This window comes from Pelagerythrobacter sp. Soil_C_18 (genome assembly GCF_057657235.1).
Map to the genome: position 1 here is coordinate 1 of NZ_JBDGIU010000009.1, position 56,463 is coordinate 56,463.

The following is a 56,463-nucleotide window of genomic DNA, read 5'->3' on the forward strand; positions in this document are numbered from 1 at the left end:
CGCGGCCAGCAGCAGATCGATCAGGCGCTCGGCACCGCGCTGGGCCGTGTCGTCAGCCGCAGCGCCTGCAGCGTCGTGATGGAGCGGGACAACTCCTACGGCTGGAACAACGAGATGGATATCACCTCGGCGGTCGCCCGGGAGATGGACGGGCTTCTTCCGGCCGCAGCGCTGCGTTGAGGGTGCCGCGACTTTTGCAGGCGCATTGAGCGGTTGTGTATTGGGCGCAGCACTTGGGAGCCAGAAACCATGACTTTCGCTGCCGTTTCGGATCGTTTGCTGGAAATAGCGGAAACATTCGGTGCGGCCGGGAGTGCTGAGCAACTGTGTAATAGATTTCAGGCGGCTGTTAGCGCCGTAGGCGACTTCCATTATGCCCTCGGCCGTTTCCGGCCGCTTGGGCGCCGCGATCAGGGCATCATTGCGGTCCATTATCCCGACACCTGGCGGGAGCACTACCTCTCCAACCGCTATATCGATATCGACCCCACAATCGACTCCATTACCAAGCGCAGCATGCCCTATGCCTGGGAACAGTTCGGCGACCTCGACACGCAGCGCCGGCGGCTGTTTGATGACCTGCGCGACTTTGGGGTCACCGGAGGGGTGACGGTCCCGATCCACATGGCAGATGGTACGACCTTTGTGGCCAGCTTCGCAGCGCAGTCGGCTGACACCTCCCGGCGTTACCGACCGCTGCTCGGCCTGATCTCCACCCAGTTCGTAGAACGTTACGCCATGCTTTCAGAGAACTCGAAGCCCACTGTCAAACTTTCGGCGCGCGAAGAGGATTGCCTGTCGTGGACCGCACGGGGCAAGAGCGCCTGGGAGATTGGTGTGCTGCTCGGGATCAGCGAAAGCACTGTGAACTTTCACATCAAAAATGCCTGCGCCAAGCTGGACAGCCACGGGCGGATGCTCGGGGTCGTCAAAGCGATTACGCTCGGCCTTATCTCGCTCTGATGAACTTGAGGTCGGCGTGTCAGCCGGCCGTCAGTGACCTGCCCGCTGATTGTTGCCGTTGAGGTGGAGGAGTCTCTGCCTTTCTCCAGACCCTGAGCGTGGCCCGACGGTGCCATATCGTACTACCACCGGGCAAGGACGCTGCGGGCATGGGTGAGCGAGATAAACCAGCTTTCGTTGAGACATTCGTCCTGCAGGCGGACATTGAAGCTTTCGCCAAAGGAATTCTGCATGGGTCCGCCCGGCGCGATGTAGTGTCAGGTCAGGTTGACGACGCAGTTCGAGCGCTGCTTGATCACCTTGAAGAAGGGCTCGAAGGTCTGCGGGGCCTGGTCGGGCTTACCGCTCTTCGCGTCGCGGGCGTGCAAATGGACCATGGCGACCCCGGCCTGGGCCGCAGAGATCGCCGCCTCGGCGATCTCTGCGGCGGTCACCGGCAGGTGTGGGGACATCGACCGGGTGTGGCTCGCTCCGGTGACGGTGCAGGTGATGACGATCTTCCGGTTCTTGGCTATTGGACTGTCCTCCGGTTCAGGCTCCGGTCGTTGCGGCGGGCTGCGCCGCCTTATGGCCCTCGAGCGCCGCGAGGCGCCGGGTCGCGGCAGGCACTGCGGGCGGCGAGCCTTGCCGGCTCCGGGGCCTCGCTCCAGCCGGCCAGCAGCCGCTCGACGGGGCGTATTCGGCAAGCCGAGATCAAGGCGTCGCCAGATGTCGAGCTGCAGCCCAGAAGGGATACCACGAAGACTCCTACAAGGTGCGCCGCAAGAGCGGATCGAGCGTGTGTATCTCACCACCGTACGTCTGCTCAATGTCGCCGATCTGATCCTCGTAGGAACCGATGTGCTCCGAGAGCTTCGCCGAGGCGACCACGCTAGCGTCCTGGGGGTGCGATTGCTGCAAGGCATGCACTGCACCCGAGAGGCTACGCGTGGCCCATTCGAAGGCGTGAGCGCGAACTTCGCCGCCTTCCTTCCGGAGTGTTGCTGCGGTCACCGCCCACGCCACGGCATTGGCCGTACGGGCGGCGAGACGGTGCTGATGCTGCGGCGAAAGTGACGGGAATGTTGCAGACGCTTCCTCAAGAACTGACCAGAGGGGTACAAGAAAATCTGCATCCGAAAAGTCCTCCGTTAGGAGGGCGTGCAGTTTTCGTGGGTTCTTCAGCACTGAACGTCCGAGGTAGCCGGAGATTCCATCCGTGGAACCCTCGAAGACCCTAAGAACTCGGAAATCCCTAAAGTTCTGCGTGACGGGGTTCGAGTCAAGGAAGCCGCGCCACCCCATGAGCTGCACGCAAGTGTCGATAACGCTCCACGACAGCTCGCCGCTGACGATTTTGCATACTGTATAGTACGTGGGATCAACGACGCGCCCCTCGTCAAGGCCATCATAGATCAAGCGTGTTACCGCATCAACAGCCTCGACGGAAGCGACGCAATCACTCAGGATCTGCTCGATCCGGCCATTGCTCAACAATGGGCCGGTCGCCACGGTACGACGCGATACGTAACGTGTGGCGAGCTGGAGGCACCGTTTCATCGTTCCGACGATTCCAGCAGCGAGCATCCAGCGGCCAGTCTGGAAAGCGTGCGTCGCAACAGCCGCGCCATTGCCGACCCCGCCGAGGACAGCATCGGCGTCGAGCCGCATGTCGCGCATCTCGATGTGATGCTGCGGCAGAGCCCTCATTCCCACCGTGAGGGCCTCGGAGACAGGCACCCACCCCGGAGTTCGGGTCGGCACCAGGAAGGTTGTCAGGCTGTCGTCAAGGCGCACCGTGAGGTTGATGTACTTGGCCCAGCCGCCCAGTGAAATCATCGACTTGGTGCCGTTTATGACGTAACCGGATCCATCGCGCACCGCCCGCGACGTCATCGCCTGAAAGTTTGTGCCGACCTCCGGCTCGGTCGCCGCCACGCCCGCCAGCGCGCCCGTGGAGGCTAAGACAGGAAGCACCTTGTCCTTGGTGCCCTGGTCGGCGAAAGCGAGGATGGGGTCGACTCCCACCGCGTTGTGCACGGTCGCCAGCAGCGACACATTGCCGTCGATTGCTCCGAGCTGCTCCAGGACGCGCGCAGTGTCGCGCGCCGACAGGTCCTGACCGCCGTGCTCCACGCCGACCCTCAGGCCGAGCAGTCCCCCGGAAGCCAGGTCGGCTGGCAGTGAGGCGGGTGGCCGCCGGTGTTCGTCGATGAGGCGCGAGTCGAGTCGTTCGCCCGCGTACCAGCGTAAGAACTCGATGATGCTGTCCGCGTTCATGGCAGCAAGTCCACAAAATTGATGGAGAAGACTGTGCACCCTTCGGGGCTTGCCGGGATGTGCGAAGAGCCCTTCTTGCCGTACAGAATCGAACCTGCGGGATAGCTTCCCGCATTATCGGCGAAAGTGCCTTCGAGCACGTAGACGATTTCCAGGCCAAGGTCGTGAGTGTCCTCCATGGGGAGGACTGCGCCCGGAGCGAACCGAATCAGGCGAACCATCACGCCCTCGTCCGTGCCGTGCAGCATCTTGATGAAGATGCCGGGCGCAGCCTCGACCTCTTCGATATCGTCAATGTGGGCTCGGTCGAACATCTCAGGAGTAATCATGATTCCACATCCTTGTTAAGTGAAAATGTTGGGAACAGTGTGTGTCGATAAAAGTGCATTAGTCTTCGGCAATATTAATCGAGAGCTGCTCCGCATCGCACCTGTAATGCTCAAGACAAAGTAAATCGCTTCTGAACTACTGCTCTCTCGCAGAGCCTCGGGCATGTGGTATGGCTTTTTTGAAGCAACCGGCCAGCAGACGGGCTAGATTATCCGCCTCCGTGTAACGGCGGCGGGAGACCGCAGAATAGACGGGCGCCTGAAAGTTCCGACCTGGCAAGAGCGCGACCGAATCACTGAATGTGTCCGGTGCGGACTGCAGCGCCGGATGATGGGCGGCGTATGGGATGGGCAGCTTATAGGCCTTTACCCCGCGACGGCGAGCAAGTGCGCTCAACTCGGCGAGTGCGTCACCGAACAGATGCGCCGTTTGAAGGGTCATCGCCTCGATCATGGGAACAAGAACCTCCTGGCTAATCGTTCCCGCAGATCATCTCGGTCCGGCGTCTCCCCGCCAACTGTCAGATCCGATAGGGCTGCTTTGGCGTAGCGGATTTTTGTGAAACTGCTCGTTGGCGCGCGTTCTGATGAAGAGTCATGCCAACAGGAAAAATGGGAGTTCACAGCAGCATTATTCTTGATTGCCAGTCATCTGGAAGTGAACTTCCTGTCGTTGTTTCCTCGTTCTAAACAGCGGCAGAGAGGTGATGGCCGGGTACCGGCTCCGTCGACAGATTTCTTCACGTCGAGCGAGGAAGAATGCAGTTATTGATTGGCCAGGTCCGGCCGAGAGGGGCCTAGCGGACATCGTCGAGCAAGGCTTCGATTCGGGCGTCCGGCTTGGCGAAGTCGTGCACAAGGACGGTGCCCTTGGCCCTGATCTGCGCTTCCTCGCGGTAAGCATCGCCCGATTGCCTCGCCGCCCATCCCGCACTGGAAGTGCCCGACGCGCTTTTCCGCCATCGGTGCATCCGCCAAAGTCTGCCGAGCGGCCAGCGTTACCGCTGGCAGTTCAGCAAGCGAGGACAGGTTGTGGAGTTCGACGTCCCCCGGGCGCTGACGCTCGACCTCAATCAATTGATGGTCGAAGCCGCAATCGCAGGCTTAGGCATCGCCTACGTGCCGGACATCTACGCACACGCCGCCCAGCGTGACGGGCGCCTCGCGACAGTGCTGGAGGACTGGTGCCCGCCAATCCCGGGGCTTTGTCTCTACTTTCCCGGCAATCGCCACGTATCGGCAAGCCAGCGCGCCTCTATCGACACCGTCGGGAACTCTCGAGACCGCATACGCTTGCGGCATGCTGTAGCGCTGGATCTTGCCTGATCACCGGCTGGCACGGCTCTGACCGGTATCCTTGCTGGCAGTGATCCGGCGGCGTCTTGCGGTCGGTTGCCGCTGCTTTGTCCTTCACGGCTTGCGCCAGGCGCTGGTCGCGGGGTTGGCAAAATCGAGCAGATACGATGGCCCTGCAACAAATGCAGGGCCATCGCGTTGGGGAGTGTAGGATAATCAGCGCTCCGTAGATGTACTTGCCCCGGCACCCGGCACATCGAGTTTGCGTGCCAGCGCCGTTGCATATGTTTGCGTTGAATCCGCGACCGGCGACTGGATGATTGATTGGGGATAGCCAAACGCGCCGATCAAAGTGTCCACGTGCGGGATCAATTGCTCGCACAGCCGGTCGATCGCCGTATCCAGCAACGGATATTGTCTCGCGTCGATCAGCCCTTCACTGATCAGCGATGCGGCATGACGATGCGCACGGTCGAACACGAACAGTGAAGTCAGGTCGCGCAGTATGTCCTGTACGATGCCATTGCTGGTCGAGTCAGCCGCCGCGATTGCGGCATCGACTGCAAGGTTGATGCCATGCGCTTCAGCCGCGTCCCGCGCTAATGGAAGCAGCGGATTCCAGACATCGAGCGACTCCAAGCCCTGATCCGTTCGCTCCTTAACACCGGCGGCAAGCGTGTTGATCAGCCTGTGCTCGCGTTGGCGCAAGGCGTCGATGGCTGCACCCGCTTCAGACCACGCGTGCCCGATTGCCCGCGACCGGGTCGGCTGAATGGCGCCGGAGGCAAGAAACCGCGCCGTGTCCAGCAGGATGAGATAGTTGTTGCCGGAGGCGTCGTTAAATACCTGGCCCAGGCCCAGATAGTCGAGGAAGCGGTTGACCAGCAGCACGCCCGCAACACCGCAATGCTGCCGCGATTGGGTTGCGACCTCCTCGGTCGTCCACGCGGTTAGGGCCTTCACGAGGGCAAGCTTGCGGTTTGTTGCGCTCCATGGCGCCCACATCATCGGCGTCGTACTCTTATCCGACTGCAGCCGATGACGCAGGGTATCGGCCCATTCGCGGCCGCCGTCATTTGCCAGACAGCTGATGACGTAGGAAGCTGCAAGCGAGCGAAAGAGCGCCCGGCGCTGGGTGCTGAAGAACAGCAACGGAACTTCCCGCCCGACGCGCGCCCTGCTCGTGCGGCGGGCCGAGAAATGCAGCGCCTGCGCTGCACTGGCACGCGCTGCGGCGGCAAGGCCGATGGAGCCCGGTCCCCAAATGTTTTGGGCGGCTGTGAGGGTACGTGCCAACCGTTCGGTCGTGTCCCCCAGTGAATCGTGAAACCGAGCGGAGGCGTCGATGGTCGCGCCGTCCGCGAGCCATGCGTCGAACGGAATCCTCACATCTTTGAAACCAACAAGGCCGTAGTCGAACGGCACCAGCGGCATTTCCATGGGCTTTGAGAGACGCACCCCAGGCAGAGGTCCATGCGGCGTCGACAGATCCACTGCAAACGAGAACACGCCGCAGTCGACATCTGCAACGATCAGGCGTGCACAGAGGATGCCCATATTGTCGAGATGGTTGATGCTGACGTTGCCGACTTTCAGCGCGCCGTCGTCTGGCGTGTTAAGGACGAACTCCCGCATTTCAGGGTCGAAGCGGGCCTCTGTACGCGTTGCCAACTGGCTATTGCCGCCGCCCAGCTCGCTAATCATGAACGCGCCAAGCAGGCGCCCGGCAGCCAGTTCCTGGGCGTAGCGCAACGCGCGCGCGTTGCCCTTGCCGAGTTCGAGGAGTGAACCGATGGCCAGGCCGTAATGGATCAGCGCGGCGACGCACAGTGACGGGTCATTCACTGCCGTCAACTCGGCAATCGCCGTGATCAGGGACGGATCAGTCAGGTCGCCGGCGCCGGCCGGAACGCGGCTGGCCAACGCTACGAGACGCCTGTAGACCGAGCGGTGGTTGTCGAGTGCCGGCAGCCCATGCGGTTTTTGAAATTCGGGTTCGGACAATAGTTGGATCATCAGCTGTTGATGCTCGCCCGCCGTCAAGCCGGAGAGGACGCGCCGGAGTTCTACCATTGCAGGTGCGTCTGAATTAATCGGCTCGGGCACGTGATCGGCTGTGAGATCCGTGCTTTGATCGTAATTCATTGGAACCTCCGTCCAAGTCGAAGCGGTGTGCGTGCCACACGCTGGCACAAGCATATTGGCGTCTCGCCATAGGGCGCGACTGCAGCGACTCATGATGCCCGCTGTGCTCCAGCCCATCGGAAGCAGCATCATGTTCGCTGGAAGGAGGGACAAACGCGCAAGAACGGCGCGTTTGTGCGTCAGGGATTCTGCGGATTACTGTCGCGGGCGGATGTCCATGCCAAAGGTACCCTCAACCTGTCCGTGCCAACCCTCGTCATCCATTGCGAACAAATCGACCCGGGATTCATCTGTCGTCCCCGCACGCTAAGCAGGAAGCGGCACCGCGTTGGCTCCGACTGACTGGCGCAGCCGGCCTGCGCTGCTTTCGATGATCTCAAGGGTCTTCTCTGCCCTTGCTGAGGGAGGGCAGTGGGGTGGCAAAAACAGCCCCGGAACAGCCCTGCCCTTTGGTCTGGCGCGGATGGCGCGGGTCCTCCGGCGCAGCGATGCGGCCGGCCGTGGCAATTCCAGACATGATGATTCGATTGCTAGTTTCGGGGATCCGGTTTCGGCACTTTCCGGCACGCAGCCCGTGTCCGCTCAGAAGGCCGCCCAACATCGAACCGCGCATGTTACCCGCCGCGTGAGTGTGCATCTGGCAGACCTCTCAGATCAAATTCGGTTGATGACGCGCCGCGGCACCATAACATTCGCCTCTCGCCAGACGGCGCGAATGCGGCGGCTCATCATGCCCGTCAGGCTCAGGTCGACGAAAAACGCATTTTGTCCGATGCCGCTGTTCTCCAGCGTTGCGGGCATGTGGTACGGCTTTGTGAAGCTGTCGGCGAGCGAACGGGCTAGATTGTCCGATGCGGTGTAGCGCCGGCGTGAGACCGCTGAGTAGACGGGAACCTGAAAATCTCGCTGTGGGAACAGCAGGACCGTATCGTGGAAGGCGTCCGCGGCGGATTGCAACGCCGGGTGATGCGCAGGGTAGGGTATTGCCAGGGGGTGCGCCTTAAGGCGATGGCGGATGGCAGATTCAATCAGTTCATCAAGCGCGGCGTTGGAGCCGCTGACGACGGTTTGTCGCGGCGCGTTCACGCAGGCCAGCACGAGGTCGTCATTCGCGATCGCATCAAGAAGCTTCAGTGTATCAGCTTCTGTTGCCATCAAGACCACCATCCCGCCTTGCCCCTCGAAAGGGCGAAATGCCGTGTTCATGGCAAGCACCGCACGAACGCCGTCGCTGATGCTCCAGACACCGGCGCAAACCAGCGAAGCAATCTCGCCGAGGCTCTGGCCTATGATGGCAGCTGGGGAAAAGCCCAGTCCTTTGAGTATGCGGTGCAGGCAGACGGCGTTCGTGAAAGCGCACAGCTGTGGGACGCCAATTGGGATCGGGCCGCTACTCGCCTCGCCGAGCAGCACGGCGCGAACGAGCTGGGAGTCGACGCCGTCGTGATGATCGCGCAGGACAGCCTTAACGATTTCCAGCGTCTCGTCTATAATTGCGCGCGCAGGATCCCCACCCTCGTAAAGCGGTTGCAATGCACCCACGGGATTATCACCCTGACCGGGAATGATGTATACCGGGAAACGCGACGTATCGTTCCTGATCTTTTCCTTCTCCGATGCGTAAACCAACGTCTGCATGGCAAGGCTCCTTTTGAGATCAGTTTCTCGACTTTGAACGGGTCTGCTTCTCAACTTGGAACGGGTCTGCGACGCCCATGGTATTGACTACTGTGGCCTGTTGGGCCGCCTTTGGGCCAAGTCAGGCCAACCGTATGAACCGGGCGCTCAGCGGCGTTGCCCGCCAGCCGGAAGGGCGTGGTCTCAGCCCATGCCACCACATTCCAGGACCTTGCCGCTAAAGACACTGCCCAGGGCCCCGCGACTTCCCTGCCGGCAACAGCGGCCTTGTCTGGAAGTTTTTCACCCGGCTTCCTTGCGGCAACATTCACGTGTCTTCTCCCTTTTTGGTCCGAAGCTGAATATTGTCGGGCGTTAGATGAATGGGCTTGCTGGACCAGACGTTGGCGCCTGGCGGGCTGCCCCTACTCTCTCCTTGATCGACCCCCGTGCCGGTGCAGACGGTGCGGGGGTGCACATCAGGCGTGCCGTGCCGGCGTTTATCAGCGAGCGCCGCACCGTTTCCTGGCGCAAGACGCGGTGCCCGGCGATAGATCCGGCTGACGGAACGCTCGGCCTTTCCGATCGCGCCTGCGATCTCATGCAGCGCCGCGGCGTTTGCTTCGCCACGCAGATAAAGAAGAGCCTGGGCGATCCTGCGCATCATGGACAACTGGTGCTTGCAGACTTGCATGAGGTGTTACGCAGCCCGAGCCATCAGGTGACTGTCAACGAGCACACTATGGTGAATGCCGACGCGGTCGCGTGCCGTTGCTAGTATTTGTTCGCTTACGGGCACATAGGCGCTTGCCACCGGCCGAGGCCCGAGTGCATTCGTCTTTTGCAGCATCCGATGCGGAATTCCTGCCGACGCCAGGACGCCCTGGAGTACCCAAAGAGGCGAGATCACCAGATAGCGCTCAACGCCGCAGGACAAGCCGAATTCAAGCGACGCAAGGATCAACTCGCTCGTCACGGTCCTGCGAACCGGAGCGGGCAGGTCGCGGTCGACCGCAAAACGTGTGTTCTCCCAGATTGTATCGGAGTGCGGACATCCCTCCTCGGGCGCCAGCTCGGCCCAGAGCGTGTCGGTCATGTAAGGCTGGGTAGTACGAAGGAGCCGCACCATCCCACGGACTCTTGCCGCATTGTCGCGCCACAACAGATAGACCGCTGCGGGCGTGTCGAACTGGTCATATTCCATGCCCTCGAACTGGGGGACAGGCCAGCTTGAGCGAAGTATGAACTGCCGATATCGGAAACGATGCTGATCGGCGAGTGCGTCACCGAACAGATGAGCCGTTTGAAGTGTCACTGCTTCGATCATGGGAACAAGAAACCTCCTGGCAAATTGTTCCCGGAGATCATCTCGGTCCGGCGTCTCCCCGCCAACTGTCAGATCCGATAGGGTTGCTTTTAGCGTGGCGGATTTTTGCGAAACTGCTCGTTCGCACGCGTTCTGATGAAGAGTCATGCCAACAGGAAGAATGGGAGTTCACAGCATTATTATTCTTGGTTTCTAGTCATCTGAAAGGTAACATCCTGTCGTTGATTCATCGTTCTAAATTGCGGCAAAGAAGTTATGGCTGGGTCCCGGGGCGTTCGGCAGATTTTTTGATGTTGCGCGCAGAAGAACACAGGTATTTGATTGGCCAGGTCCGCAAGCATCATGTTACCCGAATTTTCCCGAACGATGCCGTATCATCTTGCGCTGCGCGGACGGGCTGACCAGCCAGGCCATTGCAGCCGAGCTGGGAGTCCATGACTATGCTGTCGGGAACTAACGGCGGCGCGTAGTGTCCAGAATCTTTCGCACATTCTTCAGGCGACGGCCCAGGTTGCTGATGAGTGCGACGCGTACAGCGGTGCCATGTCGATAGTGCGCCGCGTGGCCCACTGGCTGGCGGCGATGTGCCTATCGACGCGCAGAATACGAAGAATGAAGACAGTCCGTGGCGATCACTTTGGTGATTCGCAAGCCGCCGCAGACAGCAACGATTCCGGGTTCGAGAACGGAACCGATCTTCATTTTGATTATGATGGCCCTCTTGATGGACAGCATCAGGAAGGCGGAAAAAATAAACTCATCAGTCAAGCACTTAGTGGAGTAGTTCGATTCCCTTCACCCGCTCCAGCAGGCTGTCCCTGAGATGCCAGAGCGTTCTGCGGGCATCTGTATGAGCCCTTTCCCGGTACGAAGTCTCGACAGATCGGCGCTCGAGTAGACGAGCGATGTGTTATGACTGCATAATTCCAATGCGCCGATCCCGAGGGGACATGCTGGCCAGCGCGTATAGGCACTGAGGCAAGGGCGAGGGTGCGATGGAAGAACGTGTTCGTATCTTGAGCACTGCTGAGCTGCCGGCGCAGCTCGACATGATCGACCAGCCGATCCTGGATCGGCTCTCGGCGCGGAGGCAAGAGGCGGCGCTCACGCGGCGACTGGTGTTGCTGGCGGCGTTCGCCTCGCTCGGCGGGGGCATCTTCGCGAGCGCTGCGATGCCGGAGCCTGCCATTGCCGCCAGTTCGCTCAGTCCGCTGGTGCCGGACAGTCCACTTGCATGTTGTGCACCGATGGAACCGCGCGGATGACATCGTTTCAGCGGGTGCTCGTGGTTGGACTGGTCGCCTTCGTATCTGCGGTGGCCGGCGTGTTTATCGGCCAGGTGATCGTCGACCAACCGCGGGCGAGCGAAACCGAGCTTCACGCCCAGTTGCACGAACGGCTCGAGCTGACGGCCGAGCAGCAGGCGCGGCTCGAGCAGATCGAGACGGACTTTGCCGCCCGCCATCAAGCGCTGGAGCAGGAAATGCGCGCGGCCAACGTGCGGCTCGCGAAGGCGATACAGGCCGAACACGGCTATGGCCCCGAAGTCACCTCGGCGATCGACCATTCGCATCAGGTGATGGGGGCTTTGCAGAAGGAAACGCTGCAGCACCTCTTTGCCATGCGCGACGTGCTGGATCCCGAGCAGGCGAAAGTGTTCGACGGCATCGTGGTCAAGGCGCTGACCGCCGACGCGCGGTGAACCGCGCATTAGACCAGCTTAGCGACCGGGAACTTGCCGCGCTGGCGAAATCCTACGATCAGTCCGCCTATCGGGAGTTCCTCCGCCGCTACAAGGCGCCGGTCTTCCGGTTGATCCGCAGCACTATCGGCGACGAGGCGGAAGCGCTCGATCTCACCCAGGAAACCTTCGTCGCGGCATTCCAGGCGATCGGCCGCTACGACGGAGTGCGGCCCTTCCGCGTGTGGATCGCGCGGATCGCGCTCAATAAGTGCCGCGACTGGGCGCGCCGGCGCAAGGTGCGCGCCTTCTTCTCCTCGGCCTTGCCGCTCGAAAGCGCGAGCCACGTCGCCGGCGACATCCCCGCTCCCGACCAGAATGCCATCGATGCGGACGAGTTGTCGCGCGTGCGGACGGCGATGGCGGCACTGCCGGCGAAACTGCGCGAAGCCATCGTGCTGTGCGGCGCCGAGGAGATGTCACAGCAGGAGGCCGCCGATGCGCTCGGCGTCACCGTCAAGACGGTGGAGACGCGGTTATACCGCGCACGCCAACGGCTGCGCGCGGTATTGGGCGGGGGGTGAGAGCCGCCCTTCTCAGCCCGTGATGCCGGGCAGGTCGAGCCCTTTCTCGCCCGCGCAGGCGATAGCGACGTCATAGCCGGCGTCGGCGTGGCGCATCACGCCGGTCGCGGGATCGTTCCACAGGACGCGTTTGAGACGTGCGGCGGCTTCGGGGGTGCCGTCAGCGACGATCACCATGCCGGCGTGCTGCGAATAGCCCATGCCGACCCCGCCGCCGTGATGGAGCGACACCCAGGTCGCACCGCTGGCGGTGTTGAGCAGCGCGTTGAGCAGCGGCCAGTCGCTGACCGCGTCGCTGCCGTCCTTCATCGCCTCTGTTTCGCGGTTGGGGCTGGCGACCGAGCCTGAGTCCAGGTGGTCGCGGCCGATGACGACCGGTGCCTTGAGCTCGCCGTTCGCGACCATCTCGTTGAAGGCGAGACCGAGCCGGTGGCGATCGCCCAATCCGACCCAGCAGATGCGCGCAGGGAGGCCCTGGAAGTGGATCTTCTCGCGCGCCATGTCGAGCCAGTTGTGGAGGTGTGCGTGGCCCGGCAGCAGCTCCTTCACCTTGGCGTCGGTCTTGTAGATGTCCTCCGGATCGCCCGACAGTGCGGCCCAGCGGAAAGGCCCGATGCCGCGGCAGAAGAGCGGACGGATATAGGCGGGGACGAAGCCGGGGAAGTCGAAGGCGTTCTCGACCCCCTCGTCCTTCGCCATCTGGCGGATGTTGTTGCCGTAGTCGGTCGTCGGCACCCCCGCGGCCTGGAAATCGAGCATGGCGCGGACATGGACCGCCATCGACATCTTGGCGGCTTTCGCGACTCCTTCCGGATCGCTCTCGCGCTTCTCCATCCACTCGGCGACGCTCCAGCCGATCGGCAGGTAGCCGTTCACCGGATCGTGCGCACTCGTCTGGTCGGTCAGGAGGTCGGGACGGATACCGCGGCGGTAGAGCTCGGGGAGCACTTCCGCGGCGTTGCCGAGCAGGCCTACCGACACGGGCTTCTTCTCGGCGCAGCTCTTTTCGATCACCGCCATCGCCTCCTCGATGGTCTGCGCAGCGACGTCGAGGTAGCCGGTGCGCAGGCGCATCTCGATCCGGCTCGGCTGGCATTCGATGGCGAGACACGAGGCGCCCGCCATTACCGCCGCAAGCGGCTGTGCGCCCCCCATGCCCCCGAGCCCGGCAGTGAGCAGCCATTTGCCCGACAGGTCGCCGCCATGGTGCTGGCGCCCCATCTCCACGAAGGTCTCGTAGGTGCCCTGTACGATCCCTTGTGTGCCGATGTAGATCCACGAGCCGGCGGTCATCTGCCCGTACATGGCGAGCCCGCGCCGATCGAGCTCGTTGAAATGCTCCCAGGTCGCCCAGTGCGGCACGAGGTTGCTGTTCGCGATCAGTACGCGCGGCGCGTCGGCATGGGTGCGGAAGACACCGACCGGCTTGCCCGACTGGACGAGCAGGGTCTCGTCGTCCTCGAGCCGCTTCAGCGTCTCGACGATGCGGTCGAAGCTCTCCCAGTCGCGCGCGGCGCGGCCGATGCCGCCATAGACGACCAGCTCCTCGGGCCGCTCGGCGACGTCGGGGTGGAGATTGTTCATCAGCATCCGCAGCGGCGCTTCGGTGAGCCAGCTCTTCGCGTTCAGCTCGGCGCCGGTCGGCGCCTTGATCACGCGGCTGTTGTCGTGTCTCGAAGGAGCGGGGCGGGTCATGGTCGTCCTTTCGCAAAGTCGAGCGCGGCGGCGATCACCTGCCGCAGCGTCGGCAGGATCGCGGGCGCGGGGTCGAGCGGGCTCGGCCAGTTGGTTTCATCAGGGGCGGGCGGTTCGGCCATATAGCCGCGCATCGCGAGCTCCATCTGGATCGCATGGACGCCGGCTTCGGGGCAGCCGTAGTGGCGCGTTGTCCAGCCGCCCTTGAAGCGGCCGTTGACGATATGGCTCTCGCCGCTCGATGCGCAGATCGCGGTTACGGCGGCTTCGAGTTCGCTCGCGCAGGTCGTGCCGCCATTGGTGCCGATGTTGAACTGCGGCAGTTCGCCGTAGAACAGGCGCGGCACACGGCTGCGGATCGAGTGAGCGTCGTAGAGAACGACGCGGCCGTGCAAGGCGCCCAGCCGCTCGATCTCGGCGGTCAGCGCCGCGTGATAGGGTTCGAAGAAGGTTTGCTTGCGTCGCTCGATCTCCGCCGCATCCGGGCCGCCGTCGCGATAGAGCGGGTCGCCGTCGAAGGTCGTGGTCGGACAAAGCTCGGTCGTCGCCTGCCCTGGATAGAGCGAGGCGCCCGACGGGTCGCGGTTCATGTCGATCACGCTGCGCGAGATGCTGGTCGCCACCGTGGTTGCCCCGAGGACGCGCACGAAGGCGTAGAGGTCCTCTACCCACCAGTCGGTGTCGAGCCGCGCACGCCAGGGCGAGACGAAGGTGTCATCGAGCCCGGCCAGTCCGGTGCCGCCGTGCGGAAAGGCGACGACCAGCGGCGCATCGCCGCGATGCACGCTGAGCCAATCCATCAGGCGATCCCCGGCAGCGGCAGCCCCGCCGCCTCGGCCACCGCGCCGCTCCGGACCAGCGCGTTGGCCGCTTCGATGTCGGGGTGGAAATGCCGGTCGTGGTCGAGCATCGGCACTTTCGCGCGCAGCAGGGCGCGCACGGCCTCGAGTGCGTCGGACGAGGTCAGGCTGGCGTGGAAATCGCACCCCTGCGCCGCCGCGAGCAACTCGATGCCGATCACCGCGCTGGCATTCTCCGCCATCGCGAGAAGCCGCCGCGCGCCATGTGCCGCCATCGACACGTGATCCTCCTGATTGGCCGAAGTGGGGATCGAATCTACACTCGCCGGATAGGCGCGCTGCTTGTTCTCGCTGACCAGCGCCGCGGCGGTCACCTGTGGGATCATGAAGCCCGAGTTGAGCCCGGGCTGCGGCGTCAGGAAGGCGGGCAGGCCCGACAGCGTCGGATCGACGAGCATCGCGATCCGCCGCTCGGCGATCGAGCCGATCTCGCACAGCGCGAGCGCGATCATGTCGGCAGCGAAGGCGACCGGCTCGGCGTGAAAATTGCCGCCCGACAGCGCCTCGTCGGAATCGGGGAAGATCAGCGGATTGTCGGAGACGCCATTGGCCTCGATCTCCAGCGTCGCCGCGGCCTGGCGCAGCAGGTCGAGCGCGGCGCCCATCACCTGCGGCTGGCAGCGCAGGCAGTAAGGGTCCTGCACGCGCGTATCGCCTTCGAGATGGCTGGCGCGGATCGCGGACCCGGCCATCAGGCCGCGCAGCGCGGCCGCGACCTCGATCTGTCCGCGATGCTGCCGCAGCTCGTGAATACGCCGATCGAAAGGAGTGTCGGAGCCTTTCGCCGCTTCTGTGGAGAGCGCGCCGGTAACGAGCGCTGCGGTGAACAGCGTCTCCGCCTCGAATAGCGCGGCGAGCGCATTGGCGGTCGAGAACTGCGTGCCGTTGAGCAGCGCCAGCCCTTCCTTCGCCGCAAGCTCCAGCGGGGCAAGCCCGGCGCGGGCGAGGGCTTCGACGGCAGGCAGGCGCTCGCCCGCCAGTGCGATCTCGCCCACGCCGATCATCGCCGCGGCCATATGCGCGAGCGGCGCGAGATCGCCACTTGCGCCGACCGAGCCCTGCGACGGGATCACCGGCGTCAGCCCCTTCACGAGCATCGTTTCGAGCAGCGTCACCGTCTCGGGCCGCACGCCCGACGCGCCTTGTGCGAGGCTCGCAAGCTTGAGCGCCATCATCAGCCGCACCACCGGCACCGGCGAAGGCGCGCCAGTGCCTGCGGCGTGACTGAGGACGATATTGCGCTGGAGCGCCGCGAGATCGCTGTCGCCGATGCGCACGCTCGCCAGCTTCCCGAAGCCGGTGTTGATGCCGTAGACCGGATCGCCGTGCGCGAGAATGCGCCCCACCGCCGCGGCGCTTTCGGCAATGCGCGGCGCGCAGGCGGAATCGAGCTTGGGGGCGGCGCCGCGATAGATGGCGCGCCAGTCGGCGAGCGAAACCGCGCCCGGGACGAGAATCAGATCGGCCATCGGCCACTCCAGATGCGGGCATGAAGCGGATTGAACCCCATGCGATAGACAAGCTCGGCCGGATGCTCGACGTCCCAGATCGCGAGGTCGCAGCGCTTTCCCGCGTCGAGCGTTCCGACTTCGTGCGAAAGGCCGAGCGCGGCGGCGGCGTGACGCGTCATGCCGAGCAGACATTCCTCGACCGTCAGGCGGAACATCGTCGCCCCCATGTTCATCGCCAGCAGCGGCGAGGTGAGCGGCGAGGTGCCGGGATTGCAGTCGGTCGCGAGAGCGATCTTCACCCCCGCCGCGCGCAAGGCGTCGACCGGCGGCAGGCGGGTCTCGCGCATGAAATAGAACGCACCGGGAAGCAGGGTCGCGACCGTCCCTGCGCGCGCCATCGCAGCGACGCCAGCTTCGTCGAGGTGCTCGAGATGATCGGCGGAGAGCGCGCCGTACTGCGCCGCCAGCGCCGCGCCGTGCTGGTTCGAAAGCTGCTCTGCATGGAGTTTCACTCGCAGGCCCGCGCGGGCTGCAGCGTCGAACACACGGGCTGTCTGCTCGGCCGTGAAGCCGATCCCTTCGCAGAAGGCGTCGACGGCATCGGCAAGGCCCAGGCGCGCGATTTTAGGGATCATCTCATCGGCGACCCGCGCGATATACCCATCCGCATCATCGGCATGTTCGGGCGGCAGTGCGTGAGCTCCCAGGAATGTCGCGGCGACGCGTACCGGGCGCACTTCGCCCAGCCGGCGTGCGGCGCGCAGCATGCGGATTTCGCTGTCGGTATTAAGGCCGTAACCCGACTTGATCTCGACCGTGGTCACGCCCTCGGCGATCATGGCGTCGAGGCGGGGGAGGGCGCTGTCGACGAGCTCGTCCTCGCTGGCGGCGCGGGTCGCCTGCATGGTGGAGACGATACCGCCGCCTGCGCGGGCGATCTCCTCGTACGACGCGCCCGCCAGCCGCATTTCGAATTCGCGCGCGCGGTTTCCGCCGTGAACCAGATGCGTGTGGCAGTCGATCAGGCCCGGCGTGATCCAGCGGCCTTCGCAGTCGATCGTCTCATCGGGTTCGAACGAGGGCGCGTCTTCCTCCGCTCCGACATGAACGATCGTGCCGTCGCACGAAGCGACGAGGCCGGCCTCCACCAGCCCGAGGCCGGGCCCCGCCATCGTGGCCAGCCGTGCATTGCGCCACAACCTGTCGCATCGCATTGCCCGAGTCTCCTTCGCGGCAATAAATTGCATTGATCGTCCATAATGTATAGACATAATTGACGACTTCGAGAGGTACGCGAATGAGCCACGACGCACCCCCTGCACGCCGGCACACGATACATTTCGGCCGCGCCCTGCTGCCCGGCGGCTGGGCCGAGAACGTGCGCCTTGCCGTCGAGGATGGGGTTATCGCGGCAGTCGAAGCCGCGGCCGATCCGGCTCCGGCCGACGAGCGTCACGCGATCGGCATCCCCGGCATGCCCAATGTCCACAGCCATGCTTTCCAGCGCGGCATGGCCGGGCTGGCGGAGACACGCGGCGCGGGGGACGACAGCTTCTGGACCTGGCGCGAGATCATGTATCGCTTCGTCGACCGGATCGATGCCGAGGCGCTGCAGGCCATTGCCGCGCTCGCCTATGTCGAAATGCTGGAAACGGGCTTCGCCCGCGTGGGCGAGTTCCACTATCTCCACCACGATCCGGCCGGAGCGCCCTATGCCGACCCGGCGGAGCTGACGCATGGCATCGTCGCGGCGGCCGCCGAGACCGGCATTGCGCTGACGCATTTGCCGGTGTTCTACGCTCACGGCGGATTTGGCGGCCTTCCCGCGAACGAGGGACAGCGCCGCTTCGTCCATGATCCCGACAGCTTCGCGCGCCTGCTCGAAGCCGCTCGGGGAGCCGCAGCGGCGCTCCCCGATGCGGTCGTCGGCATTGCGCCGCACAGCCTTCGCGCGGTCACTGCGGAAGAGTTGCGGCTGCTGCAGGAAATGGGCGGGTCCGCGCCTGTCCATATCCACATCGCGGAGCAAGTGCGCGAGGTGGACGATTGCCTTGCGTGGAGCGGCCGGCGGCCCGTGGAATGGCTGCTCGACAATGTGGAAGTCGATGCACGTTGGTGCCTCATCCATGCGACGCATATGGATCCGGCGGAGGTGACGGCCCTGGCGGCCACCGGCGCCGTCGCGGGCCTGTGTCCGGTGACCGAGGCCAACCTGGGCGACGGGCTGTTCCCCGCTCCGGCTTTCCTGGCCGCTGGCGGGCGAATCGGTATCGGGTCGGATTCGAACGTGCTGATCGATATGGCGGAGGAGCTTCGCTGGCTCGAGTATGGCCAGCGCCTGGCGGCGCGCTCGCGCAATGTCATGGCGCCGGGCGCCGACTGCTCCACCGGGCAGGCGATATTCGATGCAGCGCTGGCAGGTGGTGCGCAGGCGTTGGGCGCACGTGCTGGATTGGCAGCGGGGAACGCCGCGGACTTCGTCAGTCTCGATGCGGATCATCCTTCGCTTGCCGATCGGCCCGCCGCGTCGATCCTCGACGGGTTCCTGTTTGCGGCCGGCCGCGGTGCTGTCGATTGTGTGTGGCGGCGCGGCGACAAGCTCGTCAGCGGCGGCCGGCATGTTGCGCGCGACGCGGTCGCGGCCCGCTACCGCAAGGCGATCGGGGCGCTGATCGCGTGAGCCTGCCACTGCACGAGAAGATCCGCAGCGAGATCGAGGCGGAGATTCTGACCGGCGTACGCACGCCCGGCTCGCGGCTGCCGACCGAACACGACCTGATGCAGCATTACGGCTGCTCGCGAATGACCGTGAGCAAGGCGCTCTCGGCACTTGCCGACGGAGGGCTGATCGAGCGGCGCAAGCGCGCGGGATCGTTCGTCGCTCGTCCGAAAGTCCACTCGATGATGCTCGACATTCCCGATCTGGAGCAGGAGATCGTGCAGCGGGGTCAGCGCTATCGTTTCGAATTGTCGGAACGGACGATCGTGCCGCCGGGCACGCCGCAAGCGCGCGAGGCCGGGCTGGCGGAAGATGGCGAGCTGCTGATGATTGAGGGCGTCCATTTTGCCGATGACGTGCCGCTCGCCTGCGAGGCGCGGCTGGTGAGCCTCTCGGCGGTGCCGGAGATGGCCGCCCAGCCGTTCAGCGACGATTCGCCGGGCGCATGGCTTCTCAAGCACGTTCCCTGGACCGAGGCCGAGACGCGGATCGCCTCGGTCGCGGCCAGCGCCGGCGTGGCCGCGCAGTTGCAGTTGCCAGCCGGAGCGCCCTGCCTCTTCGTCGAGCGGCGCACCTGGCGCGGGGAGGAAGGGATCACACAGGTGCGCCAGCATTTCGTCGGCTCGGCCTACAGCCTCGTCGCCCGTTTCGGCCCGGCCAAGCGCGCGGCGGATTTCTGACTGGCGGTTTGCGCGGTCGCGGTTGAGGGCTGGTCGCCCCGCCTGCGTATGAACGGAAGGATCTGGCACCACCTCACTCCCGGAGTTCCATCCATGACATCGATGACTGCCGTGATGGCGATGACGATCGCCATGCCCGTATCGGCCGAGCGCGCACTGAGCCCGAGGAAATGACGATGACACCGATGATCGACCGCCGATCGCTGCTGCGCGCGGGCGCGGTGGGGGCCGCCGGGCTTGGCTGCTCCGGCCTGTTCCCTGCCTGGGCGCAGACCGGCTCGCGCGGGCTTACCCCGCAGATGCCGACCCTTTCCGGCGAGGACATCCGCCTCACGGTTGGGCACAGCCCCTTCACCGTGGGAGGCCGCACCGGTCACGCCATCACACTGAACGGTGTGCTGCCGGCGCCGCTCATCCGGCTGCGCGAAGGGCAGAACGTCCGCATCCATGTTGAGAACACGCTCGACGAGGATACGTCGATCCACTGGCACGGCTTGATTCTGCCGTTTCACATGGACGGGGTGCCCGGCATCAGCTTCCCCGGGATTCTTCCCAGGACGACGTTCACCTACGAGTTTCCGATCGTCCAGAACGGCACCTACTGGTACCACAGCCACTCGGGATTGCAGGAGCAGAGCGGTCATTACGGCCCGCTCGTGATCGATCCCGCAGAGAGCGACCCTGTCGCCTACGACCGCGAGCACGTGATCGTCCTGTCGGACTGGACGTTCCTGCATCCGCACGAACTGTTCGGAAAGCTCAAGCAGCAGGGCGGCTATTTCAATCGCCAGCGGCAGACGTTCGCAGGGCTGATCGGCGGCGAGGACGATCTGGCGCGTACGATGCCGCTCGAGGAACGGGCGATGTGGGGCAAGATGCGGATGGACCCCACCGACATCGCGGATGTGACCGGCGCCACCTATACCTTTCTCGTCAACGGTCATGGCCCTCGGGAGAATTGGACGGGCCTGTTCCGCCCCGGCGAACGGGTGCGGCTGCGGTTCATCAATGCCTCCGCAATGACGATCTTCAACATCCGGATTCCGGGCCTGCCGATGACGATCGTCAGTGCGGACGGGCAGAACGTGCAGCCGGTGGAAACCGACGAGTTCCAGATCTCGGTCGCCGAGACCTATGACGCGATCGTTACCCCTGCCGAGGACCGGGCTTTCGCACTCATCGCGGAATCGATCGATCGCTCGGGCTTGGGCCTTGCGACGCTGGCACCGCGTATGGGCATGCAGGCGCCGGCTCCGCCGCTCCGCCCCAAGCCGGTGCTGGGCATGAAGGACATGGGCATGGGCGGAATGAACCACGGGGCAATGTCCGGCATGGATCATGGCGCCGGGTCGATGAGCCACGACATGCGCGACAAGTCGCTCGTTCCGTCCAGCGTCAAGGTCGGGGTCGGGGTCGACATGATCGCGCCGATGCCGGTCGATCGCACAGGCGATCGGCCGCTGGGCCTGGAAGACGAGCCCCACCGTGTGCTCACCTATCACGATCTCGCGCCGCTGACGCCGTTTCACGACAAGCGGCAACCGACCCGCAGTGTCGACGTCCATCTGACCGGCAACATGGAACGCTTCATGTGGTCGTTCGACGGCAAGAAGCTCAACGAAGGCGCCGAGCCGATCCGCTTCGCGCGGAACGAACGCGTCCGGGTCAACCTCATCAACAACAGCATGATGAGCCATCCGATTCACATTCACGGCCACTTCTTCGAGCTGGTGACCGGAATGCCGTACGGTAACCCGATCAAGCATACGGTGAACGTCATACCCGGCGGCAAGGCGAGCTTCGATCTCACGGCGGATGCGCCGGGGGACTGGGCGTTCCACTGCCACCTTCTCTACCACATGCACGCCGGCATGATGAACGTGGTCAAGGTCCGGCCGATGGACGACGAAGGAGAGGGTGCGTGAGGCCGCTCCTGATCGCGCTCGGCGCTTCTGCGCTCGTTTTCCCAGGAGCGGCCTTCGCCCAGCACGCCGGCCATCGAAGCGAGCCCTCGCCCCCGTCGGCCCCGGCAAGCTCGGGCTGCACGCCGGAGCACGCGGCAATGGGCCATTGCACGATGGCTCCGGCCGCCCCCACGCCCGACCCGCATGCCGGGCACAGGACGCACGAGCAATCGGCCGATCCCCACGTCGGCCACGCCATGCCGGAAGCGGGTAACGCGCCGCCCGTCGCGCCGCCGCCAGCCGAAGCCTTCTCCGGCCCGGAACACGCCGCCGCGACAATCTTCGACCCCGAGCTGTTCGAACGAAAACGACAGGCGAGGCTGATCGAGGAGCATGGCGGCTACGTCACCGGAACGTTCCTTGCCGACCAGCTCGAATACCGTGCCCGCGACGGAAGCGACGGATACGCGTGGGATGTCCAGGCCTGGTACGGCGGCGACTACGACAAGCTCTGGCTGAAAAGTGAGGGCGAAGGTGCGTTCGGCGAGAGTCCGGAGCAGGCCGAAGTCCAGGCGCTCTACAGCCGCGCGATCGATCCCTGGTTCAATCTCCAGGCGGGCCTTCGCCACGACTTCCGGCCCGATCCCGAGCGAACGTACCTGGTGCTCGGCATCGAGGGCCTCGCCCCCTACTGGTTCGAAGTCGGCGGCTCGATGTTCTTCTCGGACAAGGGCGAACTCGCAGCCCGCTTCGAAGCGGAGTACGACCAGCGCATTACGCAGAAGCTCGTCCTTCAACCGTCGGTGGAACTGGAGATCTCGGCGCAGGACGTGCCGGAAATCGGTGTCGGCTCCGGTCTCTCGACGGCGGAGGCCGGCCTGCGCCTGCGCTACGAATTCGTGCCCGAGTTCGCGCCCTATGTCGGCGTCGAATACGAACGTGCATTCGGCGACACCGCAGATTTCAGGCGTGCGGACGGAGAAGCCGTGGGCGGCTGGAGCGTGCTGTTCGGCATCCGAAGCTGGTTCTAGGCCGATGGCCCCCCGCGAACTGCAAGGTCAATTCGCTGGCGGATCCCGCCACCCGCCGCCGAGCGCCTTGAACAATGTCACCGCGGCCTGTGCGCGCTCGCGCCGGGCATCGGTGGCAGCCCGCGCCTGGTTGAGCATCGCGCGGCGGCTTTGCGCCAGAGTGAGACGGTCCGTCTCGCCCGACGCAGCGCGCAGCCTTGCGAGCGCCAGCGCGCTCTCCTGACGCTCCAGTGCGGCGGCCTGGGCGTTCGCCATTGCTTGTGCGGCGGCGAAGCGATTGAGCGCCGTCTCGCTGTCGGCGAGGGCGGTCAACACCGCCTTCTCGTAGACTGCCGCGGCGGCTTCCGCCCGGGCGTCGGCTGCGCGGATGCGGGCGCGGATCGTGCCGCCGGCGAAGATCGGCCAGGACACGCTGGGGCCCACCTGCAGCCGCGTCGCTCCGCCCGTGAACAGGTCGTCCACGCTCCGCGCCTGCTGACCGATGCTGCCCAGCAGGGAGAGGCGGGGAAAGAGGTCTGCGGTCGCGACGCCGATGTCGGCGGTGGCGGCCGCGAGGCGGCGTTCGGCCGCGCGGACATCCGGCCGGCGGGTCAGCAGGTCCGAGCGGATGCCGGCGGCGATGACCTCGGGACCGAGAGGCAGAGGGGCTGGCTGGGAGAGCAGCGGCGCCATATCCTCCGGCTGGGCGCCGACGAGCACCGCGATGCGATAGGCGGCCGCCGTCGCCTGCGCACGGGCCGCGGCGACCGCTGCCTCGCTCGCCTGCGCTGCCGCGGCCGCGCGGTCGAGCGTGTCGCGCGGGTCCTCGCCCGCCTCGACCCGCAGGCGGGTCAGCCGTTCGGCCTCGGCATCGGTCTCCGCGAGAGTCTGCAGCGTCGCCGCATCCGTCTGGGCGGCGCGCAGATCGAGATAGTTGCGCGCGACTTCGGCGGCGAGCGTCAGCATGACGTCGCGCCGCCCGGCGAGCGCAGCGTCCGCGCGCGCTGCGGCCGCCTCGACCTCGCGCGTGCGGCGGCCCCATAGGTCGATTTCCCAGCTCGCGTCGAAGCCTAGGTCGAACAGCGGGAAATCGCGCTCGAAGCCCGGGATCTGGCCAACCGGCAACTGGCCTTCCTCGCTCAGGACGTTCTCGGTGGCGGAGCCGGTGGCGTTAACGGCGGGCCAGCGGCCGCCCGCCGCCGCGTCGCGGTTGGCGCGCGCTTCGGCGAGGCGCGCGGTCGCTTCGGCCAGATCCGGACCATCGGCGAAGGCACGCTCGATCAGCGCGGTGAGCTGCGGATCGCCGAACCCGCGCCACCATTCCAGATCGACTTCGCCGGGAACGCCCCCTTCGGCCCATTCGGGCGCGACCGCAGCCTGCGGCGGCGCGTAATCGGGGCCGACGGTACAACCGGCGAGGAGAAGCGCAGCGAGAGGGAAAATACGAGCGGTCACGAGCATCACTCCATGCGGGCGCGGAACAGCCAGGCCGATGCGGCCAGGGTCGCGCAGGCGATCACGACGAGCGGCCAGAGCTGTTCGAACACCTGCGCGGCAGGCATCGCCTTGAGGAACAGACCCTGGACGAGGATCAGGAAATAGCGTGCCGGATCGGCGTAGGTGACGGTCTGGAGCCAGCCCGGCATGTTGTCGATCGGCGCGGCATAGCCCGACAGCAGGATCAGCGGCACGGTCGCGAGGAACGAGCCGAGGAAGGCCTGCTGCTGGGTCGCGGACGCCGCAGACACCAGCATGCCGATGCCGATCAGTGCGAGCAGATAGATCGCCAGCGCGAGGAAGAAGAGCAGGTATGAGCCGGTGAACGGCACGCCGAACACCAGCGGCGCGATAATCAGATAGAGCGACCCGTTGAACATGCCGACCAGGAACGGCGGCACCATCTTGCCGATCAGAATCTCGTGAACGCGCAAGGGCGAAACCATGAGCTGGTCGAACGTCCCCAGCTCCCGCTCGCGCGCCACGCTCTGCGACGTGATGGCGATACCCGCCACCGCGACGATGATCGCGACGAGGGAGGGGAGGGTGAACCAGATGTAGTCGAGACTGGGATTGTACCAGTTGGTCACGACGGAGCCGGCCGTGCCCGCCTCCGCCACTCGGCGCGGCAGCAGTTCGGCCCCGTAGCCGCCAGCAATGGCGCTGAGATAGCCGGATACGATCTGTGCCGCGTTCGAACGCCGCCCGTCCAGCACCACGCCGACCGTGGCCGGCTCGCCGCGCGTGACCCGGGCGTCGAAATCGGGGTCGAACACCAGCGCCGCGATCACCTCCTGCCCGTCGATCGCGTGCTCGAGCTCGTCGGTGGAGGACAGACGGCGGATGTCGCGGAAATTGGGGCTGCCGGCGACCCGCGCCATGAATTCTGCCGCATGGACGCCGCCCGAACGGTCGAGCACTGCGACGTCGACGTTCCGCACGTCCAGCGTCGTCGCGTAGGAGAAGATGAAAAGCTGCAGCAGCGGCGGGACCACCAGCACGATGCGCGACTTCGGATCGCGCAGCAGCGCCCACATCTCCTTGACGATCATGGCGAGCAGGCGGCGCATCAATCGAGGCTCCGCTTCGTCACCCGGAACGAGAGGAAGAAGAACAGTGCGCCGAAGCCCAGCATGATGGCGATGTTGGGCAGGATCAGGCCCCACAGATCGCCGGCCAGGAACACCGTTTGCAGGGGCGGGATCAGGTAGCGCGCCGGCACGATGTAGGTCAGCGCCTGGATCGGCCAGGGCATCGAGGCGATCTCGTATAGAAAGCCGGAGAGGAGGAAGGTCGGCAGGAAGGCGGTCAGCAATGCGATTTGGCTGGCGACGAACTGGTTCTTGGTCGCTGCCGATATGAACAGACCGAGCCCCAGCGCGGGCATCAGGAAGGCGGCCGCGATGGCCGCGAGCGCCAGCGGCGATCCGCGAAACGGCACACCGAAGACGAACACCGCGATCAGCGTGCACAGCGTCATCGATCCGATGCCGAGCAGGAAGTAGGGTACGACCTTGCTGGCGATGAATTCCGCCATGCGCATGGGCGTCGCCATCATCGCTTCCATCGTCCCGCGTTCCCATTCGCGCGCGACGACCAGCGCGGTCAGCAAGGTGCCGATCATCGTCATCACGATGGCGATCGAGCCGGGGACGAGGAAATAGCGGCTCTGCAGGCCCGGATTGTACCAGTAGCGGGGCGACAGCGCGATCGGGGGGGCAGCGGCACCTTGGCCGATCTCGGCTGTCATCCACGCCGCCCGCACGCCTTCGCCATAGGCGGCTGCGAAATTGGCGGTGTTGGGCTGCGAACCGTCGGTCACGATCTGGATCGGCGGCGGCTTGCCCGCGACCATGCCTTCGCCGAAGCCCTGCGGAATGACGATGATGGCGCGCGCGGTCCCGTCGATAAGCGTATCCCGCACCTCGGCCACGCTGCGCGCCGGGATCACCTCGAAATAGTCCGAATGGGCATAGGCGCTGGCCAGATCAAGCGCCTGCGCCGAACTGTCCTCCACCACCAGCGCGATCCGCGTGCGCGACGAATCGAGCGACACCGCGTAGCCGAACAGGAACAGCAGGATCAGCGGCAGCAAGAAGGCGATCAGGAAGGTCGAGGGATCGCGCATGATCTGCGCGAATTCCTTAACTGACAGGGCGATCAGCCGGCGGCGATCGAAATGCGCGCTCATGCCGCCGCTTCCAGTTCGCGCGCGCGGTCGCTCTGTTCGATCAGGGCGATGAAGGCGTCTTCCATCGTCGGGTCGGAGGTGCCGGAGAGCTCCGCCGCCTTGGCTTTCAGCGCGTCGGGCGTGCCGCTGGCGATCTGCTCCGCGCGATAGATCAGCGTGACCTCGTCGCAGTATTCGGCCTCGTCCATGAAGTGCGTGGTGACGAGCACGGTCACGCCTTTCTCGACGAGGCCATTGATATGGGTCCAGAATTCGCGCCGCGTCACCGGGTCGACGCCCGATGTCGGCTCGTCGAGAAACAGCACCGGCGGCTCGTGCAGCACCGCGCAGGCGAGCGCGAGGCGTTGCTTGAAGCCGAGCGGGAGCGTGCCGGCGTTGACGTTCATCCGCTCGTCCAGCTCGAAGATCTCGGCCATCGCCTCGATCGCGCGCGCGGCTTCCTGCCGGCCGAGGCCGTAGGCGCCGGCGAAGAAGTCGAGATTCTGGCGCACCGACAGGTCGCCGTAGAGCGAGAACTTCTGCGCCATGTAGCCGAGCGACGCGCGGGCGTCGGCGGCCGCGCGCCGCAGGTCGTTCCCGGCCACGGCGCCCGTCCCTTCGCTGGGCGTGAGCAAGCCGCACAGCATCTTGAAAGTGGTCGACTTGCCCGCACCGTTGGGGCCGAGCAGGCCGAAGATCTGCCCGCGCGGAATCGAGAAGTTCATGTCGCGCGCCGCGGTGAAGTCGCCGAAGCGGCGGGTCAGCCCGTTCGCCTCGATCATCGGCGCGTCGCTGGGCGGGATCTCGCGGTAGCGCACGGCAAGCGCGCTCGTGCCGCGCGGCCCGCCGCCCAGCCGTTCGATGAAGCCGTCCTCGAAGCGCGGGCTGGCGGGCTCGACGCAGGTGTCGGGCCCTGCGTTGAACATGGCGGCATCGGGCACCTCGCGGCCATCGCGGATCAGAAGCCGCACCGAGCGGCCCTGGATGGTCCCGTCGATCACGTCCTCGCGGTCGAGCGCCTCGGTCAGGAACCGCCGCCGCCGGGCCTCGAACCCGCTCACCCGGATCACGCGGCCGGCGACCGGGCCGGTGAGGTCGCCCGGCAGGCCTTCGAACAGCAACTTGCCTTCGCTCAGCAGGTAGACGGTGTCACACTTCTCGGCTTCGTCGAGATAAGCGGTCGACCACAGCACCCCGATGCCTTCGCCGGTGAGCTCGCCCACCATGGCCCAGAGCTCACGGCGCGAGATCGGGTCCACGCCGACGCCCGGCTCGTCGAGCAGGAGGAGCTTTGGCGTCTTCACCAGCGCGCAGGCGAGGCCGAGCTTCTGCTTCATGCCGCCGGAGAGCTTGCCGGCGAGGCGGGCCTGGAACCGCTTGAGATCGGTGAAGTCCAGCAGCCGCTCGAAAACCGCTTGCCGCTCGCCGCGCGGCAGACCGCGCAGTTCGGCGTAGAGCGTGAGGTTCTCGGCGACCGTGAGGTCTTCGTAGAGGCCGAAGCGCTGCGGCATGTAGCCCAGATCGTAGAGCGCGGCGCCCGGCGGCCCGCCGAGGACCGAGACCTCGCCGTCGTCGGATTTCATCAGTCCGGCGAGGATGCGGATCAGCGTGGTCTTGCCCGCGCCGTCGGGCCCGACCAGCCCCGTGATCCGGCCCGGCGCGACGTCGATCGCCACGCCGTCGAGCGCCGTCACGCCTTCGAAGCGCTTGACCACCCCCTTCGCGCTGGCGACGGCGGCGCTCACCGGATCAGTCCTCCGCGGCGGCGGGCGTGGGGATGGTCACCGTCACCGGCTGGCCCTGGCGCAGCGCGTCGTCGGGGTCCTCGACATTGATGCGCAGACGGTAGACGAGGTCGGTGCGCAAATCCTCGGTCTCGACCGACTTGGGCGTGAACTCGCTGCGGGGCGAAATGTAGCCGATCGTGCCGCGATAGGCCTTCGGATTGCCGTCGGCCTTGATTGTCACGCGCATGCCCGGCCGCACGCGGCTGAGGTCCGGCTCGCTGACATAGGCGCGGACGCGCAAGGGCCGGTCGATTGACAGCGTGAGCACGGTCTCGCCCGGCTGGACGATGGCGCCCGGTTCGCGTGCACGAGTGACGACGGTGCCGTCGACCGACGCGGTCAGGACGCCGTCGCCGCGGTCGATGGAAGCACTCTGGCGCGCGGCGCGGGCAGCGGCGACCTGGGCGCGGGCGGCGCGGATGTCCTCGGCGCGCGCGCCATCCTGTACGAGCGAGAGCGCCTGGCGTGCCTCGGCCACCTGGGCCCGTGCACGATCGCGGGCGGCGACGGTCTGGGCCCAGACGGCCGTGCTGATGGCGCCGGGCTCCACGAGCGGTTCGCGTCGCGTGTAATCGCGTTCGGCGTTGACGAGGGCCGCCCGCGCAGCGTCGAGCTGCGCGCGGGTCTGTGCGATCTCCTGCGGTCTGCTGCCATTGGTCAGGCGGGCCAGCTCCGCCTCGGCCCGGGCGACGTCGGCATCGGCGCGCGCGATCTGGGTGTCGAGGCTCGCGGTGTCGAGCGTCGCAAGGCGCTGCCCGCGTTTGACCTTTGCCCCTTCCTCGACCGCGATGCTCTCGATCCGGCCGGGGACGCGGAAGGCCAGCTCGACCTCGCGCACGTCGACGTTGCCGTAGAGCGTCAGCGTCTCGTCGCGGTCGCCCCCCATCAGGCCGAACCCGCGGGTTGCGAGGGCGATGATAACGAGGGCGAGAAGCGCTGCAATGGCGATGAGGCGGCGGCGGTTCATGTGGGTTCCTCCCGCAGGATGGCGAGCAGATTGCTGCGCAGACGGGCCCGCAGCAGGGCGGCGACCTCGTCGTCGATCGCCTCCACGCCGATGACGCGGCAGACCGTCGCGCGGCCGGCGCGCAGGATCATCGTCTGGCCGAACATCACGATGGCAGTCGCGCGTGCCTCGCGGTCCGACAAGTCGGGCCGGGCAACGCGCAGCCACTCGACCACCTGTTCGGACAGACGGCGCATGACACCGCCGTAGAGCCGCTCGAACGCCTCGGTCGGCTCCTGCTGCTCGCGCAGGATGAAGCGGGCCCAGGGCGCCGATTCCGCACACAGCATCATCAGGGCGAAGCTGTCGAAGATGCCCAGCAGGGCGACGACGGCACCTTCGCGCGAACCATCGGCAAGTTCGCGCATCCGCTCCAGCGTCGGCGCCTGCATCTCCGCGATGCGCTGCGCGATATGGTCCGCAGCAGCGAGGTAGAGCCCGTGCTTGCTGCCGAAGTGATAGGTGATCGACGACATGGTCGTCCCCGCCGCGGCAGCAATCGCGCGGGTGCTCGCCCCTTCGAAACCCTTGCGGCCGAACTGCTCGATAGCGGCTTCGAGAATCGAGAGCATGGCCATGCAGCACCTTATAGTTCGTTCGAACGAACAAGAAAAGTGGGAACAGCGAGATCGGTGATTTTTCGGGCGGCTCCGGGACTACTGTGCCTGCGCCGTGCGGCGATACTGGCGCGGGGTCATGCCGAAGCGTTCGTGGAAACGGGCGCTGAAGTGCGACGGGCTGGAGAAGCCCAGGCCGTAAGCGATCTCCGACAGCGATGCGCCGGAGGTCGCGATACGGCGCGCGGCAAGATGGAGGCGGTAGACCCGGGCATAGTCGGTGAAATTCATGCCGAAGACCCGCTTGAAACGGCGGGAGAAGTAGGCGGACGACAAGTTGCACGACGCCGCTGCGCTCTCGAGCGAAATCGCCGCGGACGGATCCCGCCGCAGTTGCTCCACCGCGGGCAGCAGGCGCTCGACCTGTGCCGTGTCGCTGGTCGCCTCACTGCCTGCAACCTCTGGGGCCGCGGCGATCTGGCAGAGCAAGAGCTCGACGATGCGCCCGATCAGCGGATCGAACGGATCCGCGCCAGCCATGTCGATCAGCCAGTCGCCCAGGACATCGATGCGGCGGCGCGCGGCGGCGTCGGGCATGGCGCAGAAGGGCCGGTTCAGCCGCGACAGCGACGGCTGGTGCGCGAGACTCTCGACGATGTACGGATCGATCTGGATAAGCGCCCAGTCTTTCCGGCCCGGCGCGAGAGCGAAGTCGTGGTGGCGCATCGAAGGCGAGAAGGCCACTGCGCCGTCGCTCAGCGCATGCTGCCGGCCATCGGCGATGAAGGCGCCCTCCACGCGGCCGAAGAGCACCAGTTCGCTGACATCGTGGAAATGGAGGAATTGTCCCGACGCGGGCGCATCGATGGCCGCGACGACGCGCTCGGCGACCACGCTCGCGCCGAGCGGCAGCTCGACCGGCTCGCAGATGGGGCGGAGAGTCATGAGGGCAAGAGGGTGATAGTTTTTCCCGTTGTGTGCAAGCCTCTGCTGATGTTGACGTGATCCCGAGAGGATCAAATGCTCGACATCCAGCGGCGGCGGACGCCGTCATTCTATTTTCTGCTGACGCTTCCCGCCACCGCGATGGGCTTTGCCCTGTCGGTCCAGATTTCGGTGCTGAGCTGGATCCTCGCGACCCAATACGGCCTCGACATTCACGAGATCGGCCTGGTCTGGGCGGCAGGCCCGATGGCGGGCATCATCGGGCAGGTCGCCATCGGGCTGATGAGCGACCGGCTGTGGATCTGGAACGGGCGGCGCCGCTTCTTCATCATCGTCGGCGGTGTGCTGGCGGCGCTGATGATCCTGGCGCTTCCGGCCATGGGGCTGATTTCCACTGCGCTGGGACTGGAGAGCGTGATGGGCGTCGCGATCGCCGTGGCGCTGGCACTCGATCTTGCGGTCAACGTCGGCTTCAATCCGACGCGCTCGATCATCGCCGACGTGACCGAAGGCGGCGCGGAGCGCTCGCGCGGCTATAGCTGGATGCAGACGGTGTCGGGCAGTTTCAGCCTGCTCGCCTACGCGATCGGCGCTCTGCTCGGGAACATGGCGCTGATCTACTTTGCGGTGGCGCTCGTCCTGCTCTTTTCCCTCGTTCCCGCACTGCTCATTGAGGAGCCGAGGCCAGACGACGCGAACGACGGTGCGGCGGCGTCTGCCGTTGAGGTGAACTTTACCGGCGTGATGCTGATGCTGTCGCCGCTTTGGGCGATCGCGATTTACAACATCTACGCCATGGCCGTGCGTCTGGCGGGGGCGATGCCTGCCGGATACGGCGCCGAGATCGCCTGCGCGGCGGGGACCGCGTTGCTCATCGGCCATGCGCTGCTTTCCCGATCCGACGGGGGCACGGTGCCTGAGTTCCGCAAGGTTCTCGCGGCGCATTCGCTGAGCTGGATCGGCATCCAGTCGCTCTTCATCTACCTGGTGTCGTTCCTGCAGTACCGGATGCCTTCGCTCGATGCGGAGGGGCTGGGGCGGACGGCGGCGCTCGCGTTCCTGGCGCTCAACGCCGTGGCGGCGCTTGCGCCGGCGCTGCTTCTCGCGCCGCTCGCCCGCAGGTTCCGCCGCACCCACGTCCACGCCGGCGCCCTGGCGCTGATGGCCGCGGCGTTCCTCGCCGCGTGGATGTTCGTTCGGACCGAGCCGCTGCTCTACGCGCTGATGGCCATCGCGGGGATCGGCTGGGGCGCGATGGTGAGCCTGCCCTTCGCGATCATGTCGGAGCGTGTCGACGGGCGCCGCATGGGGCTGTTCATGGGTCTGTTCAACCTCTCGGTCGTCCTGCCGCAGCTCGTCGCGAGCTTTGGTGTGGGCGCTTTCATGAGCCGGGTGGAGGACAAGGGAGCGTTATTCCTGATCGGCGCGGTTTCTATCGGCCTGTCCGCGATCGCATGGCTGTTCCTTCGCTCGAAGCAGGTAGGGTACGAGGGTGAATCGGAGCGGCACCGGAGCGACACGGCACCGACCCGGGGTACTCCGTCTTCAGCCCTCTAGGACAAATACACGATAGTTTATCCACCCGGCAGCAACAGTGTGACCGGCTGACGAGGCCAGATACGCAGCTTATCATGACCGGTATGACAAGCGCCCCTTCCGTGGCGGCTCCGGCCGTCCTCTCGCCCGCAGAGCAGCTCGAGCAGAACGGCTTCGTCCGCTTCACCGACGTACTCGATCCCGTCACCATGGACACCCTGCTGCTGCGCGCCCATGCGACGCTGCTCCGCGAGAAGGAGGCGGCGCGCGAGGCGGTGAAGTCCAACGGTTCGCTCATCCACCTGAGCGACAATCCCGAATATGCCGACGTGATCGGATCGCAGAAGATCGTCGACCTGCTCCGCGAGGTCGGCGCCACCGACCCCCGCTGGACGGGCGGCTTCCTGATCTCGAAGCCGGCAGGCGGCCCGCCGCTGTTCTGGCATCAGGACTGGTGGGGCTGGACCGAGCCGGCGAGCTACGAGGTTCGCGCGTACCAGCTCTTCGTGATGATCTACCTGACCGACACGACGCCGGAGAACGGCTGCCTGCGCGTTATTCCCGGCACGCACCTGCGCGACCATCCGCTCCATCATCTCGAGGCGGCGCATTCTGAGGGGTTGCAAGGCTTCAAGAACCCGGACGCCGCCGATTACGCCGCGCATCCCGACGAAGTGGCGGTGCCGGTGAAAGCCGGCGACGTGCTGATCGGCGATTCCCGCCTGATCCACGGCGCCTATGCAAACCAGACGAACGAGGAGCGCCCGCTGCTGACGCTTTGGTACATGCCGCACTGGAGCAGCATGTCGTCCGGCATGCGCGCCCGCGCGATGGAGAACTACCTCCGGCGCGACGACATCCGCACCAGCGTGGCGCGACCGCTCACGCCGCTCGACTGGACGGCGGTGTTGCGCCAGCGCGTCGAGGCCGTGCTGCCGACTTACGAGGAATCCGAACCGCCCGTGCCGTGGCATCGCACTCCCGACACCGACCGGCTGGTGCCGGCATGAGGGGGCTGACACGGGCCTGGCCGCTCGCCGCGGCCGCTGCTCTGCTCGCCTCCTGCGCGAGCGTTCCCGCGCCCACGCCGCAAACCTCCGCATCGCTCGCGCCGTCGGACGAGGTGTTTTATCACGTCTTCAATCGCAGCCTGCGCGATAGCGACGGAGACGGGCACGGCGACCTTCAGGGGATCACCGACAGCCTCGATTATCTGAAGGAACTGGGCGTCACCTCGATCCTGCTGACGCCGCTCTATCCCTCGGCCTTCTACCACAACTATTTCGCGTCGGATTTCGACGGCATCGATCCCGAATACGGCACAATGGAGGACTATCACCGCCTTGTGGCGGAGGTGCACAAGCGCGGCATGAAGATCTACCTGGATCAGGAGATCCAGTATGTCGCCTACGACCACCCCTGGTACACGCAGTCGCTCGGCAATCCGTCATCGCCCTACAGCGATTTCCTGGTCTGGCACGGGCCGGGCAACACCAAGCCCGACGAGGGCCCATTCGCGATCGTGGTGGCGAAGCACTGGTCGGATCTCGAGACCGGCATCACCACGCTCAACATGCAGTCGCCCGAGCTCAAGGCCTACTTCGACCGCTATTTCCTGAGCTGGGTCGATCCCAACGGCGATGGGGATTTCAGCGACGGCGTGGACGGTTTCCGGATCGACCACATGATGGACAACCTCGACGATCGGGGCATGCACACCAACCTGTTCGCCGAGTTCTGGCGGCCGCTGTTCGACAAGGTGCGGGCGGTCAATCCGCGCGTGACTTTCATCGCGGAGCAGTCCGACTGGGGATACGGAGAGGATTTCCTGGCCCGCGGCGACGCCGATTACGTCTTTGCCTTCCCGCTGCGCGAGGCCATCCGCAGCTTCGACAAGGCCAAGGTCGTCGAGGCGATCCGGGGCACGGCCGAGGCGACGCCGCAGGGCAAGCACCAACTCATCTTCATCGAGAACCACGACATGAACCGGGTCGCCTCCGATCCGGGCATGACGCCCACGCGGCTGCGGACCGCGGCGGCGCTCGGCATCCTGCTCCAGGGCACGCCGCTGCTCTACTACGGTCAGGAGCTGGGCATGCGCGGGGCGCAGGATATGCGTTTCGAAACCGACGAGAAGGATATCGGCATCCGCGAAGCCTTCGAATGGAAGGCCGAGGTCGAGGCGCCGATCCACGCCAACTGGTATCGCGATCCGGCCAAGAGCTATTGGACGGACAAGTATTCCCAGAGCCATGACGGCATTTCGGTCGAGGAGCAGGACGGCGATCCGGACTCGCTGCTCAACTACTACCGGCGCCTGCTCGACTTGCGCGACCAGAATCCGGCGCTGTCACGCGGTTCGCTCACCGTCGTCGAAAGCGCGCCGGAGCTGCTGGTCGTGGAGCGTGCGCTGGACGGCGCACGGTTCCGCCTGGTCTCGAACCTGTCCGACCAGCCGGTGACTTATGGCGGGCCCGGAGCCACGGACCTGCTGGGCGGCACGGGCACGCGGCTGGCGCCCTACGAAACCGCGTTGTTCAGGCTGAACTGAGCAGCCGAGGCGGGCGGCAAGGTCTTGCGCCCTGCCGCCTGCTTCTCAGTCTTCCGTGTCGCCGGGCCCGAGGAGGAAGGCGAGCGGCAGGTGGATACGCTCGCGCCAGGCGCGCTCGTCATGCGCGGCACCGGGGAAGGACTCGGTGCTCCAGTTGCGGCCGCGCTCATAACCTCGGGCGGCGACGACCTCGTCCATCCTGAGCTGATAGGGCTCGTAAAGCGCGTCGATCGTCTCCGAGCCGTAGTCGAACCACAGGCAATGGTTTTCTGGCGCGGGGAGGGTGGTTCGCAGCCAGTCCTCGAAGGTCGCGATCACGGCTGCCCGCTCCGCCGCGGGGCGCGGCTCGACGGGCCAACTCAGGAACAGCGGCCAGTGCGTCGAGATCATCGCCGCGCCGCGATAGACCTCGGGATATTCGCTGATCGCGTAGAGCGAGATGAGGCCGCCCATGCTCGATCCGGCGATGAAGGTGTCCTCGCGGCCGGTAAGCGTGCGGAAGTTCTCGTCCACCCACGGCTTCAGCTCCTCCACCAGAAAGCGGAGGTAATCGTCCGAAACCGGAGTACCCTGATAGAGCTCCGCCAGTTGCCTTTCGTAAGGCGGCGCGGGGCGACTGGGTCGACGAGCCGGAGAACGGCTATCAGTCCGACTTCGACCTGCTGATCGTGGTCAGCCACGAGGACCTGACCGATATCGCCGACTACTGGTACATCGCCGAGGACCGCATCGCGCGCGATCCGTCGATCGAGCGACCGGTCAATATCATCGTCCACTCGCTCGACGAGGTGAACCAGGCGCTCGTGCGAGGCGAGTACTTCTGAGTCGATATCGCGCGCGACGGCTGCATCGTTTACGAGCTGCCGTGCCATCCGCTGGCGACACCGAAGCCCCTGACGCCGGCCGATGCACACCGGATGGCGAGCGAGTACTTCGACGAATGGCTCAGCAGCGCTGATGACTTTTTCGAGAGCGCACGTGACGCGATAGCCAGGGACAAGAGCAAGCTTGCAGCGTTCCTGCTGCACCAAGCCACCGAGCGGCTCTACATCTGCTTTCTGCTCGTGCGGACTCTCTACTTCCCGCGCTCGCACAACATCAAGTTCCTGCGCTCGCTCGCCGAGGACAAGGAGCCTCGGCTGGTCGAGGCATGGCCGCGCTCTAGCAAGATCGACCGGCGGCGGTTCGAGCGGCTGAAGCGCGCCTATGTCGAAGCCCGCTATTCGGCGAGCTATTCGATCACCACCGAGGATCTCGATGCGCTGTCCGTCTGCATCGCGCGGCTACGCGACCTTGTCGGCGAAGTGTGCCGCGAGCGACTGGCAGAGCTGAAGGCGGGAGCAGCGGCTTAGCTGTCAGCACCGGCTGAAGTGTGACGTCTACGGGGGAGACATTCGTGTGCTCGACAGATCGTCCTGCACTGCCACCGGGAACTCGTTTCCCGTCTCTTGAGCCCATGACCTACGGCCGGTCGAAGTCCTGCAAAACCATCGCTTCGCGAGATTCTTCCCCGCCGCATGAATGCGGCTCCTCGCGCGACAAGAATCTCGCCGCTCCGGTCCTCCGCTGATGCTGCGGCCCTTTGGGTTCGTGTCCTTCTTGTTCCGGCCGCTGCGGTCGGCCCATCGACAGGGAACGGGTCCCGGTCGACAGACAAGGAGAAAGCATCATGCCTGCCATCGGATATGTCACCGCCCAGGAGAACGGCACCTTCAAGGGGCAGCTGAAGACCATCAGCATCCGCGAGGACATCACCATCGCCGCCAACCCCCCGCAAGACCAGCGAGGTTCAGCCCGACTACCGGGTCTATGTCGGCGACGTCGAGATCGGTGCCGGCTGGAACCGCCGCTCCGAAGCGAGCGGCCGCACGTACGTCTCGCTCAGCTTCGCAGCTCCTGAGTTCGGGCCGCGCCGGCTTTACGCCAATCTTGTTCAGGCTGTTGGCGAGAAGCGCGACGACCGGTTCGCCATCCTTTGGAACCCGGCGGATTGAGTGGACGGCTCCCGCGGCGCTTCGGCGCCGCGGGAGCTCTTCTTCGGCCGCATACCTGCCGTATCGTTTAGAGCTGACGCTAACTGGCGGCTTCTGGCCGACGCCGGGCGGCCAGCTTTCGGGCAGTCGAGGTCAGAAAACGGGATGCTCATGGTTTTGGACGCTGGCATGGATCGAAGAGAACTTCTGCAAAGACATTATGCTTCTGAAACTGAGCATCGCCCGCTCGAACCGTCGTAGCAGAGGAGTGACTTCGCGCGGGTCGTTGGCGCAGCTCGCCACCTTTTCGTTCTCCTAGTTGCCAAGTTCGATCATCGCCGCGCCCCGTACGTGCGGAATGTGTCTTCGACCCCCGAATGTCACATACGGCTCCTAACGCCGCGCGGAATCACACCTCATCTCGCCGCGTTCCAAGGAGCATCTATGAAAAGCCTCACCGCCTGCGCGCTTGTCGCGTTGCAGCTTGCTGCGCCCTCAGTTCTTCGCGCTGAAGATGACGTGTCGGCAAGCGCCGCGAGCACGGATGGCGACGTAATTATCGTCACTGGCACGCGCGACGCGCGGCGGACGCAGTTCGACACGCTCGCGCCGATCGACGTTCTGTCGTCGGAAGCGATCGACGGCAGCGTCTCGGACGATCTGTCGGATACGCTGGCGCAGTTGCTGCCCTCGTTCAACGTGCAGCGGCTCCCGGCTGCCGATGGCCTCGCCTTCGTGCGACCCGCGACACTGCGCGGCCTGTCCCCCGACCAGACGCTCGTTCTCGTCAACGGCAAGCGTTATCATCGCTCGGCACTGCTCGGCACGCGCGGCGCGCAGGCGGCCGACCTTGCCTCCATCCCCAACCTGGCGATCAAGCGGATCGAAGTGCTGCGTGATGGTGCTTCGGCTCAGTACGGCTCCGACGCGATCGCGGGTGTGATCAACATTATTCTCGATGACCAGCCGGGCATGGATGCCTTCGGCCAGTTCTCGCAGTACTACGAAGGTGACGGCACCAGCTACCAGACCGGAGGCCAGGGTGGCCTCGCTCTGGGCGATCGCGGTGTGCTTGTCTTCACCGGTGAATTTTCGGAGTCGGATGCGACATCACGTACGCGCCAGCGTCCCGACGCTGAGGAATTCCAGGCGGCCAATCCAGATCTCGATGTGCCTGATCCAGTGCAGCGCTGGGGGCAGCCGGATTTGCGCTCCGTGCGCGGTGCGATCAACGCCGACTATGAAATCGTCGATGGCGCGACCCTCTATGCCTTCGGCACAATTTCCAGCGGGGAGGGTGTCACCGATTTCAACTGGCGCAATCCGGCCGGGACAGGGAACGTTTATAACCCGAGCCCAGCCTTCCCGGGCTTCAGCTTCACGAGCCTTTACCCGGCCGGCTTCACGCCGCGGTTCGGAACCGAGTATGACGACTATCAGGCTGCAGGCGGCCTGCGCGGTGAACTGGGGGATGCTTTCACGTACGATCTCAGCGCCTCACTCGGGCGCAGTCGCATCGACTACACGATGCGGGAATCGCTCAACGCATCGCTGGGACCCGACAGCCCGACCAGCTTCTACATCGGCCGTCTCCGCCAGAACGAATTCAATCTGAACGCGGATTTCGTCTACCGCCTGCCGATTGGCACTGTTGAGCCGGTGAACATTGCTTTCGGTGCCGAACGACGCAAGGAGACCTATGCCATTCGGGAAGGCGACCCCGCCTCCTACGCGATTGGTCCCGGCGCAGCGTCGGGCCTCGCCCCGAACAGCAACGGCTTCCCGGGCTTCAGCCCGCTCAACGCCGGGGAATGGTCGCAGACCAGCTATGCCGGTTATCTCGACATCGAGGCTCGCCCCATACAGATGCTAACGCTTGGTGTCGCTGGTCGCTACGGGGATTTCTCGGCCTTCGGCGACACCTTCAACTACAAGCTCTCGGCGCGGCTTGAGCCGTTCAGCGGCGTTGCGCTGCGTTCGACCTATTCGACCGGCTTTCGCGCACCGACGCCCGGACAGCTCAATGCCGTTAACACTACGCAGGGTCTCGACACCACGACCCTGCAGATTTTCAATCGCGGCCGCCTGTCGCCGAGCGATCCGATCGCAATTGCCCTTGGCGCAAAACCGCTCAAGCCGGAGAAATCGCGCACACTGACGGCAGGATTGACCTTCCAGTCAGACGTTGGGCTCTCCGGCAGCATCGATCTATACCAGATCAAATTGCGTGACCGCTTCGGCCAATCGGCAAGTTTCGCGGTGCCAGCGGACTTGCCGAATCCGCAGCGCTTCACCGCCGTGAATTATTTCACCAACGACTTCGACACGCGCACGCGTGGGATTGATGTCGTGCTGGCTTATACCAGCGACGTCGGTCCGGGCCGGGCCGACATCAATCTCGCGTACAACTACAACCAGACCAAGGTAACAACCGGGACAAGCGCAGCCATCGCGAACGAGACCCAGCGGATCCTGTTCGAAGAGCGTCTGCCGCAACACAATGCGACTGCATCGCTCGGCTATACGATCGGCGATTTTGGGGTGCAGTCGCGGGCGCGCTACTACGGTCCGTGGACCGACGTCAGCGGCAACGCGGACGGCGAGATCTTCCAGCGCTTTGGGTCCATGGTGCTGTTTGATCTCTCGGCCAGTGTCCACCTGAACGAACATCTGACGATCCGCGCCGGTGCAGAGAATATCTTCGATAGCTATCCCGACGAAGCCACCAACCAGGCGGTTCGCGGCCTGATGTATTCGCGGAACGCACCCTACGATACCGACGGCGGTCAGTATTACGTCCGTCTGGGCATCACGTTCTGACGCTGGGGCAGAGACATGGAACTCAGCCGTCGCCAGATGATGATGGCCGCAGCGGCGGTGCCGGTGGCGGGGCGGCTTCATGCCGCTCCGACGCTCTCCGGCCCGCTCCCCGACGACGAGAGCTACTGGGCGGGGATCGCCGCCCAGTATGACGTCGTGCCGGGCGTGGTCCAGCTAGAGAACGGCAACTGGGGTATGATGGCTCGGCCCGTCCTCAACCACTATCAGGCAGCGGTGCGGCGGGTGAACCGGGAAACCAGTTACTACGCCCGCCGCGGCCTCGGTCCCGACCTGATGGCGGTGCGCGCGCGTGTCGCGGCAAAGCTGGGCGTTCGGCCCGACGAGATCGCCTTCACCCGCAACGCTACCGAGGCGCTCAAGGCCCTGATCGGCGGCTATAACCGGCTCCGCGCGGGCGACGCGGTGCTCTATGCCGATCTCGACTACGATAGCATGCAGGCATGCTGCGATGCACTGCAGCGGAGCCGCGGCGTCGATATCGTGCGCATCGCGCTTTCTGAGCCCGCGACGCATCAGGGGCTGATCGACTGCTACGCGGCCGCGCTGGATGCCAACCCTCAAGTACGCCTGATACTTCTCACGCACCTCAGCCATCGTACGGGGCTTGTCGTGCCGGTGCGTGAGATCGTGGCGATGGCGCGTGCCCGCGGCGTCGACGCTATCGTCGATGCGGCTCATAGCTGGGGCCAACTCGACTTCACGCTGCCCGACCTCGGCGCCGACTTCGTTGGCCTGAATCTGCACAAGTGGATCGGAGCTCCCCTCGGCGTTGGGGCGCTCTACATCCGCAAGACCAAGGTGGACTTGATCGATCCCGATCCAGCCAACTCCCCTCCGTTCGCAGCCAACAGCCAGGCGCGTGTGCATACCGGCACGGTCGACTTCGCGGCGCAGCTTACCGTTCCCGCGGCACTCGATTTTCAGGACGCCATTGGCGACAGCGCCCGCACAGCTCGTCTGCGCTTTCTGCGGGATCGTTGGGCCGAAGAGCTGCGCGGTATGTCCGGCCTCGAAATACTGACCCCGCCCGATCCGCGGCTTTATGGAGGCATTACGTCATTTCGTTTTGCCGGGCGCACGAACGCGGAGGACAATGTCGCTATCGCCAAGCTGCTGCTCGACGAGCATCGCATATTCACGGTTCATCGAACCGGGCCGGCACGGGGCGCCTGCGTTAGAGTTACACCGGCTCTGTTCAACAGCTCCGCTGACGTGGATCTTCTCCTTGAGGCCGTGAGGTCGCTACTCCGTACGCTCCGCTGACGCCTTGATCGGCCGCCGTGCCGGAACATGACCAGGCGCTGCAGGCGAGCAGCATGACGACCGGTTCGCCATCCTTTGGAAGCCGGCGGATTGATCAGACCACTTCTGGAACAGGGCCATGATCGACTCCCCGTTTTGCGAGTCGGATGGTGACGCAGCGCGTCACCACGATCAGATTGGCCAGAACCGACCGTCCGCGCATCCGGTCGCGCCGCAGTCTTCGATCGTGAGATCATACTGGCCGTTTGGAAAGTACCAGAAGGTAACCTGCGCGGTCGTTTTCCCACCCTTAAGGCAGCGCCCGGTGAACATGCCGGAATGATCCGTATTTTCGTTGGAGACGACTGCGAGCTCTGCATCCTCTAAACACAGTGCTGCTGGCCGCGCATGATCACCTGTCGAGCGCGAGATCATTTGCAATCGACCGCGTTCGTCGATCAGATAGCAGTTCTCGGAGGTTGAGCACGCCGAGATTCTTTCGGCGACGTGATCGATAGTAACCGGAGGTTTGGCGCATCCGGTCAACGTGATCAGTAGAAGGGCAGCCGACGAAGCATGCGGGCCGCTCGATCTACGGTGAGATGTCATCATTCCGAAGTCCGCCCCGTCATCAGCGATCACTCTATCAGCTCTCATCGCAATGGGAATGCCACCCTGCGGTCAGAGTTGGCCTACTGTCCGGCCATCGAACGCGCGCTTGCCTCGCCGCCGCCACAACAGCATTGTCTGCTCACCGTTATCGCTGCAGAGCTTCGCCGCGGCTTCAACCAGTATGCCGAAGATCACCGCCCGATCGTCATCAGTGAGTTCGATGAGCCCGGCCTTGGCAACAAGTCCGCCCAGCTCGATCAGCTGACGCGTGCGTTCGCGCCGCTTCACCTGCCACGCACGCGTGTCATACCGCGCCCGCTTCGCCAGCAGCCGGTTGCGCGCGGCCTGCATCCGCCGCGCCGCTGCTCGCACCGCGATGACCGCGCTTCGCAGCCCCTCGCGCCGACCGGCGAAAGAACCGCTCGCCGCGCTGGCGGCACTCCTCTCTGGGTGGTCCTTTGCTTCGACGGTGAGCAGCAGCGTTCCGACAAGCTCCTCGACCGGCAATCTGTCGGCGCCGGTGACTACCACCAGCACACCGAACTGCCGCAGCTTTCGCTCTTTGAGTTCTTTCGCCTTCGCATTGAGCGCTTTGAGTTCGGCATCATAGTCGCGGGGTCTGCGCATGATCTGTCCTCCAGTTGATTGGTGGAGGTGGTCCAGTTATCGAGGCGCTCGATTAGCGGCAATGCCCTGAAATCTTGTGAGACGCGGCCGTCCCGAGAAAGATGAATTCTTTCGAGGGCGCGCTTATACGTCGTGCCGACGTCGCTTGGTTCGTGTAACTGGTATGATCGCCATGGCGATCTACCACTTCTCCGCCAAAGTGATCTCGCGCGCCGCTGGGTCCTCGGCACTGGCGGCTGCCGCCTACCGCTCGGCTTCGCGGCTGCACGATCAGCGGCTCGATCGGCATCACGACTTCTCCAACAAGGCCGGCGTCGTCCATTCCGAAGTGCTGCTGCCAGAAGGGGCGCCCGAGCACTTCGCGGATCGCGAGCAACTGTGGAATGCGGTCGAAGCGGCTGAAGTGCGCAAGGATGCGCAGCTGGCGCGGGAGGTCGAGTTCGCCATTCCGCGCGAGCTCGATGAAGCCGAAGGCATCCGCCTGGCGCGCGACTTCGTCGAACGTGAGTTCGTGGCGCGCGGAATGATCGCCGATCTCAATGTGCACTGGGATGTCGGTAGCGACGGTGAGGCCAAGCCGCACGCGCACGTCATGCTGTCGATGCGCGAGGTCGATGAGCAGGGCCTTGGCGCGAAGGTCCGCAAGTGGAACCGGACCGATCTGCTCAGCCACTGGCGCGAAGCCTGGGCCGAGCACGTCAACACTAGGCTCGCCGAACTCGATATCGATGCGCGGATCGATCACCGGACATTGGAAGCGCAAGGAATCGAGCTCGAGCCGCAGAACAAGATCGGTCCTGCTGCCTCGCGCATGGCTGGCGAGGGGCTGGAGAGCGAGCGGCTTGCCGAGCATGCAGAGATCGCGCGGCGGAACGGCGAGCGCTTGCTCGCCAATCCCGCGCTGGCGCTCGATGCGATCACGCATGGGCAGGCCACGTTCACCGCGCGCGATCTTGCCCGGTTCGTGCATCGGCACAGCGACGGCAAGGAGCAGTTCGATCAGGTGCTCGCCGCGGTAAAGCGCTCGTCCGAGCTGATGCGGCTCGGGCGTGATGGGCGCGGAGAAGAGCGGTTCACCTCGCGCGCGATGCTCGAGTGCGAGGACCGGCTCGAGCGGGCGGCGGACAAGCTTTCGATGCGGCGGCATCATAGCCTCCCGGCAGACACAATCGGGCGATCGATCGCATCGGCCGGGAGGCGCGGTCTGACCCTTGGGGGGGAACAGAAGACCGCGCTGGAGCGCATACTCAGGGGCGCCGACATTGCCAACGTCACCGGCTATGCCGGCACCGGCAAATCTGCCGTGCTGGGCCTTGCGCGCGATGGATGGGAAAGCGCCGGCTACCGCGTTCGCGGTGCTGCTCTATCCGGCATTGCGGCCGAGAACCTGGAAAGCGGTTCGGGCATAGCCTCGCGCACGATCGCGAGTTTGGAACACCAGTGGGCGCAAGGGCGCGAGTTGCTCACCGATCGCGATGTTCTCGTGATCGACGAGGCCGGGATGATCGGCACGCGGCAGATGGAGCGGGTCATCTCCGAAGTCGAGAAGCGCGGCGCCAAGGTCGTGCTGGTGGGCGATGTCGAACAGTTGCAGGCGATCGAGGCAGGGGCTGCGTTCCGTTCGATCACCGAGCGGCATGGCAGCGCAGAGATCACCACCGTTCGCAGACAGCGCGAGGACTGGCAGAGGGATGCGACGCGCAAGCTGGCCACCGAGCGCACCAGCGAGGCGATCGCCGCCTACGACGAGGCTGGCCATGTCCATGCAGCCGCCACGCGTGAGGAGGCGCGCAAGCAGCTGATCGCGCGGTGGAATCGCGATCGGCAAGAGCAGACGGAGAGCAGCCGCATCATCCTCACGCACACCAACGACGATGTCCGGGCGCTCAATGAGGCGGCGCGGGCAAAGATGCGCGCAAACGGTGAGCTTGGCCGTGAAACTACCCTGCAGGTGACCCGCGGCTTGCGAAGCTTCGCACCCGGTGACCGGATCATGGTCCTGCGCAACGAACGCAGCCTTGGCGTGAAGAACGGCTCGCTTGGAACCGTACGAAGTGTCGATGGCGTCCGCATGCAGGTCACGCTCGATGACGGGCGCAGCGTCGCGTTCGATCACAAGGACTATCGCGATATCGATCATGGCTACGCTGCCACGATCCACAAGGCGCAAGGGATGACGGTCGACCGGGTGCATGTGCTCGCCACACCTGGGCTTGATCGGCATGCGGCTTACGTCGCGCTGTCGCGGCACCGCGACCGGGTCGATCTGCACTACGGTAGGGACGACTTTGCCGATCGCTCGAAACTGGTGCGTGTGCTTAGCCGCGAGCGGGCGAAGGATATGGCGCGTGATTATGCGCCGGCGCCCAAGGTGCCGGAGCCCAAGGTGCCGGAGCCCACGAATAAGCGCGATCCGTTCGCGGGGCTCAAGCTGAAGGCGGAGCCGCTACCGGCTCGCAAGCCGCCTGTACCCGAAAGAACCGTCAGTCCTCTCGACCGGTACGCGGCAGCTGCTCGCAGCCACCAGTCGAAGCTCTCCGTCGCGGTCGTGCAGCACGCGCGGATCGTGCGCGATATGCGCGCTACTCACGCGCGCGGTCAGGACTACACCAGGGAGCAGGGCATTGAACTCACCGCAAGCCGCTCGGCGCTCGATGCTCTGCGGACCCACGGGCGAACCGATCTCGAGAACGCATTTTCTGGCGACCTCAAGCTGATCGAGGAAGCAGCGGGTGGGAGGACCGACCGGGCCATCAACGCGATGGAAGAGCAGGCCAGGTGGCGCACCGATCCCGAGATGCGGGCCGATCGCTTCGTCGCCGAGTGGCGGCATCTGCGCCAGCGGCGTGAGCAGCTTGGCGGATGGCAAAATTTCGAAGAGCGTGATGCGACCGACAAAAGGCTCACCGCCATGGCGCGGTCGGTCGAGAAGGATCCGCAGATGGGCGCGGCCCTGTTCAAGCGTGCGAGTCAGCTTGGGCTTAGCCGTGAGTGGTCACTCGAGTGGTCACCAGGCAGCTTCGATGGCGGTATCGGTGATGAGCTTCAGCGCTCGCGCGGGATCGCGCAGGCCTTGGGCCGTGTGTTGGGGCGGGAACGGGGGTTGGGACTCTAAACCATGTACTATCAGCGATGCACTTGCAGCGATATCTGCACTTGCTTGCGAACTGCTACGGGAGAGACCGGACTGGCTTAGCGAATTAACTCCAAATTAAGCAGTTGCCGGCACCCCGTTCAGACTCGCACAATTGCGGGGCTTTTGAACACCGAACGGAAGGGCAATTACATGAAACCACGCAGCCTCTTATTCGCCGCGGCAGCGGCTTCGCTGGCCACAGCACCGGTTGCTGCACAGGCGCAGCCTGCCGAGCGTGTGTCCAAGCCCATGATTGAAGAGTCAGAACTAGGCGGCGGCAAGATCGGCCCGGCGCTGATCGTTGCAGCGATCGCGGCGGTGGGCATTATTGCGCTGATCGTCACGGACAATGACGACGATGAAGATCCTGTGAGCGTCTGACGAGGCCTATACCTTGAACAACACGGTTCGTAACTGAGCCACCGAGGAACCGTGCGATACGAGAGGCGGTCAAACAGCACCGCCTCTCGTATCTTCGACGAGACGCCGGTCGATACGAAGCGTCAAGTGGGTCGCACCATCAATTAGTAAATACTCATCTTTTCGAGCGCCGACAGTGATCGCCCGAGGCACTTGGCTGCTCTTGGCAGGACCTGCCGGACGGCTACGCGTCCTAACCTCTGGCGTTCAGGATGCGTTGACGAGCCAGAAAGCGCACAGCAATTGCATGCCGCTGGAATGGCAGCATTGTTGGCGTGAGCCGAATGGCAGGACACCTCGCCATCGTCCTGCAAAGCGGAAGGGCAGCTGCCGGCCCAGGGGCTGCAAGGCGACTTCAGCGCGAACTGCCGGTCGGCAATTCGCGCATCGCTGTGGCCCAACATCGTGGCTGAATTGCCGTCGCGCGAGGGCCGCGCCATCCGTGCACAGTATCGTTGCGTGGAGTCCGTGGCCCGGTGGTCTGCCAACTCCAGGCGACACCCGCTGCGGGACGTCTCGCGCGGGGGCTTCCCTGAAGTGATCAGGGCTCAGCCGACGCCTTGAAGTAGCGCTACGCGTGCAGTCACGAATAGGTCAATCCGCAGCGTCGGTCGGGAAACCGATCACGCTCAAGGGCCGCTAACGGTCAGCGAAAACTCCTCCAATCCTACCACAAAGTGTCACAACCTTACGGCAGAGGCCGGCGCGTCGAGCCGCTCACAAGCGGCGAATCCTAAGCAGGGGAAATAATGCGTAAGTCGATCTTAGCGGGTGGCACGGCCGCTGCCGCCGTTTGCACGTTCTTCATCCAGCCGGCTCTCGCGCAGGACGCCGCCGTATCCGAACCGCGCGCTACATCCGAGAGCCCGGCAGCCACCGGCACCGAGAGTGGGTCTGCCGGCTCGGAAATCATCGTGACCGGTGCAGCCCGTGCCCAGCGCCGCTTTGACGCATCTTACGCCATCAACACCCTGGGGCAGGAAACGATCGAGAAGATCGCGCCCGTCAACTTCGCCGACCTCATCGGCCAACTCCCCGGCTTTCAGACGGAGATCACCGGCGGAGAGGTGCAGAACATCTACCGGATCCGCGGCCTGCCCAATGACGGCGGTTTCGTCTCTTTCCAGCAGGACGGTCTGCCGCTGTTCCATGAGAACGACGGCGTGTTCTTCCGCGGCGATGCTATCCTGAAGCAGGATCTGATGACGCAGCGTCTGGAGGTCGTGCGGGGCGGCCCGGCACCGGTGTTCTCCAGCTACTCGGGCGCGATCATCAACGCCATCACGCGCGAGGGCGGCGATACGCCCGAAGGGGGTGCGCAGGTCACGCTCGGCGATACGGGCCTCTACCGCCTTGACGCTTTCCAGTCCGGGCCACTGGCCGAAGACACCTACTTCGCGGTTGGCGGCTTCATTCGCCACCATGATGGTTATCGCGACAATGGCTTCCCCAATGACCGCGGCGGCCAGATCCGTGCCAATATCCGGCAGGATCTGGACAACGGCTTTGTCAAACTGAGTGCGAACTACGTCAACGACAAGAACGTGTTCTATCTGCCGATCCCGATCAGCGATCCTCGCGACCCATCGGTCAGCCTCGACCCCTACATCGACTATTTCGAAGGCACGATGAACTCGCCCGCGTTCCGCAACGCGACCATCCCGTTCCGCAACGGTCAGGGGCTGACGGAAAGCCGGACCACCGATCTCGCCGACGGGCGCCACATGCGCATGTTCAATGTCGGCGCGCAGTACGAAGCGGATTTCAACGGTTGGCTGCTTTCCGCTAAGCTCGGTTACACGCAGGGGAAGAACCGGTTCACGGCCTTCTATTCGACGACCAACCCGGCGGATGCGGAGAGCTTCGCGAACGGCTATCTCGATCGCGCAAGCGCCGCGTTCGGCGCGGTGGCCGGTTTCGACTATACGCTGGCGGGCACAGACACCGTCTATGATCCCAACGGCGCGTCGGGCCTCGTCATGCAGGGTCAGTACCGCGATGTGGCGTCCGACTTCTATTCGGCGCAGGGCAACCTGTCCGTCGCCAAGCGGTTCGAAACCGGCTTCGGTAGTCACGACCTAACCGTAGGCCTCTACGGCAGCCTGTACGGCGAGGATCGCTTCTATGCCTATCAGAATTATCTGATCGAAGTCGCCGGCACTCCACGCACGCTGGACCTCGTCGCCTACGACGCCGCGGGTGCCGAAATCGGCCGCGTGACCGACAATGGCGTGCTGAACTATGCGGCCACGCTGAACCAAGGCGACAGCGACGCATCGATGTTCGCCATCTACGCCAACGATACCTGGGAAGTGATCGACGGGCTGCGTATCGATGCCGGCATCCGGCACGAACGCTACGATTACGAGGGGTGGGGCGGATTGACCGAACAGGTCGATCTCGGCGACCCAGCCACCTTGGCCGACGACGCCACACGCGGCTTCACGGGCGTGATCGTCAACCGCGATCTCGACACCGAAGCCACCAACTGGACGATCGGCGCCAATTACGACTTCAGCGAAAACGTGGGCTTCTATGCGCGCGCCTCTCACCTCGAGACACCGCCAAACGTGCAGGCCGCGATGGATGTGAACCCGAACCCTGTCTACATCACGACCATCGCGGACCAGTTCGAAGTCGGTCTGAAACTGTCGAGCGGCCGCTCCTACCTCTACGCGACCGGCTTCTATTCCAACTTCGACCCGCTGAACGCCTCGTTCCTGGCGTACGATCCCACGACGGGCCGCAACGACGTGAACGTGCCATTCATTGGCGAGGCGCAGATCCTGGGCGTGGAGTTGGACGGCGCCCTGGCACTGACACCATGGTTCACCCTGAACGGCGCGCTGACGATCAGCGATCCCAAGTACAAGAACTTCGAAAGCGCTACCGGCGCCGATCCCGAACAGGTGGAGGGCAACCAGATCGTTCGCCAGCCGAAGGTGTACGGCAACATCCGTCCGTCGTTCGATTTCACGGCCGGTGATACGGACGTGTCGATCTATGGCCGCTACACGTACATGGGTAAACGCTACGTCGATCTCTACAACAACACGGCTTTGCCGGCTTACGGAACCGTGGGGGCGGGCATCACGCTCAATCGGGGGAACTGGAAGCTGCAGGTCGTCGGCGACAATCTATTCAACGAGAAGGGTCTGACCGAAGGCAATACCCGCACGGATTCGCTCGCCGGCCAGGGAAGCAGCGAAGCGATCTATGGCCGCCCGATCTTCGGCCGCAACTTCCGGCTCGTCGTCGGCGTCGATTGGTGAGGACGACGGGGTTCATGATGCGGGCGGCGGTTCTCGCCGCCGCCTGCGCTGTTCCGAGTATCGCAGCGCCGGCGACCGCGGCGCAGACAGCCGAACCTGCGGCGGTGGCCGACGCCATCCTCGCCGCTCTTTCACAGCGCCTGTTTCCGCTGTTCACCGCGCTGGGGCAGGACCGGGATGCCGTGGCCGCGCTGATGGCCCGGCCGGAGGTCGGCGAACTGATGTCGGCTCGGGAGCAGCGATTGGCCGCCTGTCGTCAGGAGCCAGGCTGCGCGGCGCAGGCGCTGATCTGGTCGGACGGCGAGATCCGGGCGCTCGCGAACGCGCTACCTGCCGGTTTGCCCGCTTTCGATGACGGCGTCGCTGCGCAGGCGGCGCGGGAATTGCAGGGCGTCAATGTGATCCTCGGCACCTATGGTCTTGGCCATGTGCCCGCCTATCCCGCGATCGATGGCGCGGGCACCATCGAGCCGGCCGAACGCCGCGCGTGGCTGCAGGCCGCGCTCTGGTTGTCGCAAATACCGCGCGCAGGCTCGGTGCAGCGGCTCGATCCCTCCTTCGACTTCGCGCTGGCCCTGCTCGACGGAAGCACTCGCACCGATGCGATCGGCTTCTTGCCGCTGGATAGCGGCATAAACGCAGCCGCCTTCGACCGCGCCCGGCAGACCGATTGGAACGATTTCCGCTATAGCGCGCTGATCGTCACCGGGATTGGACCGGAGTTGGAGGACATGCCGCTCAGCCCCGGCGGCAAGTACCATCTACGTCTTGCCGCGCAGCGATTTGCTCTCGGCGAGGCACCGTTCATCATCGTCAGTGGCGGCCGTGCCCACCCGTTTGCCACCCGCTTCGTCGAGGCGGTGGAGATGCGCAGCGCGCTGATCGAACGCTACGGCATCCCTGCCGACCGCATCGTGATCGACCCCCATGCCCGGCACACCACGACCAACATGCGCAATGCCGCCCGCCTGCTGATGCAGATAGGCGCGCCGCTGGAAAAGCACACGCTGGTCGTCTGCAATCCGCTGCAGAGCGCCGCGATCGAAAGCCCCGCCTTCGTCGCCCGCAACGAACGCGAACTCGGCTATCAGTCGGGTAGCGCTGGGCTCCGAATCAGCCCCACCGCCCTCGAATGGCGACCCGCTGCCGCTTCCGCCCGGATCGATCCTCGCGATCCGCTCGACCCGTAAGAACAGGAGCCTCTCATGCGCCTCTTCCTCGCCGTTGCCGCCAGTCTTGCTCTCCTCGTCCCCCATACGGCCAACGCCTGGGGGGAACGCGGCCACGCGGTGATCGATGCTGCCGCCATCGAGGCGATACCGGAGGACGGGCCCATCTTCTTAAAGAAGCATGTCGACTACATTGCCGCATCGGCATCTCAGCCGGATGGCTGGCGCGGCAATGCGGAGGGGTTCTCCAAGATCATCGAAGACCCCAATCACGGCTGGTTCCGCGAACAGTTTACCTTCCTGACGCCGATCCCGCGCAGCCGCTACGAGTTCGTGCTCGCGCTGTACGATCGCCACCTGCAGATCCGTGACAGCGATCCCGAGACAGCCGCGCGCACCAACGTGCGCTGGACGGGTACGCTCCCCTACGCCGCCATGGAAGCGTACGACCGGACCGTCGTGTGCATGCGTCAGGTGCGGCAGCTCGCATCGGCCGGCCGTGACACGAACTTTGCCGAGCAGACCTGTGCGTATGACGTGTTCCGCCTCGGCCATTACATCGGCGACGGCGCAAACCCGATGCACAATTCGATCCATTCGGACGGCTGGCGCGGCGACAATCCCAATGGGTTCACGACAGATCGGGGTGTCCACGGGCGGTTCGAAGGCCGCTTTGTCGAAGGTATCGAACTCGCGCCCTCCGACATCCTTCCGCGGATCGGCGCTCCTGCCCGGTCGGAGGGTGATATGTTCGATCTCGTGCTCGCCTACCTCGACGAATCCGGGGACAAGGTCGAGGAGGTTTACGGGCTGGAACAGCGCAACGGCTTCTCGGATTTCGCTGATCCAGATGTTCGGGCGATGGTCTATGAGCGCACCGCGGCCGGGGCCGCGATGCTGCGAGACATGCTGTGCCGTGCATGGGCAGAAAGCGCCAACCCGCCGGCCGAAGTATCGCCTTCCCCGATCGACTTCGACAATCCTGCATTCAATCCTGCGACAGGATCAGCACCCGCAGCGCCGCGCTGACGCGGGCGGAGATCGAAACCACAGGTCGAACGCGAGTCTGAGACTCTTTGGTGTTGTTTGGCATAAAGCCCGTCTGCTGTGACGCGTACAGGTTCAGCGATATTTCAAATAACTCGAGGACAGCGACCCGGCGATTCTTTTCGCCCAAGATCGGCGATGGCTCCGCGACTCCAGGCGAACGTTAGGGTTCGATGGAGCCGCCTGTTCGAAGGGCAGGTTCCGCTCTCGATTATCAAAAGCTGCAAGTCGCCTACCGGCCCAGTTGCCGTCGCAGGTGAGCGCCTGAACATAGGACAGCTTTCGACAAGCTAATCCGAGGCCGGGAATGACGGCTAAGTCGGCGACCTTAGTCGCAGTTTCGCGCCCGCATTTCCGTCACTACGAGTGGCGATCAATTCGCGGAAGCGGACGTCAATCCTGCGATGCCGTCACATCCTCAGGTGCAACGCATGAGATTGTCCGCACTTGTGTCGGGGGGAGCGTCACCTCCGCCTAACCAACGATGCGCGGCAGGCCTTTCTCGCCGATCGCGCAGGTCAGGTCTTTATCCCAACCAGCAAGCCCTGCCGCAGCTTCGAAGGTGGATTCCAGGAATTCCAGCAACGCCTCGCGTGGGTCCGGGGCGGAGCGGACTGCTTCGTACGGCAGCACGAATTCCCCCAAATTGTTGTCGAACCTTGCCGCCTCCGGCCTCACAGGCTTTTCGGCGAACCCGCCGGGTGTCGGATAGGCGTAGGAGTAGAAGCAGGGTTCATCGATCCCGCCGCCGCCGGGCCAGAAGCCGGCGGAACTGACCTCGTGACTGTAGGCTTCGCGCGTGACGGCGTCGGGCAGGTTGGGAATGCCACCGGGATGCAGTGGGGCCGATCTGCCCGAGAAGCGCGTCACGGCAAGGTCGAAGCTTCCCCAGAACAGATGTACCGGACTGACCTTGCCGAGAAATCCGGTGCGGAATTCGTTGAATACCCCGTCGATCCGCACCAGCGCGCGATGGAAGCCGGAAACGGCATCGGCATCCCACGGCCGCGCGGCAGTATCCTCGGCAAAGGGAGTCACCTCGGGCAGTTCGTTGGGGCAGCCATGATATTCGGGCGACCCGCCGAGCGCCGCGATCGTTTTCTTGAACCTGCTGTCGAATGCAGCGATCGACATCGGTTCGAGCGGGAAGCCATCGCTTTTTCCGGTCGGGCACGATGCGACGAGGCGCTGGCGCTGCACGTCGAACTGGACGGTGATGCCCGGGCCGTCGGGGACCAGCCCGGTCGTGAGCCCATCGGCATTGACGTAGAGCGTCGCGTGCCACGAGTGATTGACCCAGGGGGTGTGGGCCAGCCGATACTTGCCGACGATCTGCGTTTGCAGGTGCAAGGCGGCACAACTGTCTTTCCATGGCTCGAATGGAATGGCCGGCCAGTCGGCATTGTCGCTCATTGCAATTCTCCGTGATTTCTCTCGGCTTGGGTCTGCGCCCACTCTTCCATAGCCTGCAAGACGGGCTTGAGGCTGCGGCCACGATCGGTGAGGGTGTAATCGACGCGGGGCGGAATCTCGCCATAGTCCTTGCGCTGGACCAGCCCGTCCGCCTCCATCTCCTTCAGCGTCTTCGACAACGTGCGATGGGTAATCGCACCGAGCCGGCGCTGCAATTCGTTGAAGCGCAGCGGGCTCTCCATGAGCCAGAAAATCACCATGGGACGCCATTTGCCCGAGAGGAAATCAAGCGTCCTTTCTGCCGGGCAATGCCAGCCCTCAGTTGCGGTTTCGGGCCGGCTCATCGCGGTATCCTTTTGGATCGTACTTGCTGACATGTCAGCACATACATAAGTTGCGTCCAACACGGAAGCAATGCCCCGAGGCGGGGTAGATAATACGCCTCTTCGAAAGGCCAATGCGATGAAAACGATCGACACCGTCCTGCGCAACGACAGCTCTCACTGGGTGGGCGACGGCTTCCCCGTGCGCTCTCTGTTCAGCTATCAGGGCGATACCTCGGCGATCAGCCCGTTCCTGCTGTTCGACTATGCCGGACCATGGAACTTCGAGCCCGTGAAGGGTCGTCCGCGCGGCGTGGGCGAACATCCGCACAAGGGCTTCGAGACGGTGACCATCGTCTATGACGGCGAGGTCAGTCACCGCGATTCCACAGGCGGTGGCGGCACCATCGGTGCGGGCGAGGTCCAGTGGATGACCGCCGGCTCCGGTGTGCTGCACGAGGAGTTTCATTCGCCCGGCTATTCGAAGACCGGTGGCCCGTTCCGCATGGTGCAGTTGTGGGTCAACCTGCCTGCCAAGGACAAGCTGACCCCGGCCAAGTACCAGGCGATCACGCGCGACACGATCGCGGAAGTCACCTTCGACGGTGGCCGCGCGCGGATCATCGCGGGTGATTTTGAGGGCACGAGGGGGCCTGCCAGCACCTTTACGCCGATCAATCTGTGGGACCTTCGGCTCGATGCCGGTGCGGATGTCAGGCTGCCCCTGCCCAATGGCCACACCACGATGGTCGCGGTGCTCTCGGGCCACGTCACCATCGACGGCAAGGGGGTGGGTGAGGCCGAGATCGCGCGTCTCTCCAGCGATGGCGAAGGCGTGGCTATCAAGGCCGATGGCGATGCCATGCTGCTGGTGATGACCGGCGAGCCGATCGACGAACCCGTGTTCGGCTACGGCCCCTTCGTGATGAACACCGAGGCCGAAATCCGGGAAGCGATCGCGGAGTTCAACTCGGGCAAGTTCGGCGCGCTGGCGCCCGCCTGACCCATTCGTGCCCGGAGGGAGCGATCTCTCCGGGCACTCTTGCACGCGACTGCCACGCCATCGCTCTGTTGCCGACGAAGAACCTGCGAAGGAAGATTACGAATGATCGAACGCATTATCGACAAGCGCACGCATGACCTTGGCGGCGGGTTCGAGGTGGGCCGCGTGCTGCCCTTCCACGCCCGCCGCACGGTCGGGCCGTATATCTTTTTCGACCATATGGGCCCTGCAGACCTTGCTCCGGGCTTCCCGCGCGAGATGGACGTGCGCCCACATCCGCACATCGGCATCTCCACCGTGACCTATCTCTATGATGGCGCCCTGACCCATCGCGACAGCCTGGGTGTGACGCAGGATATCCGCCCGGGCGAAGTCAACTGGATGGTTACCGGCAGCGGCATCACCCATTCCGAACGCTTCGATCACGCACGGGAGCACGGGGCGCATATGCACGGTATTCAGGCCTGGGTCGCGCTGCCGACCGAGCACGAAGAAGCCGATCCTGCATTCTACCATCACGAAGGCTCTGCCGACTTGCCGACATGGGAGGAGAAGGGCCTGCGCGGCCGCCTGATCGCAGGCAGCGCCGAAGGGATGCGATCAGCGGTGAAGGTCCACAGTCCGCAATTCTACATGCACTGGGATATGGATGCAGGCGCAAGCCGCACTCTGCCTGCGGAGTACGACGAGCGCGCAGTCTACGTCGCCGCGGGGACCGGGGAGATCGCGGGACAAGTCCTGGGGACCGGACAGATGGCCGTGCTCGAGCCGGGCAAGGACGTGCCTGTTATCGCGAAGGAAGCGGCCACCATCATGGTGCTGGGTGGCGATCCCATTGGCGAGCGCTTCATGCTGTGGAACTTCGTCAGCTCGTCGAAAGACCGGATCGAACAGGCCAGGGAAGACTGGAAGCAGGGCCGCATGAAGCTACCCGATGCGGACGATGAAGAGTTTACTCCCTTTCCGGAGGAACGCGATTATGCCTGACGAAGGACCGGAGATCACCGTCACGCTGGAAGATGGCGAAAAGCACGGCCGATACGTCGGCAAGGTCGCCGGAATAGATGCGGAAGGCGAGATCACCTTCACCCATCGCGGCCCGGATCTGATCAGCGCCGACCACACGGGCGCACCCGATGCACTAAAAGGCACGGGCCTCGCTGCGGCGTTGGTCGATCACCTTGTCGCCGATGCGCGGGCACGCGGGTTCAAGGTCATCCCGATCTGCCCCTATGTCCGCGCCCGATACGAAAGGCATCCCGAATGGCGCGACGTCTTTACCGTCGGTCCGGGCGAGAAGCCGAAGCTGGCGGCGGCACAATTCAGAGGGGAGTGACCATACCGTCGACCTTGGATATCGATGACTGGCTACGTCAGTAAGGCGGCGGCGTCTGCGCTCGCTGATGCTTTGCGGCGGCGGTCCACCAGGCCAAGTCGTCGGCGAAGCGTGAGAACGCGCGGTCAAGCGCGCGGCCGGCCTCGCCGATAGGTGCGCCATTTTTGTCGAGCGTCTTGACGATGGGCCCAACCGCCACGGTGCTGGGAATGACCACCATGCCCATCTCGGACAGGGTCCCGTGCCAGGCGAGATTGGCACGCACCCCCGACAATCTGCCCGCCGAGTAACTCGCCACTGCCGCTGGACGCCAGAACCATTCCTCAAGGAAGTGGTCGGTAAGATTCTTGAGGCCGGGCTGGACGCCCCAGTTATATTCGCCCGCCACAAATACGAAGGCATCGGCGCTGCGGATCTGTTCTGCCAAGTCTTCCATCGCCTGCGGCGCTTCGCCCGGCGCATATTCCTTATACATCCGGTCGAGCATCGGCAGCCCGATTTCGCGGGCGTCGAGCAGGCGAGCGTCGTTCCCGCGGTCTTTGAGGCCATGCACTATGTAGTTTGCAAGACGAATGCCCGTGCGATCGGAGCGATACGAGCCGTAGAGGACGAAGATCCGGTCATTCATCTCGTCGTGGTCGCCTCTCAATCCGCCGCGTCGGGAAAGTCCATAGTGGCTGGAGAGGATAGATATTGCAATCCGTGCGGCTCTCGACCGCTAGTTAGCCGAAGCTTGCTAGGCGCTGCCCAATTCGCGGCGAAACAAGTCCACCGCGGCTGCAGTCAGCCTGCTTGCGGCCCAGTTTCCGTTGACGGCGAGTGTCTGAATATATGGCAGCTTTCGATGACCTAATCCGAGGCAGGGAATAACGGCTATGTCGGCGCGGCCCGCCGTCTTGTAGATCTGAAGGCGGCATCCTATCGTGTGATGATGTTACATCGGATGCCCGACCCAGCCAATCCCGCAAATGTCCCGAGCGCTCGCTTCTTCCCCCACATCGGGATAGCCGCGAACATGCGCGTGCTTGATGTCGGATGCGGTAACGGTGATCTCAGCCGGATTGCGGCCGCTTTGGTCGGCCCTGGAGGCGAGGTCGTCGGTATCGACAGGAGTGAAAGCGCCTTGGCATCGGCACGAGCTGTACCGCCCGCCAAGGAGGTCGCCCCGATCCTTTATCAAGCTGCGGATCTCAGCGGAGAACTGCCCGACCTGGGCCTGTTCGACGCGATCATTGGCCGGCGAGTGCTGATGTACCTTCCCGATGCTGCTGCAACCTTGGCGCGGCTTGCACGGTTAGCCAAGCCGGGCACGATCATCGGTTTCCAGGAACATGCTCGCGCCGATCTGCCAACTGGTGCGGGTGAGCTTCCGGTGCATCGAGAGTGCTACAGGATGGTTTGGGACACCGTCGTTGCGGAAAAGGGTGACGTAACTCTCGGCTATCGTCTGGCGCGTCTGATAAGCGAAGCCGGCTTCACA

General features: G+C 64.6%; 51 protein-coding genes and 3 pseudogenes (1 of these 54 only partly in view). 28 read left to right on the top strand and 26 right to left on the bottom strand.

The window, feature by feature from the left end; translation table 11 throughout:
* Positions 1 to 180: hypothetical protein (locus AC3A5N_RS15525; protein WP_487738226.1), on the top strand; the 180-nt coding region annotated here is incomplete at its 5' end.
* Positions 181 to 249: 69 nt separating this feature from the next.
* Positions 250 to 963 (top strand): helix-turn-helix transcriptional regulator, encoded by a 714-nt coding sequence (locus AC3A5N_RS15530; RefSeq protein ID WP_487738227.1) that lies wholly within the window; start codon positions 250 to 252, stop codon positions 961 to 963.
* 125 nt (positions 964 to 1,088) lie between these two features.
* Here the strand turns inward: AC3A5N_RS15530 and AC3A5N_RS15535 are convergent.
* The 5 genes and pseudogenes from AC3A5N_RS15535 to AC3A5N_RS15555 form a co-directional block, all read right to left on the bottom strand.
* Positions 1,089 to 1,220, bottom strand: a pseudogene (locus AC3A5N_RS15535) (integrase core domain-containing protein); the annotation flags it as partial.
* The gene (locus tag AC3A5N_RS15540; RefSeq protein ID WP_487738228.1) at positions 1,221 to 1,415 is read right to left on the bottom strand and encodes a 3-keto-5-aminohexanoate cleavage protein; all 195 of its coding nucleotides are present in this window, start codon (positions 1,413 to 1,415) and stop codon (positions 1,221 to 1,223) included.
* 295 nt (positions 1,416 to 1,710) lie between these two features.
* Positions 1,711 to 3,222 carry an acyl-CoA dehydrogenase family protein gene (locus tag AC3A5N_RS15545; protein WP_487738229.1) on the bottom strand — a complete coding sequence of 504 codons (1,512 nt, stop codon included), beginning with the start codon at positions 3,220 to 3,222 and terminating at the stop codon, positions 1,711 to 1,713.
* Complete coding sequence (locus AC3A5N_RS15550) at positions 3,219 to 3,551, bottom strand: cupin domain-containing protein (protein ID WP_487738230.1); 333 nt, start codon at positions 3,549 to 3,551, stop codon at positions 3,219 to 3,221. Before AC3A5N_RS15550 ends, AC3A5N_RS15545 begins: the two co-directional genes overlap by 4 nt.
* 136 nt (positions 3,552 to 3,687) lie before the next feature.
* Positions 3,688 to 4,005 (bottom strand): hypothetical protein, encoded by a 318-nt coding sequence (locus AC3A5N_RS15555; protein ID WP_487738231.1) that lies wholly within the window; start codon positions 4,003 to 4,005, stop codon positions 3,688 to 3,690.
* 105 nt (positions 4,006 to 4,110) lie between these two features.
* Between AC3A5N_RS15555 and AC3A5N_RS15560 the strand changes: the two genes are divergently transcribed.
* Positions 4,111 to 4,323: a hypothetical protein gene (locus tag AC3A5N_RS15560; protein WP_487738232.1), complete on the top strand. Its 213-nt coding sequence runs from the start codon at positions 4,111 to 4,113 to the stop codon at positions 4,321 to 4,323.
* A 140-nt stretch (positions 4,324 to 4,463) separates the two neighbouring features.
* Positions 4,464 to 4,877, top strand: a pseudogene (locus tag AC3A5N_RS15565) (LysR substrate-binding domain-containing protein); the annotation flags it as partial.
* 186 nt (positions 4,878 to 5,063) lie between these two features.
* Here AC3A5N_RS15565 and AC3A5N_RS15570 read toward each other — a convergent pair.
* The 4 genes from AC3A5N_RS15570 to AC3A5N_RS15585 all read right to left on the bottom strand — a co-directional run bounded on the left by AC3A5N_RS15570 (position 5,064) and on the right by AC3A5N_RS15585 (position 9,936).
* Entirely contained in the window at positions 5,064 to 6,992 is a 1,929-nt protein-coding gene (locus AC3A5N_RS15570; protein ID WP_487738233.1) for an acyl-CoA dehydrogenase, read from the bottom strand.
* A gap of 654 nt (positions 6,993 to 7,646) precedes the next feature.
* Entirely contained in the window at positions 7,647 to 8,630 is a 984-nt protein-coding gene (locus AC3A5N_RS15575) for an ACP S-malonyltransferase (protein WP_487738234.1), read from the bottom strand.
* A gap of 307 nt (positions 8,631 to 8,937) precedes the next feature.
* Positions 8,938 to 9,303: a hypothetical protein gene (locus AC3A5N_RS15580; protein WP_487738235.1), complete on the bottom strand. Its 366-nt coding sequence runs from the start codon at positions 9,301 to 9,303 to the stop codon at positions 8,938 to 8,940.
* A gap of 6 nt (positions 9,304 to 9,309) precedes the next feature.
* Positions 9,310 to 9,936 (bottom strand): acyl-homoserine-lactone synthase, encoded by a 627-nt coding sequence (locus tag AC3A5N_RS15585; protein WP_487738236.1) that lies wholly within the window; start codon positions 9,934 to 9,936, stop codon positions 9,310 to 9,312.
* 1,016 nt (positions 9,937 to 10,952) lie between these two features.
* On the opposite strand from AC3A5N_RS15585, the gene AC3A5N_RS15590 reads away from it, so the two are divergent.
* Genes AC3A5N_RS15590 through AC3A5N_RS15600 form a run of 3 tightly spaced genes read left to right on the top strand, consistent with a single transcriptional unit; the run spans position 10,953 to position 12,201 of the window.
* A complete protein-coding gene (locus tag AC3A5N_RS15590; RefSeq protein WP_487738237.1) occupies positions 10,953 to 11,201 on the top strand; it encodes a hypothetical protein in 249 nt (82 codons plus the stop codon).
* Entirely contained in the window at positions 11,198 to 11,638 is a 441-nt protein-coding gene (locus tag AC3A5N_RS15595; RefSeq protein ID WP_487738238.1) for a periplasmic heavy metal sensor, read from the top strand. Before AC3A5N_RS15590 ends, AC3A5N_RS15595 begins: the two co-directional genes overlap by 4 nt.
* Positions 11,635 to 12,201, top strand: coding sequence for an RNA polymerase sigma factor (locus AC3A5N_RS15600; protein ID WP_487738239.1), 567 nt, complete (start codon positions 11,635 to 11,637; stop codon positions 12,199 to 12,201). Before AC3A5N_RS15595 ends, AC3A5N_RS15600 begins: the two co-directional genes overlap by 4 nt.
* A gap of 12 nt (positions 12,202 to 12,213) precedes the next feature.
* On the opposite strand, the gene hutU is transcribed toward AC3A5N_RS15600, so the two are convergent.
* The 4 genes from hutU to hutI are packed head-to-tail and all read right to left on the bottom strand — an operon-like array spanning position 12,214 to position 17,421.
* A complete protein-coding gene (gene hutU / locus AC3A5N_RS15605) occupies positions 12,214 to 13,896 on the bottom strand; it encodes a urocanate hydratase (RefSeq protein WP_487738240.1) in 1,683 nt (560 codons plus the stop codon).
* Positions 13,893 to 14,696 carry an N-formylglutamate deformylase gene (gene hutG / locus AC3A5N_RS15610; protein WP_487738241.1) on the bottom strand — a complete coding sequence of 268 codons (804 nt, stop codon included), beginning with the start codon at positions 14,694 to 14,696 and terminating at the stop codon, positions 13,893 to 13,895. The genes hutU and hutG overlap by 4 nt, the downstream gene beginning before the upstream one ends.
* Positions 14,696 to 16,225, bottom strand: coding sequence for a histidine ammonia-lyase (hutH, locus tag AC3A5N_RS15615; protein ID WP_487738242.1), 1,530 nt, complete (start codon positions 16,223 to 16,225; stop codon positions 14,696 to 14,698). The genes hutG and hutH overlap by 1 nt, the downstream gene beginning before the upstream one ends.
* Positions 16,213 to 17,421 (bottom strand): imidazolonepropionase, encoded by a 1,209-nt coding sequence (hutI, locus tag AC3A5N_RS15620; protein ID WP_487738243.1) that lies wholly within the window; start codon positions 17,419 to 17,421, stop codon positions 16,213 to 16,215. Before hutI ends, hutH begins: the two co-directional genes overlap by 13 nt.
* An 83-nt stretch (positions 17,422 to 17,504) precedes the next feature.
* Between hutI and AC3A5N_RS15625 the strand changes: the two genes are divergently transcribed.
* The 4 genes from AC3A5N_RS15625 (at position 17,505) to AC3A5N_RS15640 (ending at position 22,541) form a co-directional block, all read left to right on the top strand.
* Positions 17,505 to 18,887 (top strand): formimidoylglutamate deiminase, encoded by a 1,383-nt coding sequence (locus AC3A5N_RS15625; RefSeq protein WP_487738244.1) that lies wholly within the window; start codon positions 17,505 to 17,507, stop codon positions 18,885 to 18,887.
* A complete protein-coding gene (gene hutC / locus AC3A5N_RS15630) occupies positions 18,884 to 19,606 on the top strand; it encodes a histidine utilization transcriptional repressor HutC (RefSeq protein WP_487738245.1) in 723 nt (240 codons plus the stop codon). Before AC3A5N_RS15625 ends, hutC begins: the two co-directional genes overlap by 4 nt.
* A gap of 170 nt (positions 19,607 to 19,776) precedes the next feature.
* Positions 19,777 to 21,531, top strand: a complete 1,755-nt coding sequence (locus AC3A5N_RS15635; protein WP_487738246.1) for a copper resistance system multicopper oxidase — start codon at positions 19,777 to 19,779, stop codon at positions 21,529 to 21,531.
* Positions 21,528 to 22,541, top strand: a complete 1,014-nt coding sequence (locus AC3A5N_RS15640) for a copper resistance protein B (protein ID WP_487738247.1) — start codon at positions 21,528 to 21,530, stop codon at positions 22,539 to 22,541. Before AC3A5N_RS15635 ends, AC3A5N_RS15640 begins: the two co-directional genes overlap by 4 nt.
* Before the next feature lie 27 nt (positions 22,542 to 22,568).
* On the opposite strand, the gene AC3A5N_RS15645 is transcribed toward AC3A5N_RS15640, so the two are convergent.
* The 7 genes from AC3A5N_RS15645 to AC3A5N_RS15675 form a co-directional block, all read right to left on the bottom strand.
* Complete coding sequence (locus AC3A5N_RS15645) at positions 22,569 to 23,975, bottom strand: efflux transporter outer membrane subunit (protein ID WP_487738248.1); 1,407 nt, start codon at positions 23,973 to 23,975, stop codon at positions 22,569 to 22,571.
* 5 nt (positions 23,976 to 23,980) lie between these two features.
* Positions 23,981 to 25,087 (bottom strand): ABC transporter permease, encoded by a 1,107-nt coding sequence (locus AC3A5N_RS15650; protein ID WP_487738249.1) that lies wholly within the window; start codon positions 25,085 to 25,087, stop codon positions 23,981 to 23,983.
* Positions 25,087 to 26,208 carry an ABC transporter permease gene (locus AC3A5N_RS15655; RefSeq protein ID WP_487738250.1) on the bottom strand — a complete coding sequence of 374 codons (1,122 nt, stop codon included), beginning with the start codon at positions 26,206 to 26,208 and terminating at the stop codon, positions 25,087 to 25,089. Before AC3A5N_RS15655 ends, AC3A5N_RS15650 begins: the two co-directional genes overlap by 1 nt.
* A complete protein-coding gene (locus tag AC3A5N_RS15660; protein WP_487738251.1) occupies positions 26,205 to 27,932 on the bottom strand; it encodes an ATP-binding cassette domain-containing protein in 1,728 nt (575 codons plus the stop codon). Before AC3A5N_RS15660 ends, AC3A5N_RS15655 begins: the two co-directional genes overlap by 4 nt.
* A gap of 4 nt (positions 27,933 to 27,936) precedes the next feature.
* A complete protein-coding gene (locus AC3A5N_RS15665; RefSeq protein ID WP_487738252.1) occupies positions 27,937 to 28,941 on the bottom strand; it encodes an HlyD family secretion protein in 1,005 nt (334 codons plus the stop codon).
* On the bottom strand, positions 28,938 to 29,558 hold the full coding sequence (locus AC3A5N_RS15670; RefSeq protein WP_487738253.1) for a CerR family C-terminal domain-containing protein: 621 nt from the start codon (positions 29,556 to 29,558) through the stop codon (positions 28,938 to 28,940). The genes AC3A5N_RS15665 and AC3A5N_RS15670 overlap by 4 nt, the downstream gene beginning before the upstream one ends.
* Before the next feature lie 78 nt (positions 29,559 to 29,636).
* Positions 29,637 to 30,482: a helix-turn-helix transcriptional regulator gene (locus AC3A5N_RS15675; RefSeq protein WP_487738254.1), complete on the bottom strand. Its 846-nt coding sequence runs from the start codon at positions 30,480 to 30,482 to the stop codon at positions 29,637 to 29,639.
* 75 nt (positions 30,483 to 30,557) lie between these two features.
* Between AC3A5N_RS15675 and AC3A5N_RS15680 the strand changes: the two genes are divergently transcribed.
* The 3 genes from AC3A5N_RS15680 (at position 30,558) to AC3A5N_RS15690 (ending at position 34,569) form a co-directional block, all read left to right on the top strand.
* Complete coding sequence (locus tag AC3A5N_RS15680; RefSeq protein WP_487738255.1) at positions 30,558 to 32,039, top strand: MFS transporter; 1,482 nt, start codon at positions 30,558 to 30,560, stop codon at positions 32,037 to 32,039.
* A 74-nt stretch (positions 32,040 to 32,113) separates the two neighbouring features.
* Positions 32,114 to 33,028, top strand: a complete 915-nt coding sequence (locus AC3A5N_RS15685) for a phytanoyl-CoA dioxygenase family protein (RefSeq protein WP_487738256.1) — start codon at positions 32,114 to 32,116, stop codon at positions 33,026 to 33,028.
* Positions 33,025 to 34,569, top strand: coding sequence for an alpha-amylase family glycosyl hydrolase (locus AC3A5N_RS15690; RefSeq protein WP_487738257.1), 1,545 nt, complete (start codon positions 33,025 to 33,027; stop codon positions 34,567 to 34,569). The genes AC3A5N_RS15685 and AC3A5N_RS15690 overlap by 4 nt, the downstream gene beginning before the upstream one ends.
* A gap of 45 nt (positions 34,570 to 34,614) precedes the next feature.
* On the opposite strand, the gene AC3A5N_RS15695 is transcribed toward AC3A5N_RS15690, so the two are convergent.
* Entirely contained in the window at positions 34,615 to 35,157 is a 543-nt protein-coding gene (locus tag AC3A5N_RS15695; RefSeq protein WP_487738296.1) for an alpha/beta hydrolase, read from the bottom strand.
* Between the two features lie 80 nt (positions 35,158 to 35,237).
* Here AC3A5N_RS15695 and AC3A5N_RS15700 point away from each other — a divergent pair, with 80 nt between their 5' ends.
* The 5 genes and pseudogenes from AC3A5N_RS15700 (at position 35,238) to AC3A5N_RS15720 (ending at position 40,646) form a co-directional block, all read left to right on the top strand.
* Positions 35,238 to 35,393, top strand: a complete 156-nt coding sequence (locus AC3A5N_RS15700) for a hypothetical protein (RefSeq protein WP_487738258.1) — start codon at positions 35,238 to 35,240, stop codon at positions 35,391 to 35,393.
* Positions 35,394 to 35,486: 93 nt separating this feature from the next.
* Positions 35,487 to 35,921 carry a HEPN domain-containing protein gene (locus AC3A5N_RS15705; protein ID WP_487738259.1) on the top strand — a complete coding sequence of 145 codons (435 nt, stop codon included), beginning with the start codon at positions 35,487 to 35,489 and terminating at the stop codon, positions 35,919 to 35,921.
* Between the two features lie 471 nt (positions 35,922 to 36,392).
* Positions 36,393 to 36,563 (top strand): annotated as a pseudogene (locus AC3A5N_RS15710) (DUF736 family protein); the annotation flags it as partial.
* A gap of 423 nt (positions 36,564 to 36,986) precedes the next feature.
* A complete protein-coding gene (locus tag AC3A5N_RS15715; RefSeq protein ID WP_487738297.1) occupies positions 36,987 to 39,362 on the top strand; it encodes a TonB-dependent receptor plug domain-containing protein in 2,376 nt (791 codons plus the stop codon).
* A 15-nt stretch (positions 39,363 to 39,377) separates the two neighbouring features.
* Entirely contained in the window at positions 39,378 to 40,646 is a 1,269-nt protein-coding gene (locus AC3A5N_RS15720) for an aminotransferase class V-fold PLP-dependent enzyme (RefSeq protein ID WP_487738260.1), read from the top strand.
* Between the two features lie 171 nt (positions 40,647 to 40,817).
* Here AC3A5N_RS15720 and AC3A5N_RS15725 read toward each other — a convergent pair whose 3' ends face one another.
* On the bottom strand, positions 40,818 to 41,267 hold the full coding sequence (locus AC3A5N_RS15725) for a hypothetical protein (protein ID WP_487738261.1): 450 nt from the start codon (positions 41,265 to 41,267) through the stop codon (positions 40,818 to 40,820).
* 39 nt (positions 41,268 to 41,306) lie between these two features.
* Positions 41,307 to 41,864 carry a conjugal transfer protein TraD gene (locus tag AC3A5N_RS15730; RefSeq protein WP_487738262.1) on the bottom strand — a complete coding sequence of 186 codons (558 nt, stop codon included), beginning with the start codon at positions 41,862 to 41,864 and terminating at the stop codon, positions 41,307 to 41,309.
* Between the two features lie 172 nt (positions 41,865 to 42,036).
* On the opposite strand from AC3A5N_RS15730, the gene traA reads away from it, so the two are divergent.
* The 5 genes from traA (at position 42,037) to AC3A5N_RS15755 (ending at position 50,890) form a co-directional block, all read left to right on the top strand.
* Positions 42,037 to 44,979 carry a Ti-type conjugative transfer relaxase TraA gene (gene traA / locus AC3A5N_RS15735; RefSeq protein ID WP_487738298.1) on the top strand — a complete coding sequence of 981 codons (2,943 nt, stop codon included), beginning with the start codon at positions 42,037 to 42,039 and terminating at the stop codon, positions 44,977 to 44,979.
* Positions 44,980 to 45,150: 171 nt separating this feature from the next.
* The gene (locus tag AC3A5N_RS15740) at positions 45,151 to 45,381 is read left to right on the top strand and encodes a hypothetical protein (protein WP_487738263.1); all 231 of its coding nucleotides are present in this window, start codon (positions 45,151 to 45,153) and stop codon (positions 45,379 to 45,381) included.
* A gap of 788 nt (positions 45,382 to 46,169) precedes the next feature.
* Complete coding sequence (locus tag AC3A5N_RS15745) at positions 46,170 to 48,692, top strand: TonB-dependent receptor (protein ID WP_487738264.1); 2,523 nt, start codon at positions 46,170 to 46,172, stop codon at positions 48,690 to 48,692.
* A 14-nt stretch (positions 48,693 to 48,706) separates the two neighbouring features.
* The gene (locus AC3A5N_RS15750; protein ID WP_487738265.1) at positions 48,707 to 49,882 is read left to right on the top strand and encodes a YdcF family protein; all 1,176 of its coding nucleotides are present in this window, start codon (positions 48,707 to 48,709) and stop codon (positions 49,880 to 49,882) included.
* 15 nt (positions 49,883 to 49,897) lie between these two features.
* The gene (locus AC3A5N_RS15755) at positions 49,898 to 50,890 is read left to right on the top strand and encodes a phospholipase C/P1 nuclease family protein (RefSeq protein ID WP_487738266.1); all 993 of its coding nucleotides are present in this window, start codon (positions 49,898 to 49,900) and stop codon (positions 50,888 to 50,890) included.
* A 492-nt stretch (positions 50,891 to 51,382) separates the two neighbouring features.
* On the opposite strand, the gene AC3A5N_RS15760 is transcribed toward AC3A5N_RS15755, so the two are convergent.
* Entirely contained in the window at positions 51,383 to 52,321 is a 939-nt protein-coding gene (locus AC3A5N_RS15760) for a DUF5996 family protein (RefSeq protein ID WP_487738267.1), read from the bottom strand.
* Positions 52,318 to 52,665 (bottom strand): winged helix-turn-helix transcriptional regulator, encoded by a 348-nt coding sequence (locus tag AC3A5N_RS15765; protein ID WP_487738268.1) that lies wholly within the window; start codon positions 52,663 to 52,665, stop codon positions 52,318 to 52,320. Before AC3A5N_RS15765 ends, AC3A5N_RS15760 begins: the two co-directional genes overlap by 4 nt.
* Before the next feature lie 118 nt (positions 52,666 to 52,783).
* On the opposite strand from AC3A5N_RS15765, the gene AC3A5N_RS15770 reads away from it, so the two are divergent.
* The 3 genes from AC3A5N_RS15770 to AC3A5N_RS15780 all read left to right on the top strand — a co-directional run bounded on the left by AC3A5N_RS15770 (position 52,784) and on the right by AC3A5N_RS15780 (position 54,983).
* Positions 52,784 to 53,647, top strand: coding sequence for a pirin family protein (locus AC3A5N_RS15770; RefSeq protein ID WP_487738269.1), 864 nt, complete (start codon positions 52,784 to 52,786; stop codon positions 53,645 to 53,647).
* Between the two features lie 102 nt (positions 53,648 to 53,749).
* On the top strand, positions 53,750 to 54,634 hold the full coding sequence (locus AC3A5N_RS15775; RefSeq protein ID WP_487738270.1) for a pirin family protein: 885 nt from the start codon (positions 53,750 to 53,752) through the stop codon (positions 54,632 to 54,634).
* Complete coding sequence (locus AC3A5N_RS15780; protein ID WP_487738271.1) at positions 54,627 to 54,983, top strand: GNAT family N-acetyltransferase; 357 nt, start codon at positions 54,627 to 54,629, stop codon at positions 54,981 to 54,983. Before AC3A5N_RS15775 ends, AC3A5N_RS15780 begins: the two co-directional genes overlap by 8 nt.
* 37 nt (positions 54,984 to 55,020) lie before the next feature.
* On the opposite strand, the gene AC3A5N_RS15785 is transcribed toward AC3A5N_RS15780, so the two are convergent.
* Complete coding sequence (locus tag AC3A5N_RS15785; RefSeq protein WP_487738272.1) at positions 55,021 to 55,611, bottom strand: NADPH-dependent FMN reductase; 591 nt, start codon at positions 55,609 to 55,611, stop codon at positions 55,021 to 55,023.
* A 315-nt stretch (positions 55,612 to 55,926) separates the two neighbouring features.
* Here AC3A5N_RS15785 and AC3A5N_RS15790 point away from each other — a divergent pair, with 315 nt between their 5' ends.
* Positions 55,927 to 56,463, top strand: partial view of a methyltransferase domain-containing protein gene (locus AC3A5N_RS15790; RefSeq protein WP_487738273.1) — the 5' portion only. It continues 234 nt past the right edge of the window; 537 of the gene's 771 nt are visible here — the first part of the coding sequence; its start codon is at positions 55,927 to 55,929; the stop codon falls past the right edge of the window.

What these genes read in the sequence shown, in the direction of transcription:
- AC3A5N_RS15760 (WP_487738267.1), bottom strand. Translation starts at nt 52,321, where the DNA reads ATGAGCGACAATGCCGACTGGCCGGCCATTCCATTCGAGCCATGGAAA.
- AC3A5N_RS15545 (WP_487738229.1), bottom strand. Translation starts at nt 3,222, where the DNA reads ATGAACGCGGACAGCATCATCGAGTTCTTACGCTGGTACGCGGGCGAA.
- AC3A5N_RS15650 (WP_487738249.1), bottom strand. Translation starts at nt 25,087, where the DNA reads ATGCGCCGCCTGCTCGCCATGATCGTCAAGGAGATGTGGGCGCTGCTG.
- AC3A5N_RS15765 (WP_487738268.1), bottom strand. Translation starts at nt 52,665, where the DNA reads ATGAGCCGGCCCGAAACCGCAACTGAGGGCTGGCATTGCCCGGCAGAA.
- AC3A5N_RS15755 (WP_487738266.1), top strand. Translation starts at nt 49,898, where the DNA reads ATGCGCCTCTTCCTCGCCGTTGCCGCCAGTCTTGCTCTCCTCGTCCCC.
- AC3A5N_RS15675 (WP_487738254.1), bottom strand. Translation starts at nt 30,482, where the DNA reads ATGACTCTCCGCCCCATCTGCGAGCCGGTCGAGCTGCCGCTCGGCGCG.
- AC3A5N_RS15745 (WP_487738264.1), top strand. Translation starts at nt 46,170, where the DNA reads ATGCGTAAGTCGATCTTAGCGGGTGGCACGGCCGCTGCCGCCGTTTGC.
- AC3A5N_RS15655 (WP_487738250.1), bottom strand. Translation starts at nt 26,208, where the DNA reads ATGAGCGCGCATTTCGATCGCCGCCGGCTGATCGCCCTGTCAGTTAAG.
- AC3A5N_RS15720 (WP_487738260.1), top strand. Translation starts at nt 39,378, where the DNA reads ATGGAACTCAGCCGTCGCCAGATGATGATGGCCGCAGCGGCGGTGCCG.
- AC3A5N_RS15780 (WP_487738271.1), top strand. Translation starts at nt 54,627, where the DNA reads ATGCCTGACGAAGGACCGGAGATCACCGTCACGCTGGAAGATGGCGAA.
- hutI (WP_487738243.1), bottom strand. Translation starts at nt 17,421, where the DNA reads ATGCGATGCGACAGGTTGTGGCGCAATGCACGGCTGGCCACGATGGCG.
- AC3A5N_RS15775 (WP_487738270.1), top strand. Translation starts at nt 53,750, where the DNA reads ATGATCGAACGCATTATCGACAAGCGCACGCATGACCTTGGCGGCGGG.
- traA (WP_487738298.1), top strand. Translation starts at nt 42,037, where the DNA reads ATGGCGATCTACCACTTCTCCGCCAAAGTGATCTCGCGCGCCGCTGGG.
- hutG (WP_487738241.1), bottom strand. Translation starts at nt 14,696, where the DNA reads ATGGATTGGCTCAGCGTGCATCGCGGCGATGCGCCGCTGGTCGTCGCC.
- hutH (WP_487738242.1), bottom strand. Translation starts at nt 16,225, where the DNA reads ATGGCCGATCTGATTCTCGTCCCGGGCGCGGTTTCGCTCGCCGACTGG.
- AC3A5N_RS15705 (WP_487738259.1), top strand. Translation starts at nt 35,487, where the DNA reads ATGGCGAGCGAGTACTTCGACGAATGGCTCAGCAGCGCTGATGACTTT.
- hutU (WP_487738240.1), bottom strand. Translation starts at nt 13,896, where the DNA reads ATGACCCGCCCCGCTCCTTCGAGACACGACAACAGCCGCGTGATCAAG.
- AC3A5N_RS15730 (WP_487738262.1), bottom strand. Translation starts at nt 41,864, where the DNA reads ATGCGCAGACCCCGCGACTATGATGCCGAACTCAAAGCGCTCAATGCG.
- AC3A5N_RS15690 (WP_487738257.1), top strand. Translation starts at nt 33,025, where the DNA reads ATGAGGGGGCTGACACGGGCCTGGCCGCTCGCCGCGGCCGCTGCTCTG.
- AC3A5N_RS15715 (WP_487738297.1), top strand. Translation starts at nt 36,987, where the DNA reads ATGAAAAGCCTCACCGCCTGCGCGCTTGTCGCGTTGCAGCTTGCTGCG.
- AC3A5N_RS15550 (WP_487738230.1), bottom strand. Translation starts at nt 3,551, where the DNA reads ATGATTACTCCTGAGATGTTCGACCGAGCCCACATTGACGATATCGAA.
- AC3A5N_RS15785 (WP_487738272.1), bottom strand. Translation starts at nt 55,611, where the DNA reads ATGAATGACCGGATCTTCGTCCTCTACGGCTCGTATCGCTCCGATCGC.
- AC3A5N_RS15770 (WP_487738269.1), top strand. Translation starts at nt 52,784, where the DNA reads ATGAAAACGATCGACACCGTCCTGCGCAACGACAGCTCTCACTGGGTG.
- AC3A5N_RS15750 (WP_487738265.1), top strand. Translation starts at nt 48,707, where the DNA reads ATGATGCGGGCGGCGGTTCTCGCCGCCGCCTGCGCTGTTCCGAGTATC.
- AC3A5N_RS15570 (WP_487738233.1), bottom strand. Translation starts at nt 6,992, where the DNA reads ATGAATTACGATCAAAGCACGGATCTCACAGCCGATCACGTGCCCGAG.
- AC3A5N_RS15580 (WP_487738235.1), bottom strand. Translation starts at nt 9,303, where the DNA reads ATGCAAGTCTGCAAGCACCAGTTGTCCATGATGCGCAGGATCGCCCAG.
- AC3A5N_RS15575 (WP_487738234.1), bottom strand. Translation starts at nt 8,630, where the DNA reads ATGCAGACGTTGGTTTACGCATCGGAGAAGGAAAAGATCAGGAACGAT.
- AC3A5N_RS15540 (WP_487738228.1), bottom strand. Translation starts at nt 1,415, where the DNA reads ATGTCCCCACACCTGCCGGTGACCGCCGCAGAGATCGCCGAGGCGGCG.
- AC3A5N_RS15635 (WP_487738246.1), top strand. Translation starts at nt 19,777, where the DNA reads ATGACGATGACACCGATGATCGACCGCCGATCGCTGCTGCGCGCGGGC.
- AC3A5N_RS15685 (WP_487738256.1), top strand. Translation starts at nt 32,114, where the DNA reads ATGACCGGTATGACAAGCGCCCCTTCCGTGGCGGCTCCGGCCGTCCTC.
- AC3A5N_RS15665 (WP_487738252.1), bottom strand. Translation starts at nt 28,941, where the DNA reads ATGAACCGCCGCCGCCTCATCGCCATTGCAGCGCTTCTCGCCCTCGTT.
- AC3A5N_RS15625 (WP_487738244.1), top strand. Translation starts at nt 17,505, where the DNA reads ATGAGCCACGACGCACCCCCTGCACGCCGGCACACGATACATTTCGGC.
- AC3A5N_RS15555 (WP_487738231.1), bottom strand. Translation starts at nt 4,005, where the DNA reads ATGATCGAGGCGATGACCCTTCAAACGGCGCATCTGTTCGGTGACGCA.
- AC3A5N_RS15530 (WP_487738227.1), top strand. Translation starts at nt 250, where the DNA reads ATGACTTTCGCTGCCGTTTCGGATCGTTTGCTGGAAATAGCGGAAACA.
- AC3A5N_RS15595 (WP_487738238.1), top strand. Translation starts at nt 11,198, where the DNA reads ATGACATCGTTTCAGCGGGTGCTCGTGGTTGGACTGGTCGCCTTCGTA.
- AC3A5N_RS15680 (WP_487738255.1), top strand. Translation starts at nt 30,558, where the DNA reads ATGCTCGACATCCAGCGGCGGCGGACGCCGTCATTCTATTTTCTGCTG.
- AC3A5N_RS15740 (WP_487738263.1), top strand. Translation starts at nt 45,151, where the DNA reads ATGAAACCACGCAGCCTCTTATTCGCCGCGGCAGCGGCTTCGCTGGCC.
- AC3A5N_RS15670 (WP_487738253.1), bottom strand. Translation starts at nt 29,558, where the DNA reads ATGGCCATGCTCTCGATTCTCGAAGCCGCTATCGAGCAGTTCGGCCGC.
- AC3A5N_RS15585 (WP_487738236.1), bottom strand. Translation starts at nt 9,936, where the DNA reads ATGATCGAAGCAGTGACACTTCAAACGGCTCATCTGTTCGGTGACGCA.